The organism is Massilia sp. 9I (assembly GCF_902506415.1).
In the GTDB taxonomy this organism is placed as follows: Bacteria; Pseudomonadota; Gammaproteobacteria; order Burkholderiales; family Burkholderiaceae_D; genus Telluria.
The window spans coordinates 3,085,027-3,142,697 of record NZ_LR733275.1 but is presented as its reverse complement, the minus strand read 5'-3'; the positions used below and the strand labels follow the sequence as shown (position 1 = coordinate 3,142,697).

The 57,671-nt window shown below is 66.2% G+C and carries 46 protein-coding genes and 1 riboswitch (2 of these 47 only partly in view); of the genes, 24 read left to right on the top strand and 22 right to left on the bottom strand.

Annotation, left to right across the window (positions count from 1 at the left end):
* From GV068_RS14030 to GV068_RS14000, 7 genes are all read left to right on the top strand, one after another.
* Nucleotides 1–400: the 3' end of an amidohydrolase family protein gene (locus GV068_RS14030; RefSeq protein ID WP_308637229.1), read on the top strand. 890 nt of this gene lie to the left of the window's left edge; 400 of the gene's 1,290 nt are visible here — the last part of the coding sequence; the start codon falls outside the window, past its left edge; its stop codon occupies nt 398–400.
* Between the two features lie 262 nt (nt 401–662).
* Complete coding sequence (locus GV068_RS14025) at nt 663–908, top strand: XapX domain-containing protein (RefSeq protein ID WP_159698758.1); 246 nt, start codon at nt 663–665, stop codon at nt 906–908.
* Nucleotides 909–947: 39 nt separating this feature from the next.
* Complete coding sequence (locus GV068_RS14020) at nt 948–1,640, top strand: hydrolase (RefSeq protein WP_159698755.1); 693 nt, start codon at nt 948–950, stop codon at nt 1,638–1,640.
* A 61-nt stretch (nt 1,641–1,701) separates the two neighbouring features.
* Nucleotides 1,702–3,579 carry an amidohydrolase gene (locus GV068_RS14015; RefSeq protein ID WP_159698752.1) on the top strand — a complete coding sequence of 626 codons (1,878 nt, stop codon included), beginning with the start codon at nt 1,702–1,704 and terminating at the stop codon, nt 3,577–3,579.
* 2 nt (nt 3,580–3,581) lie between these two features.
* The gene (locus GV068_RS14010; protein ID WP_229464190.1) at nt 3,582–4,262 is read left to right on the top strand and encodes a YoaK family protein; all 681 of its coding nucleotides are present in this window, start codon (nt 3,582–3,584) and stop codon (nt 4,260–4,262) included.
* A gap of 8 nt (nt 4,263–4,270) precedes the next feature.
* Nucleotides 4,271–4,819 carry a TMEM175 family protein gene (locus GV068_RS14005; protein ID WP_159698749.1) on the top strand — a complete coding sequence of 183 codons (549 nt, stop codon included), beginning with the start codon at nt 4,271–4,273 and terminating at the stop codon, nt 4,817–4,819.
* Nucleotides 4,820–4,871: 52 nt separating this feature from the next.
* Nucleotides 4,872–5,312: an FKBP-type peptidyl-prolyl cis-trans isomerase gene (locus GV068_RS14000; RefSeq protein ID WP_159698746.1), complete on the top strand. Its 441-nt coding sequence runs from the start codon at nt 4,872–4,874 to the stop codon at nt 5,310–5,312.
* A 93-nt stretch (nt 5,313–5,405) separates the two neighbouring features.
* Here the strand turns inward: GV068_RS14000 and GV068_RS13995 are convergent, their stop codons facing one another.
* The 12 genes from GV068_RS13995 to GV068_RS13940 all read right to left on the bottom strand — a co-directional run bounded on the left by GV068_RS13995 (nt 5,406) and on the right by GV068_RS13940 (nt 18,166).
* Nucleotides 5,406–7,079, bottom strand: coding sequence for a phospholipase D-like domain-containing protein (locus GV068_RS13995; RefSeq protein WP_159698743.1), 1,674 nt, complete (start codon nt 7,077–7,079; stop codon nt 5,406–5,408).
* A 216-nt stretch (nt 7,080–7,295) separates the two neighbouring features.
* Nucleotides 7,296–8,030, bottom strand: a complete 735-nt coding sequence (locus GV068_RS13990) for a helix-turn-helix transcriptional regulator (RefSeq protein WP_159698740.1) — start codon at nt 8,028–8,030, stop codon at nt 7,296–7,298.
* Between the two features lie 144 nt (nt 8,031–8,174).
* Nucleotides 8,175–8,378 (bottom strand): hypothetical protein, encoded by a 204-nt coding sequence (locus GV068_RS13985; RefSeq protein WP_159698737.1) that lies wholly within the window; start codon nt 8,376–8,378, stop codon nt 8,175–8,177.
* Nucleotides 8,379–8,399: 21 nt separating this feature from the next.
* On the bottom strand, nt 8,400–9,737 hold the full coding sequence (gene hslU / locus GV068_RS13980; protein WP_201303382.1) for an ATP-dependent protease ATPase subunit HslU: 1,338 nt from the start codon (nt 9,735–9,737) through the stop codon (nt 8,400–8,402).
* A gap of 14 nt (nt 9,738–9,751) precedes the next feature.
* Nucleotides 9,752–10,288, bottom strand: coding sequence for an ATP-dependent protease subunit HslV (hslV, locus tag GV068_RS13975; RefSeq protein ID WP_159698734.1), 537 nt, complete (start codon nt 10,286–10,288; stop codon nt 9,752–9,754).
* A 101-nt stretch (nt 10,289–10,389) separates the two neighbouring features.
* Nucleotides 10,390–11,667 (bottom strand): hypothetical protein, encoded by a 1,278-nt coding sequence (locus tag GV068_RS13970; RefSeq protein WP_159698731.1) that lies wholly within the window; start codon nt 11,665–11,667, stop codon nt 10,390–10,392.
* 210 nt (nt 11,668–11,877) lie between these two features.
* Nucleotides 11,878–12,330, bottom strand: coding sequence for an RNA polymerase-binding protein DksA (gene dksA, locus GV068_RS13965; RefSeq protein ID WP_159698728.1), 453 nt, complete (start codon nt 12,328–12,330; stop codon nt 11,878–11,880).
* 262 nt (nt 12,331–12,592) lie between these two features.
* Nucleotides 12,593–13,660 carry a GTP-binding protein gene (locus tag GV068_RS13960; RefSeq protein ID WP_159698725.1) on the bottom strand — a complete coding sequence of 356 codons (1,068 nt, stop codon included), beginning with the start codon at nt 13,658–13,660 and terminating at the stop codon, nt 12,593–12,595.
* Between the two features lie 127 nt (nt 13,661–13,787).
* Nucleotides 13,788–14,723, bottom strand: coding sequence for a tyrosine recombinase XerC (gene xerC / locus GV068_RS13955; protein WP_159698722.1), 936 nt, complete (start codon nt 14,721–14,723; stop codon nt 13,788–13,790).
* 4 nt (nt 14,724–14,727) lie between these two features.
* Nucleotides 14,728–15,393 (bottom strand): DUF484 family protein, encoded by a 666-nt coding sequence (locus tag GV068_RS13950; RefSeq protein WP_159698719.1) that lies wholly within the window; start codon nt 15,391–15,393, stop codon nt 14,728–14,730.
* Nucleotides 15,394–15,606: 213 nt separating this feature from the next.
* Nucleotides 15,607–16,887 (bottom strand): porin, encoded by a 1,281-nt coding sequence (locus tag GV068_RS13945; RefSeq protein WP_159698716.1) that lies wholly within the window; start codon nt 16,885–16,887, stop codon nt 15,607–15,609.
* Nucleotides 16,888–17,113: 226 nt separating this feature from the next.
* Nucleotides 17,114–18,166: a porin gene (locus tag GV068_RS13940; protein WP_159698713.1), complete on the bottom strand. Its 1,053-nt coding sequence runs from the start codon at nt 18,164–18,166 to the stop codon at nt 17,114–17,116.
* 416 nt (nt 18,167–18,582) lie between these two features.
* On the opposite strand from GV068_RS13940, the gene GV068_RS13935 reads away from it, so the two are divergent.
* Nucleotides 18,583–20,160, top strand: a complete 1,578-nt coding sequence (locus tag GV068_RS13935; protein WP_159698710.1) for an SEL1-like repeat protein — start codon at nt 18,583–18,585, stop codon at nt 20,158–20,160.
* Nucleotides 20,161–20,191: 31 nt separating this feature from the next.
* On the opposite strand, the gene GV068_RS13930 is transcribed toward GV068_RS13935, so the two are convergent.
* Together GV068_RS13930 and GV068_RS13925 are read right to left on the bottom strand one after the other, a co-directional pair.
* A complete protein-coding gene (locus GV068_RS13930; protein WP_159698707.1) occupies nt 20,192–20,446 on the bottom strand; it encodes a hypothetical protein in 255 nt (84 codons plus the stop codon).
* An 84-nt stretch (nt 20,447–20,530) separates the two neighbouring features.
* Entirely contained in the window at nt 20,531–21,034 is a 504-nt protein-coding gene (locus GV068_RS13925; protein WP_159698704.1) for a hypothetical protein, read from the bottom strand.
* 100 nt (nt 21,035–21,134) lie between these two features.
* Here GV068_RS13925 and GV068_RS13920 point away from each other — a divergent pair, with 100 nt between their 5' ends.
* Entirely contained in the window at nt 21,135–21,953 is an 819-nt protein-coding gene (locus GV068_RS13920; RefSeq protein ID WP_229464180.1) for an oxygenase MpaB family protein, read from the top strand.
* On the opposite strand, the gene dapF is transcribed toward GV068_RS13920, so the two are convergent.
* From dapF to GV068_RS13905, 3 genes are read right to left on the bottom strand one after another with little or no spacing between them, the layout of a single operon-like run.
* Complete coding sequence (gene dapF, locus GV068_RS13915) at nt 21,950–22,801, bottom strand: diaminopimelate epimerase (RefSeq protein ID WP_159698698.1); 852 nt, start codon at nt 22,799–22,801, stop codon at nt 21,950–21,952. The two genes, GV068_RS13920 and dapF, sit on opposite strands and share 4 nt — an antisense overlap.
* A gap of 51 nt (nt 22,802–22,852) precedes the next feature.
* A complete protein-coding gene (locus GV068_RS13910; RefSeq protein ID WP_159698695.1) occupies nt 22,853–23,716 on the bottom strand; it encodes a lipid A biosynthesis acyltransferase in 864 nt (287 codons plus the stop codon).
* A complete protein-coding gene (locus tag GV068_RS13905) occupies nt 23,713–24,564 on the bottom strand; it encodes a lysophospholipid acyltransferase family protein (RefSeq protein WP_159698692.1) in 852 nt (283 codons plus the stop codon). Before GV068_RS13905 ends, GV068_RS13910 begins: the two co-directional genes overlap by 4 nt.
* Before the next feature lie 189 nt (nt 24,565–24,753).
* Between GV068_RS13905 and metK the strand changes: the two genes are divergently transcribed.
* Nucleotides 24,754–25,920, top strand: a complete 1,167-nt coding sequence (gene metK, locus GV068_RS13900; protein ID WP_159698689.1) for a methionine adenosyltransferase — start codon at nt 24,754–24,756, stop codon at nt 25,918–25,920.
* Nucleotides 25,921–26,061: 141 nt separating this feature from the next.
* Here the strand turns inward: metK and GV068_RS25490 are convergent, their stop codons facing one another.
* On the bottom strand, nt 26,062–26,244 hold the full coding sequence (locus tag GV068_RS25490; protein ID WP_159698686.1) for an IS3 family transposase: 183 nt from the start codon (nt 26,242–26,244) through the stop codon (nt 26,062–26,064).
* Between the two features lie 232 nt (nt 26,245–26,476).
* A riboswitch (S-adenosyl-L-homocysteine riboswitch) is annotated at nt 26,477–26,549 on the top strand.
* Nucleotides 26,550–26,577: 28 nt separating this feature from the next.
* On the opposite strand from GV068_RS25490, the gene ahcY reads away from it, so the two are divergent.
* The 3 genes from ahcY (at nt 26,578) to metF (ending at nt 29,264) form a co-directional block, all read left to right on the top strand.
* Nucleotides 26,578–27,990 (top strand): adenosylhomocysteinase, encoded by a 1,413-nt coding sequence (gene ahcY / locus GV068_RS13890; RefSeq protein ID WP_159698683.1) that lies wholly within the window; start codon nt 26,578–26,580, stop codon nt 27,988–27,990.
* 100 nt (nt 27,991–28,090) lie between these two features.
* Entirely contained in the window at nt 28,091–28,447 is a 357-nt protein-coding gene (locus tag GV068_RS13885) for a phage holin family protein (protein ID WP_159698680.1), read from the top strand.
* Nucleotides 28,434–29,264: a methylenetetrahydrofolate reductase [NAD(P)H] gene (gene metF, locus GV068_RS13880; protein WP_159698677.1), complete on the top strand. Its 831-nt coding sequence runs from the start codon at nt 28,434–28,436 to the stop codon at nt 29,262–29,264. Before GV068_RS13885 ends, metF begins: the two co-directional genes overlap by 14 nt.
* A 3-nt stretch (nt 29,265–29,267) precedes the next feature.
* On the opposite strand, the gene GV068_RS13875 is transcribed toward metF, so the two are convergent.
* The 3 genes from GV068_RS13875 to GV068_RS13865 are packed head-to-tail and all read right to left on the bottom strand — an operon-like array spanning nt 29,268 to nt 31,706.
* Nucleotides 29,268–30,680, bottom strand: a complete 1,413-nt coding sequence (locus tag GV068_RS13875) for a PepSY domain-containing protein (protein ID WP_159698674.1) — start codon at nt 30,678–30,680, stop codon at nt 29,268–29,270.
* Between the two features lie 60 nt (nt 30,681–30,740).
* The gene (locus GV068_RS13870; protein WP_159698671.1) at nt 30,741–31,124 is read right to left on the bottom strand and encodes a DUF2946 domain-containing protein; all 384 of its coding nucleotides are present in this window, start codon (nt 31,122–31,124) and stop codon (nt 30,741–30,743) included.
* A gap of 45 nt (nt 31,125–31,169) precedes the next feature.
* The gene (locus GV068_RS13865) at nt 31,170–31,706 is read right to left on the bottom strand and encodes a 5-formyltetrahydrofolate cyclo-ligase (RefSeq protein WP_229464169.1); all 537 of its coding nucleotides are present in this window, start codon (nt 31,704–31,706) and stop codon (nt 31,170–31,172) included.
* Between the two features lie 281 nt (nt 31,707–31,987).
* On the opposite strand from GV068_RS13865, the gene GV068_RS13860 reads away from it, so the two are divergent.
* From GV068_RS13860 to GV068_RS13835, 6 genes are all read left to right on the top strand, one after another.
* On the top strand, nt 31,988–33,847 hold the full coding sequence (locus GV068_RS13860) for a lytic transglycosylase domain-containing protein (RefSeq protein WP_229464167.1): 1,860 nt from the start codon (nt 31,988–31,990) through the stop codon (nt 33,845–33,847).
* A 30-nt stretch (nt 33,848–33,877) separates the two neighbouring features.
* Entirely contained in the window at nt 33,878–34,837 is a 960-nt protein-coding gene (locus GV068_RS13855) for a complex I NDUFA9 subunit family protein (RefSeq protein ID WP_159698662.1), read from the top strand.
* 30 nt (nt 34,838–34,867) lie between these two features.
* Nucleotides 34,868–35,587, top strand: a complete 720-nt coding sequence (locus GV068_RS13850) for a glutathione S-transferase family protein (protein ID WP_159698659.1) — start codon at nt 34,868–34,870, stop codon at nt 35,585–35,587.
* 2 nt (nt 35,588–35,589) lie between these two features.
* The gene (locus GV068_RS13845) at nt 35,590–36,822 is read left to right on the top strand and encodes a multifunctional CCA addition/repair protein (protein ID WP_159698656.1); all 1,233 of its coding nucleotides are present in this window, start codon (nt 35,590–35,592) and stop codon (nt 36,820–36,822) included.
* A 136-nt stretch (nt 36,823–36,958) separates the two neighbouring features.
* Nucleotides 36,959–38,506 carry a diguanylate cyclase gene (locus GV068_RS13840; protein ID WP_159698653.1) on the top strand — a complete coding sequence of 516 codons (1,548 nt, stop codon included), beginning with the start codon at nt 36,959–36,961 and terminating at the stop codon, nt 38,504–38,506.
* A gap of 52 nt (nt 38,507–38,558) precedes the next feature.
* Entirely contained in the window at nt 38,559–39,209 is a 651-nt protein-coding gene (locus tag GV068_RS13835) for a GNAT family N-acetyltransferase (protein ID WP_159698650.1), read from the top strand.
* 217 nt (nt 39,210–39,426) lie between these two features.
* Here the strand turns inward: GV068_RS13835 and GV068_RS13830 are convergent, their stop codons facing one another.
* The gene (locus tag GV068_RS13830) at nt 39,427–39,942 is read right to left on the bottom strand and encodes an Lrp/AsnC family transcriptional regulator (RefSeq protein WP_159698647.1); all 516 of its coding nucleotides are present in this window, start codon (nt 39,940–39,942) and stop codon (nt 39,427–39,429) included.
* 181 nt (nt 39,943–40,123) lie between these two features.
* Between GV068_RS13830 and GV068_RS13825 the strand changes: the two genes are divergently transcribed.
* From GV068_RS13825 to GV068_RS13805, 5 genes are all read left to right on the top strand, one after another.
* Complete coding sequence (locus tag GV068_RS13825; RefSeq protein WP_159698644.1) at nt 40,124–43,678, top strand: indolepyruvate ferredoxin oxidoreductase family protein; 3,555 nt, start codon at nt 40,124–40,126, stop codon at nt 43,676–43,678.
* A 121-nt stretch (nt 43,679–43,799) separates the two neighbouring features.
* A complete protein-coding gene (locus GV068_RS13820) occupies nt 43,800–45,389 on the top strand; it encodes a S41 family peptidase (protein WP_159698641.1) in 1,590 nt (529 codons plus the stop codon).
* 104 nt (nt 45,390–45,493) lie between these two features.
* A complete protein-coding gene (locus GV068_RS13815) occupies nt 45,494–47,254 on the top strand; it encodes a M14 family metallopeptidase (RefSeq protein WP_159698638.1) in 1,761 nt (586 codons plus the stop codon).
* A gap of 327 nt (nt 47,255–47,581) precedes the next feature.
* Complete coding sequence (locus GV068_RS13810; RefSeq protein ID WP_159698635.1) at nt 47,582–49,174, top strand: PT domain-containing protein; 1,593 nt, start codon at nt 47,582–47,584, stop codon at nt 49,172–49,174.
* Nucleotides 49,175–49,219: 45 nt separating this feature from the next.
* Nucleotides 49,220–57,671, top strand: partial view of a hypothetical protein gene (locus GV068_RS13805; protein ID WP_159698632.1) — the 5' portion only. It continues 7,061 nt past the right edge of the window; the window shows 8,452 of its 15,513 coding nt (coding positions 1–8,452); its start codon is at nt 49,220–49,222; its stop codon lies off the right edge, out of view.

The window sequence follows — 57,671 nt, the reverse complement described above, 5'->3', positions numbered from 1 at the left end:
CGACTACACCGCGGCCGAGGGCAAGAAAAACGGCGTACTGGAAGACAACCTGCGCAAGGACCGCGAGGTGACGGAGATCCAGCGCCAGAACTTCAAGAAGGCGCATGCGGCCGGCGTGAAGATGGTGTTCGGCACCGACGCCGGCGTGCACCCGCACGGTGGCAACGCCAAGCAGTTCGCGGTGATGGTGAAGTACGGCATGACGCCGCTGCAGGCGATCCAGGCTGCGACCATCAATGCCTCCGAAGCACTGGACCGCAAGGACGTCGGCATCGTCGAGGCCGGCCGCTTCGCCGACATGGTGGCGGTGCAGGGCGACCCGACCGTCAACGTGCAGCTGCTGGAAGCCCCGGCGGTGGTGATCCTGGGCGGTAACGTGGTCAAGCGCAACGTGCCCTGATCCACCCAATCGACTCTTCCTCCTGCGGGCGCCCTATGGCGCCCGTTGTCATTTCAGGCGCATGCTATGCGGGGCATCTCCTGTCAAAACATATATTCGAAAATTTCGATTATATAACTGCAAATTATCCGTTTTTCATTTCCGTTTTAGCCACGCATAATGACTCCATCGCAGCAAAGACACGGGCGCTAAGGAGAACGGAAGCACTGTTCCATAAGCATCGAAGCGTTCGATTATTTTCACGCAGAGCAAGGAGCAGATCATGTACCTGATTTCCCTCGGCGCCGGCATCCTCGCCGGCCTGGTCTACGGACTGATCAACGTCCGCTCGCCGGCCCCGCCGGCAATCGCCCTGGTCGGCCTGCTCGGCATGCTGATCGGCGAACAGGTGGTCCCGGTCGCCAAACGCGTGATCGAAGGCACGCCGATCACCAAAGCCTGGTTCGCCAGCGAATGCCAGCCCCGCATTACCGGCGTGCCGAACGCCAAAGACGATAGCAAGAACTGAAGTCCAAACGCAGTCCAACACTTACTGAAGGAGAACGTCATGAGCAACGCAAAACTGGAAGTCCTGACCCCGGAAAACTCGCAGCTGATCATCATCGACCACCAGCCGCAAATGGCCTTCGGTGTGCAGTCGATCGACCGCCAGACCCTGAAGAACAACGTGGTCGGCCTGGCCAAGGCAGCCAAGGCCTTCGACATCCCGACCATCATCACCACCGTCGAGACCGAATCCTTCTCCGGCCGCACCTACCCCGAAATCCTGGACGTGTTCCCGAACCACGCGATCCTGGAGCGCACCTCGATGAACTCCTGGGATGACCAGAAGGTCCGCGACGCGCTGAAAGCCAACGGCCGCAAGAAGGTCATCGTGGCGGGACTGTGGACCGAAGTCTGCAACACCACCTTCGCCCTGTGCGCCATGCTGGAAGGCGAGTACGAGATCTACATGGTGGCCGACGCTTCGGGCGGCACCTCGAAGGACGCCCACGATTTCGCGATGCAGCGCATGGTGCAGGCCGGCGTGGTGCCGGTCACCTGGCAGCAAGTCCTGCTGGAATGGCAGCGCGACTGGGCGCACCGCGACACCTATGACGCCGTGATCAAGATCGTCACCGAGCACTCGGGCGCCTACGGCATGGGCGTGGACTACGCCTACACCATGGTCCACAAGGCGCCGGCCCGCAACCAGGGCGCGAACGAAGTCCTGGCCCCGGTCCCCGCACCGGTCCGCTAAGCCCAGACGCACACGGTCCGCCCGGCGGCGGACCGCACACCACCCAGCCAGGAGCCGAATCATGCAAGCGCAAATCACCCAGGCCGCAGCGCCGCTCATCCTCGTCAACGGCAGGTTCGCCACCCTCGACCGCGCGCAGCCCGCCGCCAGCGCGGTCGCCATCCAGAACGGCCGTTTCCTCGCCGTGGGCGACCGCGAGCACGTGATGCGTCACCACCAGGCCGGCAGCCAGGTCATCGACCTGAACGGCCGCACCGTGATCCCGGGCCTGAACGACTCGCACCTGCACCTGATCCGTGGTGGCCTGAACTACAACCTCGAGCTGCGCTGGGAAGGCTTGCCCTCGCTCGCCGACGCCCTGCGCATGCTGAAGGAACAAGCCCTGCGCACCCCGAATCCGCAGTGGGTGCGCGTGGTCGGCGGCTGGAACGAATTCCAGTTCGCCGAGAAGCGCATGCCGACGCTGGAAGAAATCAATGCCGCCGCGCCCGACACCCCGGTATTCATCCTGCACCTGTACGACCGCGCGCTGCTCAACCGCGCCGCGCTGCGCGCCGTCGGCTATACGAAGGACACGCCGAACCCGCCGGGTGGCGAGATCCAGCGCGACGCCAGCGGTAACCCGACCGGCATGCTGATCGCACGGCCCAACGCGATGATCCTGTACGCGACCCTCGCCAAGGGCCCGAAGCTGCCCTACGACCTGCAGGTAAATTCGACGCGCCAGTTCATGCGCGAGCTGAATCGGCTCGGCATCACCAGCGCGATCGACGCCGGCGGCGGCTTCCAGAACTACCCTGAGGACTACAACGTCATCGAGGAACTCGACCGCGCCGAACAGCTCACCATCCGCATCGCCTACAACCTGTTCACCCAGAACAAGGGCCAGGAGCTGGAGGACTTCCAGCGCTGGACCGGCATGGTGACGCCGGGGCAGGGCAGCGACTACTACCGCCACAACGGCGCCGGCGAAATGCTGGTGTTCTCGGCCGCCGACTTCGAGGACTTCCTCGAGCCGCGTCCCGAGCTGGCCGAAGGCATGGAAGGCGAACTCGAAAAGGTGGTGCGCCACCTGGTGAGCGAGCGCTGGCCTTTCCGCCTGCACGCCACCTACGACGAATCGATCAGCCGCATGCTGGACGTGTTCGAGAAGATCAACCGCGAGATTCCCTTCAACGGCCTGCACTGGATGTTCGACCACTGCGAAACCATCAGCCCGGCCAACATCGAGCGCGTCAAGGCGCTGGGCGGCGGCATCGCGATCCAGCACCGCATGGCCTTCCAGGGCGAGTATTTTGTGGACCGCTACGGCGCCGAGGCGGCGAAAGCCACGCCGCCGGTGAAGACCATGCTGGAGATGGGCGTGCCGGTCGGCGCCGGCACCGACGCCACCCGCGTGGCCAGCTACAACCCCTGGACCGCGCTGTACTGGCTGGTCACCGGCCGCACCGTCGGCGGCCTGCCGCTGTACGGCGACAAGGGCCTGCTCGACCGCAGCGTCGCGCTCGAACTGTGGACCTCGGGCAGCGCCTGGTTCTCGAACGAGCAGGGACGCAAGGGCCGCATCCAGGAAGGCATGCTGGCCGACCTGGTCGCGCTGTCCGATGACTTCTTCACGGTCGATGCGGAAGACATCAAGGCCATCGAATCGGTGCTGACCGTGGTCGGCGGCAAGGTGGTGTACGGCGCCGCCGAATTCAGCGACCTGGGACCGGCCCCGATCCCGGTGCTGCCCGAATGGTCGCCGGTACACAAGGTGCCGGGCCACTGGCGCAAGGCCGCGCCGCAGCAGCAATCGCACATGGCGCTGCCGCACCAGTGCAGCGGGCCTTGCGGCGTGCACGCCCACAGCCATGACCGCGCGCGCAAGTCGAACGTTCCTGTCTCGGACTTCGGCGGCTTCTGGGGTGCTTTCGGCTGCAGCTGCTTCGCGTTCTGATCATGAAGACCGCATCTTTCCAGCGTCTGCAGGGTATTGGCATGGGCTTCCTGGCCGGCTACGTCGACACCCTCGGCTTCATGGCCCTGTTCGGCCTGTTCACGGCCCACGTTACCGGCAACTTCGTGCTGATCGCGGTCTCGCTGGCCGACCCGACGCAGACGCCTTCGCTGCTCAAGCTGCTGGCCTTCCCGGCCTTCATCCTGGGCGTCGCCGCGGCCCGGCTGCTGGTGGCCCGCTGCGAACGCCGCGCCACCTCGGCGGTCAAGCCTTCCTACCTGCTGCAACTGGTGCTGCTGCTGGGCTTCATGGCCTGCGGCATGCTGGCCGAACCGGTGGGTAAAAGCGTCGGCGCGCTGGCGATGGCGGCCGGTCTGCTGGGCGCCGCGGCGATGGGCGCGCACAGCGCCGCCAGCAAGCTGCTGCTGACCCACCTGGCGCCGACCTCGATGATGACCGGGAACGTGACCCAGCTCGTGATCGACACGGTCGACCGCCTGCGCGGCGCCGCCGACGCGGCTACCCGCGCGCGCTGCGCCAAGTTCTTCTGGCCGGTCTTGGCCTTCGCCCTCGGCTGCGCGGCCGCCGCCTTTGCCTACCGCACCTTCGGCTTCGTCGCCCTGATCGTGCCGGTGGCGATCCTGGTCCTGCACCTGGTGCTGGCGGAGCCGGAGGCCGCATGATGCGCGCCATGACGAAGAATCGGCTGGAGGCCTTCAGCGACGGTGTGATCGCGATCATCATCACGATCATGGTGCTGGAGCTGCAGCCGCCGCACGGCACCAACGCCGCCGACCTGGCCGGCGTGCTGCCCGGCTGGCTGCGCTATGCGCTCAGCTTCGTCTACGTCGGCATCTACTGGGTGAATCACCATGCGCTGCTCGACCGGGTGGCCAAGGTCGACGGCGCGGTCCTGTGGACCAACCTGCACCTGCTGTTCTGGATGTCGCTGATTCCCTGGGTGACCGCCTGGGCCGGCGAACACCCGATGGCCCCTGTGCCGGTGGCGCTGTACGGCGTGGTGCTGCTGCTGTGCTCCGTGTCCTTCATGCTGCTGTCCTGGCGCCTGGATGTGGAAACCGGACACGCGATGGCCTGGGGCAGCCGCAAGAACCGGATCTCGATCGCCCTGTACGGGCTGGCCATCGTGCTCTCGCTCTGGTATCCGCCGCTCGGCGCGCTGATCCATGTGCTCTTGGCGGGCTACTGGCTGATGCCGGAAGCGGGCGTATTGTCATGAAGGCAGCGTCCCTGTATGCTCCAGCGGCATCCACGCAACCAAGAAAGAACCCATGAACAAGCTGATTTCCTCCTGCCTCCTCGGGGCCGCACTGAGCCTGGCGCTCGCCGGCTGCAAGCGCAACGAAGCACCGCAAGCCACGCAAGCGGGCGCGGTGGCCCTGCAGAAGATCGACACCGTCATCGGCACCGGCCAGGAAGCGGTGGCCGGCAGCACCGCCGTCGTGAACTACACCGGCTGGCTGTACGAGCCGAAGGCCGAAGCGCAGCATGGCGCGCAGTTCGATTCCTCCGTCGGCCGTGAGCCCTTCAGCTTCCAGGTCGCCGGCGGCCAGGTGATCCCGGGCTGGGACGAAGGCGTGCAGGGCATGAAGGTGGGCGGCAAGCGCACCCTGATCGTCCCCGCCGACAAAGGCTACGGCGCGTCCGGCGCTGGCCCGATCCCGCCGAACGCCACCCTGATCTTCGATATCGAGCTGCTGGAAGTTCGCTGAGCGCCACCTCTCCATGCATCGGGCCTGTGGCCCGGCTGGCGGATGTAGCGGAGTCCGAGATCGTCCCGGTCTCCGCCTGAACCGCGGCCGGCCTCAGAGCCTGCCGTGGGCGAAATAGCGGCGTTGCCTGCTCCTGAAGCCATCTCCGTAGTAGTCTGCCGCCCAGGTACAGTCCTCATTCAAGGATTTCGGCTGAAAGGCCGCATGCGCGTTCCTTGCTGCGTTGACCGCTTCGCGAAACGCGTAATGCGAGTAAGAACGCATGAACTCGCCAAGATAAATGTCCGCGACTTCGTCGTCCCCGGCAATAACCAGCATGTTCTCGTCGTTTGCAATGCACGAGGCTTCGCTAAAATTGGCCGAGCCGGAAATGACCAGGGGGTTGCTGCCAAGCGGATCCACCAGCATGAACTTGGTGTGGATGAACTGGACATGCTTGGCCATGGTGTTCGATCGTTCGAGCAAGAACTGGTCCAATGCGTTGCCGCGCAGGTAGGCGCCGATGGCGACGCGCCCCGACTCCGTTTCCCGCACCTTCCGGACGACTTGCTGTATCTTCGCCCGCTGCAAATTATTGCCCTTGATGCCGTCCATGAGGATGTAGCGCAGCCCCTCGGTGTCCTTCGCCAGCGCCTGGCCCAGCTGCGCATCGATCGAGAAGGCTAGCGTCACCAGTACCGCCGGCGCGCCTTCGATTGCCGCTATATAGCGATCGAGCGCATCGCGTTCCTGGCGCGGACTGAAGATCGGCGTGCAGCCTGTGTCCCAGGCGGGCGGGATCTGGAATGAACTGCTGAGCTCAGTGCGAACCGCGGTGCTCTCGGGATCGGCTTCCAGTCGCCGCCAGTAGTCGAGGAATTGCGCGGCCACGTCGCTGTTCCAGACTTCGTGGCCCGCGTTGAGCTGTCCGAAAAATCCGTTCTCCGACCAGTTGGTGGATCCCGTCCATACTGCAGTCGGGTCTCCTTGCCTGCTCAGCACGACATATTTGTTGTGAGCGATCTTGCTCTTGCCTTGCGTGCGTGGAATTGCGACCTCGAGCAGACCGGCTTCTTCCAGCATGTCGTAATTATCGTCGCGGGGAAACGGCGCCTCGCCGGGTTTGGCATTTTCCTTGGCATCGAAGATGATGCGGACATCGACGCCGCGGCTGCGGGCCCGAGCCAGTGCTTCCAGCGCCGGCGCGTAACGCGCCTCGTAGATCGCCGCATGCAGGGTATCGCCGGCCTCGGCCTTGCCGACGAAGTCGGTGAAGGATTCGAGCAGGCCGCGACTGAGCCATTCAAATGCCGCGCCATTCTCTACTTCCTCTGGATCGCGGTTCTCGAAGCGCCGAGCATATTCTTGAGCGGCAACCGCGCCACGATTGAAATGCACCGCATGGCCTGACGCGGTCTGGATGATCGTACGGATTTCCACGCTGGCTTCGGCAAGTGGCGTCAACGCCGTGGGGACACCGCCCAGCGCGACGATCCGGTAGGTATAGCTCATGCCGGGATCGACCGTGTAGTCGGCCCAGAGAAAAGCCTGGACCGGGTGCTGGCGCGTGGATACCCGTTCGCCTTTCTTGATGCCTGGATCGGTGGTCCGGTAGCGCTTCTGTGCACTGAGCCACCTGGCGCGACCACTTGCATGATCGGTGCGGTGAATTGCGAAGCCCTGCAGTTCACCAGCGCGGTCTTCGGGCCAATCGAAACCGAAGCTCACCACATGACTTCCCGGAATCGCATGGACATGAAGTCCATCAACACTATTCGTTTGCCTCATCGCATCTCCGCCTTCAGGTTTGAGAGTGGAATGTGGTCACAACCAGGGTCAGCTGCGCACACCAGCGGCGACCATACGGGCCTGCGGCTATCGATCGATAGCGCCAGCAATAGTTTGGGTTACGTCAACAATCTATTCTGTTTTTGACGTAAATACGATCGCTCTTGCGGAAGAGGGAGATGAAAGAACAACGCGTGTCGCGCTGAGCTACCGGTGTCAGCTGCGGCGCAGGGCCGTGAAGGCCGCGAACTCCCAGGACCGGAAGCCCAGCAGCAGGGTATAGCCGTCGCGCTCCGTCGGCGCCAGCCGGCGGTCGTTGCGGTGCAGGCGCGCCAGTTCGCCGGCCAGCCCCTCGATCTTCTGCGCCAGCTCCTGCGCGCTGGCGCTGGACAGGCGCGCCGGCAGGCACATCAGGGTTTCGCCCGGACGGTCGAAGCCGCCCGCAAAATAGTCGGCCACTACATGCTCACGGAAATAGCGCTGCACCGGGCCGCCCGGCAGCCAGCGGAAGGCGTTCGAGACGCGCAGGCTGTAGCGGTTCAGCGGCTTCAGCTCAATCAGCCCAAGCCGATCGAGCTCGGCCAGCAGGGTGATGCATTCCGGCTCGGTCAGGCGATAAGTCTCGATCACCTGTTCCAGCGACCAGTGCCCGAGGCAGCAGATCGCCATCAAGAGCAGGCGCGGATTGGCCACCAGCGAGGTTTCCTGGGGCAGGGTGAGGGCGTCGGCTTGCGGCCGCGAATCGGCGGCGCGGCGCAGCACGTCTTCCAGCGCGATGCCGGTCACCTGGCAGATCTGGGCCAGGCGCGACAGGGCCATGTCTTTCTGCCCGAACATGCGTTTGACGCTCGATTCGCTGACGCCGATGCGGTCGGCCAGCCCCTTGTAGGTGATGCCTGCCGCGCGCAGTTCCGCGCGCAGCACGTCGAGTACCAGCTCCGGTGAACTCATGGTTTTCCTGAATCTGTAATGTCGAGTGAATGTACCTGTGAACGGCGCGCCAGGCAATATGCAGGCGAGCGCAGCACCGACGTAAAAAAGGCGGACACGCCTGCGCGGTCCGCCAAGGGGAAAGACTTGTAAGGGAGAAAGGGTTTACTCGTCGTCGTCTGCGACCAGCTTGGCCTTCTTCAGCATGCGCTTGGCTTCCTGCCGCTCGCTCGAGAGCGGCTTGGCGTGCGCCCCGGCCGACCGAGCTTTGGCCAGGGCCGCGATCGGGTTGCGCGGCTTGCCGAAGTTCTGGGATGGTTCCACCCGCAGCCGCATCTTCTGCCGCGACGCCAGTGCCTTGTTTGCCATCGCCTTTCCTCCCCGTAAAAATTAAAGGACGTAGCGCGACAGGTCTTCGTTGACCGACAGCGCGTCCAGCCGTGCGTTGACGTAGGCCGCGTCGAGGGTCACCGTCTGCTCCTTTTCCAGGCCGGCCGTGAACGAGATTTCCTCGAGCAGCTTTTCCATCACCGTGTACAGGCGGCGCGCGCCGATGTTCTCGGTGCGCTCGTTGACCGAGAACGCGATCTCGGCCAGGCGGTGGATGCCGTCGTCGGTGAACACCACCTGCACGCCTTCGGTCGCCAGCAGCGCCTCGTATTGCTTGGTCAGGCTGGCATCGGTCGAGGTCAGGATGCTCTTGAAATCCTCGATCGACAGCGATTCCAGCTCGACGCGGATCGGGAAGCGCCCCTGCAGCTCCGGGATCAGGTCCGAAGGCTTCGACAGGTGGAACGCGCCCGAGGCGATGAACAGGATGTGGTCGGTCTTGATCATGCCGTATTTGGTGTTCACCGTGGTGCCCTCGACCAGCGGCAGCAGGTCGCGCTGCACGCCGGCGCGCGAGACGTCGGCGCCGCCATGCTCGGAACGGGTGGCGATCTTGTCGATCTCGTCCAGGAACACGATGCCGTTCTGTTCGACGTTGGCGATCGCCTTCTGCTTCAGCTCGTCCTCGTTGACGAGCTTGGCGGCTTCCTCTTCGACCAGCAGCTTCATCGCGTCCTTGATCTTCATCTTGCGCGGCTTCTTGCGCGCATTGCCGACGCCGGCGAACATCGTCTTGATCTGCTCGGTCATTTCTTCCATGCCCGGCGGCGCCATGATCTCCATCTGCGGGGCCGGGTCGGCCACGTCGATCTCGATCTCGCGGTCGTCGAGCGAGCCTTCGCGCAGGCGCTTGCGGAAAGTCTGGCGGGTGGCGTCGCCTTCCTTGCTGTCGGCGCCGTTACTGACGTTGAAACCGAAGTCGCGCGCCGGCGGCACCAGGATGTCGATGACGCGGTCTTCGGCCGCATCCTCGGCGCGCTGGCGCACTTTCTTCTGTTCGCTGGCGCGGGTCTGCTTGACGCCGATGTCGATCAGGTCGCGGATGATGGTGTCGACGTCGCGGCCGACATAGCCGACCTCGGTGAATTTGGTGGCTTCGATCTTGATGAAAGGCGCATCGGCCAGCTTGGCCAGGCGGCGCGCGATCTCGGTCTTGCCGACGCCGGTCGGGCCGATCATCAGGATATTTTTCGGAGTGATCTCGTGGCGCAGCGGCTCGGCGACCTGCTGGCGGCGCCAGCGGTTGCGCAGCGCGATCGCGACCGCGCGCTTGGCCTTGCCCTGGCCGACCACGTGCTTGTCCAGCTCCGAGACGATCTCGGGCGGCGTCATGTTCATGATGGGGGACGAGTTCATTCCAGGGTCTCGATGATGTGGTTCAGGTTGGTGTAGATGCACAGCTCGCCCGCGATGGTGAGCGACTTCTTGACGACATCAAGAGGCGACATCTCGGTGTTCTCAAACAGGGCCTTGGCGGCCGAATGGGCGTACACGCCGCCCGAGCCGATCGCGCCGAGGCCGTCTTCGGGCTCGAGCACGTCGCCGTTGCCGGTGATGATCAGGGTCGACTCGCGGTCTGCGACCAACAGCATGGCCTCCAGCTTGCTCAGCATGCGGTCGGTGCGCCAGTCCTTGGCCAGTTCGACCGAGGCGCGCAGCAGGTTGCCCTGGTGTTTTTCCAGCTTGGCTTCGAAGCGGTCGAGCAGGGTGAAGGCGTCGGCGGTGGCGCCGGCGAATCCGCACAGGACCTTGCCCTGGTAGAGTTTACGCACCTTGCGCGCCGAGCCCTTCATGACGACGTTGCCCAGCGTGACCTGGCCATCGCCGCCGAGCGCGACTTGCGCGCCGCGCCTTACGCTGACGATGGTGGTGCCGTGAAATTGTTCCATTTTTAGCCTCGTGGTTGTCTAGCCCCCCGCAGATGGGGTGGGTGCATTAAATTGCAAGACAAGCGCGGCCAAAAACTGTCGCGCAGGAAAAACGGTGAAGCTCAGTAGCGATGCGGGTAAAGACGCAGCGCGCTGTCGTCATGAGCGTAGCCGAGCAGGCGCAGCAGGGCGGCGGCCAGATGGTTCAGTTCGCGCAGTTCGACGCCGCGCCCTTGCTCGGTATGCACACGCAGCCTGGCCTGCAGCGCGGTGGCGCAGGCATAGTCCATGCGCGCCAGGCGCGAGCAATCCAGCACCAGGAGTTCGCGCCCTTCGGCATAGGCGTCGATGGCGTCCAGCAGGGCGGCGCAGTCGCCGACGGCCAGCGCCGGCAGCAGGAAACGGTCGCCCGCTTCTGGCGCAGGCGCCGCGGTCGAGACGTGCCGCGGGGTTTCGAACGAGGGCGGCGACACTTCGAAGGTGACGCAGTAATCCATCGCCGATTCCTCGAAATCCTTTTCGCGGTTCGAGAGCAGCAGCAGTTCGAGCAGCAGCAGCCAGGGTGCTTCGCCCGAGGCGCGCTCGCCGACCGCCAGCATGGGACGCAGGGTCGCCATCAGGCTGTCGGCGCCGGCCAGCACCAGTTCGCGCCCCTCCTTGCGCAGCGCCTGCAGGACCTGCAGCAGGCGGGCGCAGCCCTCGGCATCGGCGCTGCGCACCGCGCCGAGATCGATGCGCACCAGCGGCGCGCTGGACGCCAGCAGGCGCTCCAGGCGCGGCGCGATGGCCGTGTCGAGCATGGGGCCGAGGCTTTCGCTGGCCGCGACCCCGGCCGCGCGCGGCGCCTCCAGATCGGGCAGCAGCGGCTTGTAGGCCGGCGGCGAGGTTTCGAAGTGGCTGGCGTAATCGATCGCGATGCTCTCGAAGGCCGCTTCCTGGCCGGTGGCCTGGTACAGGTCGAACAGCATCCACCACGGCAGGCGTTCGTGCTGGCCGAAGTCGTGCAGGCTGTCGCGCAGCAGGCTTTCCGCGGCCGCGGCCTGGCCGTTGGCGTACAGGATGGCGCTTTCTTCGACCGCCGGCGCGGTGGCGGGGACGGCGGCGGCGTCGGGCAGTTCGTCGGCGGCTGCTTCAGCGGCGGGAACGAGCGCGCTTGCGGTGGCGGCGGGACGGCGCGCGGCGCTGCCCCAGGCCGGCTCGTCGTCGAAGATGTCGGAAGCCATGGCCAGCTCGATCTCGTCGATCTTGGCGGCGGTGGCGCGCGCGATGGCGCGCTGGCGCTCGCGTTCAGCCTCGCTGTCGAGGCGCGAGGGTTCGCCGGCGCGCAGGCGCGTGTCCAGCGCGAGGAGATCCGCGTCTGGCGCTTCGCTCTTTTTCTTCAGAAAGGAGAACAGCCCCATGGTCCCAGTGGATAAATGAATACCTGCTCGGCAACGAGCATGACGGTAGCACGGCTGCGCGCGCTACGTGCTGCGCGCACGCGCCCGTGCGCCTGCCGTTCGCTAGTGTATCCCATGGGAAACGAAAACATATGCACGACGCTTACGCTGTGCAAAAGAAAAAAGCATGCGCCTTGCGGTGCATGCTTTTTTCGTGGGGGGAGGGTGGAATCAGTCGCCGTACAGCTTTTGCTTGAGTTCGCGGCGCTGCTGGGCTTCCAGTGACAGGGTCGCGGTCGGGCGGGCGATCAGGCGTGCGACGCCGATCGGTTCGCCGGTTTCATCGCACCAGCCGTATTCGCCGTTGTCGATGGCCTGCAGCGATTGCTGGACCTTCTTGAGCAGCTTGCGTTCACGGTCGCGGGTGCGCAGTTCCAGCGCGTGTTCTTCTTCGATGGTCGCGCGGTCGGCCGGGTCCGGCACCAGCACGGTTTCGCGCAGGTGTTCCGTGGTCTCGCCGGCGTTTTTCAGCAGTTCCTTCTCGAGCTCCTGCAGGCGGTTGCGGAAGAACGCCAGCTGCGCCGGATTCATGTAGTCGTCGTCGCTCATCGCCCGAATTTCTTCTTCCGTCAGAAGGCGTTCTTCAGGCTGCGCGGCGGTATTCGGTTTCGTTGTTTTAGTCATGATGCCTTCGATACGACAGAGGTTTTCATTTTAGCAGCAAACTCAGCATTAACACCTTAACAACGGATGTGTGCGCGAGAGCCGCTGCCCGGACGGCGACCGCCGTCCTTCACTGCCTGTCCCGACGCCGCCATGTAGCGGCGGGACGATGCCCGGATTGTGCGCATGGCGCCGGTGGCGCGGGTAGCGCGATTGCCAGGCCTGCCAGCTGTTGCGGCAGGCTGTCAGGCGGGTCCGGTTGCGCCCGCAAAACTGATGTAGTTTATACCAAACATTGTTCCAGTCCGCGGATAAATACGTCTTTTGGTAAATTTTTACCAATAAACACCATTTTACTGCCACGGGTTTCGGCCTCGCCCCACTTTGCGCCCAGGTCGCTGCCCATGATTTGATGCACCCCTTGGAACACGACCTTGCGGTCGGCCCCCAGCATCGACAGCACGCCCTTGTAGCGCAGCATCTGCGGGCCGAAGACCTGCACCATGCTGCCCAGGAACTGGTCGAGACGTTCCGGATCAAAAGCGCGCTCGCTCTTGAACACGAAGGCGGCGATGTCGTCGGTATGGTGGCTGTGGTGGTGGTCGTTGTGATTGCAGGCTTCGCCGTGGGCATGCTCGTGGCCGCAGTGATCGCCGTGCACATGCTCATGATCGTGCTCGTGTGCGTGCTCTTCGGCGCGCAAGAAGTCCGGGTCCAGTTCCAGCTTGTCGTTCAGGTTGAAGCCGCGCAGGTCCAGCACCTCGGCGATCGGCGCACGGCCGAAGTCGCTGAGCGAGATCGGGGCGCGCGGGTTGATGCGGTGCAGGCGTGCCTTGAGCGCGTCGACCGCGGCGGCATCCACCAGGTCGGTCTTCGACAGCAGGATCTTGTCGGCGAACCCGACCTGGCGCTGGGCTTCCTCGTGGCGGTCCAGCTGGTCCATCGCATGGCGCGCATCGACCACGGTGACCACCGCGTCGAGCATGTAGTTAGCGCCCACTTCTTCGTCGACGAAGAAGGTCTGCGCCACCGGGCCCGGGTTGGCCAGGCCGGTGGTCTCGATGACCACGCGGTCAAACGCGATCTCGCCGGCGGCGCGTTTCTGCGCCAGATTGGTCAGGGCCACGATCAGGTCGCCGCGCACGGTGCAGCAGATGCAGCCGTTGTTCATTTCGACGATCTGCTCGCCGGTGTCGCGCACCAGGATTTCGTTGTCGATGTTTTCCTGGCCGAATTCGTTTTCGATGACCGCGATGCGCAGGCCGTGCTCCTCGTGCAGGATGCGGTTGAGGAGGGTGGTCTTGCCTGCGCCGAGGAAGCCGGTCAGGATGGTGCTTGGGATTGGTTCCATGTTCGCCTTGCTGAAGCTTGGGCCCGCTGTCCGTGCGGGAGAATCGGGCGATTATGCCGGATTTCGTGTTTCATCACCATCAACTGTGCAGCGTCTTGACGTTGCTCAAGCCTTACGTTGCGTCCGCCTATTTCGCTTTCGCGCGCGGATGGGCCTTGTCGTAGACGGCGGCCAGGTGCTGGAAATCGAGCGCCGTATAGACCTGGGTCGACGTGATGCTCGCATGCCCCAGCAGCTCCTGCACCGCGCGCAGGTCGCCCGACGATTGCAGCACGTGCGAAGCGAAGGAGTGCCGCAAGACGTGCGGGTGGACGTGCACTGGCGTGCCCGCGCGCAGCGCATGCGCCTTCAGCCGGGTTTGCACCACGCGCGGCGTGATGCGGGCGCCGCGTGCCGACAGAAAGAGCGCGGCGCTGCCGTCGCGCGCCACCGGGCGCACCGCCAGCCAGGCCGTGAGCGCACTGCGCGCCGGCGCGCCGACGGGCACGCGGCGCATTTTGCCACCCTTGCCGGTGACGACCACTTCGCCGGCCTGCAGGTCGAGCCAGCCGAGCGAAGCAGGCGTGCCATTGCCGCCCTCGGTATAGACCATGTCGAGCCAAACGAGTTCCGAGACCCGCAGGCCGCTCGAATACAGCAGCTCGAACATGGCGCGGTCGCACAGTTCGGCCGGCTCCGGATGGCCGTGCTGGTTGGCTTCCATCAGCTGCACCGCGTCGTCGACCGACAGGGCTTTCGGCAGGGTCTTGGGCCGGCGCGGCGCCCGCACGCCTTCGACCGGATTCGCGCTCAGCGTCGCATGGCGCGACAGCCAGTCGTAGAAGCCGCGCCAGCCGGACAGCTTGCGCGCGATCGAGCGCGCCGACTGGCCGCCGGCGTGCAGCCTGGCGGCGAAGCGGCGGATGTCGTGGTGGGACAGTTTCTGCCAGTCTTCGTGGCCGGCAAGCTGGGCGAGTTCCTGGAGGTCGCGCCGGTAGGCCGCGACCGTGTGCGGCGAGAGCTGGCGCTGGGTGGCCAGCTCGCCCAGGTAGCGTGCGGCAAGGTCGTTCTCTGCCGCAGTCATGGGCTCAGGCGCGCAGCGGCGCCAGCGCGGTGCTGGCGGTGGCCGCGATGTGGACCAGGAAGTCGGTCGCCATGGTCGCGGTGAAGCGGTCGTCGTTCGGCGCGCCCAGCACCAGCAGGCCGAAGGTCTTGCCCTGCATGCTCAGCGGCATAAGGACGGTCGAGCGCACCGCGGCCGGATCGTCGAGCCAGCGCACCGCTTCGAAGTCGTTGTTCAGGCCGCAGTAGGGCGCGCGCAGGCTGGCGGCGAACAGGCGGGCATCGTCCGAGACGCCGCTGGTGAACCAGCTGTCGGCGTATTCCGGGGCCAGGTTCCACAGGCGCAGCGAGACTTGTGGCACCATGAATTCGGTGCGCAGGGCGTCGACCAGGTCGCGCGCGATCGCGGCGCTGCCCTTCGAGGCCAGCAGGGCCTGGTTCCAGGCGTGGAAGCGGTTGGCGATCGCGTGGTTTTCCTCGGCGCGGCGGGTCAGTTCGGCCAGGCGCAGTTCGAGGATGCGGTATTTGTCGCGCATCACCTCCATCTGGCGTTCCTGCAGCGACACGGCGCGGCCGGTCAGCGGGCTCGACAGCTTCACTTCGCCCAGCAGGCCGGCGTGTTCCTCGAAGAATTGCGGGTGGTCGATGAGGTATTGGGCAACGGCGTTGGCGTCGAGGGTCTCGATGGTCATGAAAGTATGCAAGGTGAAAAGTCCGTCCGCCATTTTACCTGACAGCCAGATATCGACGGACATAAAAAAGACGCTCCCGTGGGAGCGTCTTTCGTGGCAGCTCGCTCTTGAGCGGCTAACAAAACCCCCAGGGCAAGGCGGATCGTCGAAGACAGTACGCTAGTACGGCGAGACGATCCAACGCAGCCATGGGGGGAATTGTTAGGCGCGAGATCAGAAGCGGTGGCGGATGCCGACTTGCAGCGCGCGGCCGTCGTCGCCCGGACGCTTGGTGAAGCCGCCCGGATTGCCGGCGGTACCCGGTGCGTACTGGCCATCGTTCTGGTTCTTGATGATGGCGGCCACGGTGTACAGGTCGGTGCGCTTCGACAGGAAGTGGTCGTAGCCCAGTGCCCACAGGTCGGCGTCGCTGTTCGACGGCAGACGGTCGTCCTGGTGTGCGTAGGAAGCCATGATGCGGCCGCTGCCCAGCTTGAAGTGCGCGCCCACTTGCCAGCTCTTCGCATCCTGCTTGGTGTTGGCGGTGATGTTGGTCACGAAGATGTTGCGCAGCGCAGCCTGGTTCGCCGCCGGCACGCCCTGCTGGGTCAGGACCGGGGTCACGCCCGCATCCCAGCCGCCGATGTAGTCGGCCAGCAGGGCCGAGTTCTGGTTGCGCTGGCTGTGGAAGCCGGCGAAGAATTTCCAGGTGTCGCCCAGGGCGTAGGAGCCGCCCACGGTGACGGTGCGCAGGCTCGGACGGTTCTGCTGGTCATAGCCGTGGTTGTAGCCGACGCCGACGTCGAGGCCGTTCGCGGTATAGGTGAGGGCAGCGGCGCGGAACTTGTTGTAGCGGCCGAGGTAGCCCGAACCTTTTGGACCGTACATGAGCGAACCGCCGATGCCGTTCGGCAGGGCGATGCGGTACTGGATGGCTTCCTGCGAGCGGATGTCGGCGCCCAGCGCGGTGAAGCCGGCGGTGCCGCCGGTCACGTGGCCCCAGGTGCCGGCCGTGCCCGATTCGAAGGCGTCGGCCTTGTTGAAGACTTCATAGCCCGGGGTGTACATGCGGCCGAGCAGGACGGCGCCGACCGGGGTGATCACGCCGACCATCGCGGTGCGGTCGAACAGGGCGCGTTCCTGGTTGACTGCCGGGCCGCCCGGCGGCTGGATCAGCGACTGGAGACGCGAGCGGATCGCGACCGGGATCGCATCCATGCCCTTGAGCAGGTAGAGGCCCGGATTGTCATTCATCAGGGTCGGCTGCTGGGTGCCGGTGTCGAGTTCGACGCGCGCTTCGAGGTTGAAGATGGCCTTGTAGCCGTTGCCCAGGTCTTCGGTGCCCTTGAAACCGATACGCGAGCCGTCGGCGCCGCCGCTATAGATCTTGGTCGGGCCACCCTTCTGCCACATCACGCCGGCGTCGGCGATGCCATAGATCTGCACGCTGGTCTGCGCGAAGGCCGAGGTTGCGAAACAGGTGCCGAGCAGCGCGGCCAGGATACTTTTCTTCATTGCGTCTCCATGTTATTTGCGAACGAGCGTTTTTTTACTCGCCTTGCCAATATGCCATTGCTTACGTGCACTGTACAGACCCCTCATGCAGGAGGCCTAGACAGCTTGGCAGGCGTTGCTTAAAAACTACAAAAACTGCGTAAAACGACAGGGGCGGGCATGGTTGCCCATGTCCGCCCCTGTAGGTAGCGCGGACCCTGGAAGCCCGCACTCCGGCTGATTCAGCTTAGAACGAGTGGTTCACGCCCACGTCGTAGTGGTTCACGGTCGACGGGATGGTGGTCAGGCCCTTCTTGCGCGATGCGTCGACGTACAGGTAGGTACGCTTCGACAGGCTGTACTCGTAGCCCAGCGAGAACTGCTTGACCTTCTGCAGACCATCGGTGTCCTTCTGGCCATAACCGGCCAGGAACTTGCCCGGGCCCATGGTGTAGTTCGCGCCCAGCACCCATGCGTTGGTGTTGGCGTTGGCGAAGCGGTTCTCTTCCTGGTCCTGCTTCGAGTACAGGCCCATCAGCTTCAGTTCCGGGGTGGCGGCGAACGATGCGCCGATCGACCAGACCTTCGATTCGATGGCATTGCGCTCGTAGCCGGCCATGAAGGCTGCCGGACCGTTGTTGTAGGTGCCGGTGATCGAGAACGGGTTCGACGATGCCTGCGCGCCGACCGGGAACTGCGGGTTGGCTGCGGTGCCGCGGCCGATCACGGCCGGGCCGCCGCCGTTTTCCTTGGTGGCGATGGCGGCGTTCAGCTGGAAGCCGCTGGTGACCGGCGAGTTGTACCAGACAGCGTTCGAGAAGCGGTTGCTCGAGTAGCCGGCCACGTCCAGCGGCTGCGAGTTGTAGCCTGCGACGGCGAGGTCGGTCCAGAAGCCTGCCGGGCTCGGCGAAGCGTGGAAGGGCTCGAAGGCGCCGACGGTTTCGTGGTACGGGGTCAGGCCGCGACCGATGCGGACCATGCCGAAGTCGCCCTGCAGGCCGACGCGGCTCTGGCCCTGGAACAGCGGACGCTGGGTGCCGTTGCCGCCGATTTCATTGGTGCCAGTGTCCGGCTCGTAACGCATTTCCAGCTGGAACAGTGCCTTGAGGCCGTTGCCCAGCTCTTCAGTGCCCTTGAAACCCAGGGTGTTCGAGGCGCGCTTGCCGATGTTCAGGGTCTGACCGCTGCGCTTGATGACGCCGGCGTCGATGGTGCCGTAGATCTGGACCGAGGTTTGTGCCTGTGCGGTGCCGGCAGCGAATGCGCCAAGCAGTGCGGCGGCGATGAGGGATTGTTTCATTATTCGTGTTCCTTTTTCTTAAGTGAATCTCAGCTATCCCTGGCATTGAGGCGCGAAGCTGAATGCCCGGATAGCTGAACCTTAAATGCTTGACTCGTCAAGATTGTCGGTTTTGTCAATTATGAAGGGCCGAGTTGGTCGAAAGCCAATAAATCCAATCGTGCTGTTGTATTTTTGAAACGCGTGTCAGAAACGTGTAACAAATTCACCATGGATAACAGCCGAGTTTGCCAAAGGCATCGATTTGCGCAGGCTCAAGGAAGACCGGGATTGAATCGGTGCGCCGCCAGTGACGCCGTAGACTCAAGATCAACATCGAGGTGCACGGCGACGGCAATCCAGGAATTCTTGTATATTGGCAACATTTTTCCGCCTCCCCGAGCGCCACCAGCCGATCCACACCATGACTAGCAATAATGGCTAACCGCGAAGAACTGGCGATCATCCGCAACGCCCGGGCCGGACAGGCAGCCGCCCAGCTCGATCTGGGCAAGCTCTACCTGTTCGGCAGCGCCGGCTTGCCGCAAAGCCTGCCGACCGCGCTGCACTGGCTCGAGCGCGCTGCGCGCCAGGACTGCCGCCAGGCCTGGCAGCTGATCGGCAACCACATCCCGCTGGCGCTGGCCCAGGCCAGCGCGGGCAGCCTCGCGCCCTGGTACGAACGTGCCTATGAAGACGGCAGCGTGCACGCCGGCCTGGTGTTCGCCCAGCTGGTGCTGGGCGAGGGCGCCGCGACGCCGGAGCTGCCCCTGCTGGCCAAGGCCCTGCACGCGCTGGAGGACGCCGCGCGCGCCGGTTTCCCCGAGGCGCAATGGCTGCTGGCACGGCGCCGCGACGCCGCGCCGGCACGGCCAGCCGCGACCGGCCCGGTCCCGGTCTCGGCCCAGGGCTGGCTGCGCCGGGCCGCCGACAGCGGCGTGGCCGAGGCCCAGTCGGCCGTGCTCGAACAAGCCTGGGAAGCCGGCCACCGCGACGACTACCTGGCGCGTGCGCTTCCGCTGGCGCGCGCCGTGGTGGACACCGCGGCCAGCCAGGACGGCGTGCACCGGCTGGCGCCGGGCGACATCATGCTGCTGTCGCGCGTGGCGCGCCTGCTCGACGAGGGCGGACACGCGGAGGCGGTGGCCCGCCACGGGCTCGCGCCCGCAGCCGGCGAACCGCTGTGCTTCTGGGAGCTCGCCGCGGCCGAACACGACCGCCACGCCCAGCTGGCGATGGGCCTGCGCTGCGCGCGCATGGACATCGACGGTCATCGAATCGCCGGTGCGGGTGGCGCCGCCAATTTCAAGAAGGCGATCCGCTGGCTGACGCTGGCGGGCGAGCAGGGCCTGGCCCAGGCCTGGTACGCGCTGTCGCGCATCTATATCAAGCCCGAATTCTCGCAACGGAACGTTGCCGACGCCCAGCGCTATCTGGAGCGTGCCGCCGAGATGGGCTACCGCGACGCCCAGCTCGAATGCGGCCACAACGCCTGGCGCGCGCGCCGCGAGAACGAGAGCAACGACGTGCGCGCCGTCTACTGGCTGCAGAAGGCCGCCGCCCAGGGCAGCGCCGAGGCGGTGGCCTTGCTGCGCAAGATCGCCCCGCGCCTGTCCACGCCGGCCTATGTCGAGACCGGTGCGCTGCTGGCCGGCCATGAGGATGCGCTCGCTTCCCATCCTTTATTGCAGGCGCGGCTGGAACTGGCGGCGGTGTTCGGCCTGTCGCGCGCGGAAGCCCTGTTGCTCGACGTGCCCGCCGCCGACCACGGCCACTGCCTGGTGATCGACATCCGCGCCAGCTACGGACGCAGCAAGCGCCGCCTGGTGCTGGTCGACACCGCCCAGGAACGCCATGCGCTCGACCGCATCGCGCGCCTGTTCGAAGGGATCGACTGCGGGCCGTCGGGGCCGGAGGGGAATTACCGGCAGCGCCTGTACCGGCTGCGTACTGTGGTGGGCGCGGCAGTCAAAGAAGAAGGCGAGGGGGCCGCAGACATTGGCCTGGCGGCTTGATGGACGGCCCGCGCCCTGACAGAAATGTCGATTAACGGTATTTGTTTCCGGCGCCAGACTTGATGCGCCCGATGAGTACAGGCGCCATGCCGAGGGGGACGAAGGCCAGGAGAAAGCCGCCGAGAAAGCTCAGCATCGGGCCGCTTATTCCCCACAAGTCAGTCTCAGGAAGTGCTTTGTACTCACTATCAAAGGCGACCGTGCAGACTGCGAAGAGGATACCTACGAAAACGCCTACCGCCGCCGGTCCAATCAGGGTCTCGCGTTCGCTCTGGGAAAGTTTCATCTAGGTAGCTGGAAATCTCTAAGTTACACACACTGACAGTCGAATCCTTGGTCGGCCGGCTTGTCCGAACAGCGAAGGTCGCGCTTAGGGTCGGCGCGCATCACTGATGCGAAACCTGCGTGCCGCGCCGCTCTCGAGTCCTTTGTTCACGGCGAACACCTCGACCTCGAGCGTCAAAGGGAGCTGGGCCGGAGGATGGCCATCGAGCCAGATAAAGAAGAACTTCGCGCGCTGGCCCGTGATCTTTCCGGTGATCGGTACCAGTGGAAAAATGCGGTCCGGCTGCTGTCCATCCACCACACGGAAGTAGAATCCCACTTCGTTCAAGCGATAGACACTGGACTTCGGCCAGTCGAGCTCCAGCGTCAGCTGTCGCAGGTCGCCACACATCCCTGCCTCGGCACCGGTTCCCCGCACGAGCTGAACGACGCGGATCTGCGGCGCCGGCAGCACAGCGGTCCGGTCGCCATCCATCCTGGCGTCGAACGCGGCGACAGATGGGGTGAATCGCTCGTACCCTGGCGCGAACGAGCAGGCCTGCGCGAACCAGGGGCAGGCGGCAAGTACCATGAAAAGAAGCAGCTTCATGTGCTGTGCCGATGAAGTTCTGGTAAGCGAAGCCTTGCCGCTAACGCGCCGGCAGTCAAGCGCACAGGGAGTCCCGATGCTGGAGTCGATACGAGAACTGATGCAGCCGCCTCCCGGCATGGCTTTCGATTTCAGCCAGCCGGCGGGCGAGCCGGCGCTGGCGCCGCTTGACGGCGTGGCCTGGCAGGTGTTCGCCAACCCGGTCGCGCTGTTCATCGGCGGCGTGGCGGCGGTGCTGCTCGAGCTGGCCGAACCCGCGGTGCGCGCCGGCGTGTGGGAGCACAGCAGCTTCCGGCGCGACCCCGTCATGCGCCTGCGCCGTACCGGCTTCGCCGCCATGATGACCGTCTATGGTCCCCGTTCCGCGGCCGAAAAGCTGATCGCGCGCGTGGTGCGGATGCATGGCCGGGTGGAAGGCAGCACGGCCGACGGCCTGGCCTACCGTGCGAACGATCCGGACCTGCTCGACTGGGTGCATGCCACCGCCGGCTTCGGCTTTACCGAGGCCTATCACGTCTATATCCGGCGTTTGTCGGCGGCCGAAAAGGATGCCGCCTTTGCCGAAGGCCGGCCCGCCGCGCTGCTGTATGGCGCGACCGGGTCGCCCGGCAGCTGGCTGGAGTGGGAGAGGATGCTGGCGGCGACCGCGCCCCGCCTGCAAGGGTCGGATACGCTCGACGAATTCCTGCAGACCATGGCCGCGGCGCCCATTGCGCCGGCACCGCTGCGGCGCTTGCAGTGGCTGCTGGTGCGCGCCGCCGTGCAGATTCTTCCGGAGCCGGTCAGGTCGCTGCCGCAGCTGCGCCGACATGGATTGCGGCCTGGAGAAGCGACGCTGGTGCGTGCGCTGGCGCGTTCGGCCGCGCTGCTGCCGCTGGGAGAGATGCCGCCGGCCCAGGCCGCGCGGCGCCTTGCTTAGATCTCGACTTCGCCTTCGAACACCGTCACCGCCGGACCGCTGAGGTAAACCGGCTGGCCGTCGCCCGCCCAGGCAATGCTGAGTTCACCGCCGCGTGCCGACACGCGCACCGGCGAATCGAGCAGGCCGCGCCGGATGCCGGCCACGACGGCGGCGCAGGAGCCGGTGCCGCAAGCCAGGGTCTCGCCGGCGCCGCGCTCGAATACGCGCAGCCTGATGTGGTGGCGGTCCACCACCTGCATGAAGCCGGCATTCACTTTCTTCGGGAAACGCGCGTGGGTTTCGATTGCCGGACCCATGCTCTCGACCGGGGCGGTATCGACGTTCTCGACCACCTGCACCGCGTGCGGGTTGCCCATCGAGACCACCGATACGAACACCGTGTCGCCGTCCACCGACAGCGGCCAGGTCGTGTCCTCGCCCTCGGCACGGCCATCCAGTCCGGCGGCGTCGAACGGCACCTCTGCCGGATCCAGGCGCGGGGCGCCCATGTCCACCGTGACGCTGCCGTCGTCTTCGAGGCGCGGGGCGATAATGCCCTTCATGGTCTCGACACGGATGCTGCGCTCGCCGGACAAACCCTTGTCGCTGACGAAGCGGGCGAAGGCACGCGCGCCATTGCCGCACTGTTCGACTTCGCCGCCGTCGCTGTTGAAGATGCGGTAGCGGAAATCGATGCCTTCGCTCGCCGGGCGCTCGACCACCAGGATCTGGTCGGCCCCGATGCCGAAGCGGCGGTTGGCCAACTGGCGCCATTGTTCCGGGCTCAGATTCACGTCCTGGTTGATCGCATCGACGACGATGAAATCGTTGCCGGCGCCATGCATCTTGGTGAATTTCAGTTTCATGCCTGTTTCAGTTCTGCTTAACTAAATCCGTAAAAGATTAGCCCAGCTTAATTAGTCGTAGAACGAGGGCTCGCCCGGCGGCCGGGTCTTGAAGCGTTTATGCGTCCAGAAATACTCGGCCGGCGCTTCGCGCACGCGCTCTTCGATGAAGGCATTCATGCGGCGCGTCGCTTCCACCATGTCGTCGCCCGGGTAATTCTCCCACGCCGGATAAAAACGCACACGCCAGCCCTGGTAGTTCGGCAGGTAGGTGGCGATCACCGGAATCACCTTGGCGCCGGTGGTCGCGGCGATGCGGCCCAGTGCGGTCAGGGTAGCGGCCGGGATGCCGAAGAAGGGCACGAACTCCGCATCCTTTTCGCCGAAGTCCATGTCCGGCAGCATGAAGTAGGGCAGGCCGTCGCGCAGCGCGCGCAGGATCGGCTTGATGCCTTCCTTGCGCGTCACCAGGCGTACCGGGCCGTAGCGTTCACGGCCATGGCGCAGCAGCTTGTCGAAGGCTTCGTTTTTTTGCGGCACGTACATGCTGCACACCGGGATCACGCGCGACGCCACGCCGGCCACATCCAGGCAGACGAAGTGCGGGCACAGCAGGATGGTCGGGCCCGCTTCCATCTCGGCCTGCGGCACGGCGGGTTCCACATGGATATAGCTGCGCACGCGTTCTTCCGGCGCCCACCACAGGATCGAACGCTCGAAGATGCTGCGCGCGTAGGCGCGGAAGTGCTGTTTGGCGATCGCGTAACGTTCGCTTTCCGACTTTTCGGGCAGGCACAGGCGCAGGTTGATCAGGGTGATGCGGCGGCGCTTGCCCATGATCAGGAACATCAGGCTGCCGACCGCTTCGCCAAGGCGCCCCAGGATGGGCAGCGGCAGGAAGTGCAGCAGCCACAGGAAGCCGAGCAGGAGTCTCATGCCGCGGCCTCGCTTTCCGGGCCGGCCACACCTTCCGGTTGCTTGTAGCGGTTGTAGCTCCAGAAGTACTGGGCCGGGCAGCGCGCGATCAATTGCTCCATCGCGCGGTTGATCGAGGCCGCCTGGTCCGCGGCGCTGCCTTCCAGGCTGCCCTCGAAGGGCACGAAGCGCACCACATAGCCACGGCCATGGGGCAAGCGCTCGGCGTAGACCAGCAGGATGTCGGCTTTGCCCAGCTGGGCCAGTTTGGCGGGCAGGGTCATGGTGTAGGCGGTGCGGCCGAACCAGGGCGCCCACACGCCTTCGCCTTCCTGCGGCACCTGGTCCGGCAGCAGGCCGATCGGCTCGCCGCTTTTCAGGGTCTTGGCCAGGATGCGCACGCCGGACAGGGTGGCCGGGGCGAGTTTCAGGTTGTGGCGGGCGCGCGCGCCTTCCACCAGCGGTTTCAGGGCGCTCTTCTTCGGCGGGCGGTACATGACGGTCAGGGCGGTCTGCAGCGCGATCTGCTGGGCCGTCATTTCGAAGCAGCCCAGGTGGGGCGTCAGGAACACGATGCCGCGGCCGCTGTCTAACCGCTCCTGCACCAGCTCCCAGTTCTCGACGCTGGCATGGCGCGCCACGCGCTTGGGATCGGCGCACCAGACGAAGGCGAGCTCGATAATGGCCTTGCCGGCTTCGGACACGGCGGCGTTCAAATGCCGTTCATAGCCGGCCTGGGCCAGGTTGGCGCGCAGGCGGCGCCGATAGGAGCCGGACAGTAAATACACCAGCCAGCCGAGGGCCGCGCCGAGGGCATGCAGAAACGGTAGCGGAAGTACCGATAGTGCACGGAATAAAGAAACTAACATGCGATTGACTAAGGTTGAAAGAAGAGGGCGTGGTAGAGCAAAATTCTCGAAGGAAGCGTAAAATACCACTTTATGCAGGATCCGCCGAGTTAATAGACAACTTGCGAAGCGGAATATAAATGTCGCTAAAGCGTCGCAGGCAAAAGTTGCTGCGGCACGTATATAAACACAGCAGTAACTGGAGCCTACATGTCCAACGACTACCTCTTCACTTCCGAATCGGTTTCGGAAGGCCATCCCGACAAGGTCGCCGACCAGATTTCCGACGCCATCCTCGACGCCATCCTGGAACAGGATCCGCGCGCGCGCGTTGCCGCCGAAACCCTGTGCAACACCGGTCTGGTGGTGCTGGCGGGTGAAATCACTACCCACGCCAACGTCGATTACATCCAGGTCGCGCGTAATACCATCAAGCGCATCGGCTACGACAACACCGAGTACGGCATCGACTACAAGGGTTGCGCCGTGCTGGTCGCCTACGACAAGCAGTCGCCGGACATCGCCCAGGGCGTGGACGAAGGCGCCGGACTCGATCTGGACCAGGGCGCGGGCGACCAGGGCCTGATGTTCGGCTATGCCTGCGACGAGACCCCGGAACTGATGCCGGCCGCCATTTATTACTCGCACCGCCTGGTCGAGCGCCAGTCGCAGCTGCGCAAGGACGGCCGCCTGCCATGGCTGCGCCCGGACGCCAAGTCGCAGGTCACCCTGCGCTACGTCGATGGCCGCCCGGTGTCGGTCGACACCGTCGTGCTGTCCACCCAGCACCACCCGGACGTGACGCACTCGCAGATCGAAGAAGCGGTCATCGAAGAGATCATCAAGCCGACCCTGCCGCGCGAGTGGCTGCAGGACACCAAATTCCTGGTCAACCCGACCGGCCGCTTCGTCATCGGCGGCCCGCAGGGCGACTGCGGCCTGACCGGCCGCAAGATCATCGTCGACACCTACGGCGGCGCAGCCCCGCACGGCGGCGGCGCGTTCTCGGGCAAGGATCCGTCCAAGGTCGACCGCTCGGCAGCCTACGCCGCCCGCTACGTCGCCAAGAACGTCGTGGCCGCCGGCCTGGCGCGCCAGTGCCAGGTGCAGGTCAGCTACGCGATCGGCGTGGCGCGTCCGATCAACATCACCGTGTACACCGAAGGCACCGGCGTCATCTCGGACGAGAAGATCGCCCAGCTGGTGATGCAGCATTTCGACCTGCGCCCGAAAGGCATCGTCCAGATGCTGGATCTGCTGCGCCCGATCTACTGCAAGACCGCGGCCTACGGCCACTTCGGCCGCGAAGAGCCGGAGTTCAGCTGGGAGCGCACCGACAAGGCGGCGCTGCTGCGTGCTGAGGCGGGTCTGGCGTAATTAGTGGTCAGTGCGTGCCTTGTGGTGCGCACCTGAACTTGGGTCCCGGCCTGCGCCGGGACGACGTGCTGACAGTACCACTTAACGATGAGCCGTCGTTCCGGCGAAGGTGAACTGCCACACAAAAGTTGGACATCTGTTTTATGTAGCCTGAGCGTGCTTGCCCCTGCATTGAAGCGGGGTCAGGCCGCCCAAGGCGGTACTGATGCGTTTGGTATTGTAATACCCGATGTATTCATCGATCGTGGCTCGTAGTGCCTTCGCGTCAGTAAAGCTCTGCCCGTGGAAGCATTCGGTCTTGAGCACGGCGAAGAAGCTCTCCATCGATAGCCTAGCTGCCCCTCCAGATATTGCTTGATGACCCTGAGCTTGATCTCTTTTGTGTACTTAACCATCTACCCCTCGAAAGTGGACAATAGCTGTCCAACTTTCTTGTGGCAGTTCAAGGCCGGAACCCAATTTCGCAGCACACTACGACGCATCCTTGCACCACAACCCAAAGCATTCCCAAACAACGCTGCCGGCCACACCCGCCGCCACCCGTGTTAAACTTATGAATTCCGAGGAGCGTTGCGACGAAGATTCCCATCTTCGCCAGGCTCGGATATCAGCAACTGCGCTCACGTTACTTTTTTCAACCATTGAAAGGAGGGCGTGATGAGCGCCGTACTCAAAGACCTCAACGATTTCCACGTAGCAGACATCTCCCTGGCCAGCTGGGGCGAGAAGGAAATCCGCATTGCAGAAACCGAAATGCCGGGCCTGATGGCGATCCGCGAGGAATACGCCGCTGCCCAGCCACTGAAAGGCGCACGCATCGCCGGTTCGCTGCACATGACCATCCAGACCGCGGTCCTGATCCGCACCCTGGAAGCCCTCGGCGCGCAAGTGCGCTGGGCATCGTGCAACATCTACTCGACCCAGGACCACGCCGCCGCTGCCATCGCCTCGGTCGGCACCCCGGTGTTCGCCGTCAAGGGCGAAACCCTGGACGAGTACTGGGAATACACCCACCGCATCTTCGAATGGCCGGGTGACAACCACGCCAACATGATCCTGGACGACGGCGGCGACGCCACCCTGCTGCTGCACTTGGGCGTGCGCGCGGAAAAGGACATCTCGGTGCTGGACAAGCCGGGCTCGGAAGAAGAGATCTGCCTGTTCAACTCGATCAAGGGCCGCCTGGCGCGTGATCCGGCCTGGTATTCGAAGCGTCTGCCGTGCATCCTGGGCGTGACCGAAGAAACCACCACCGGCGTGCACCGCCTGTACCAGATGCACCAGGAAGGCAAGCTGGCCTTCCCGGCAATCAACGTCAACGACTCGGTCACCAAGTCGAAGTTCGACAACCTGTACGGCTGCCGCGAATCGCTGGTGGACGGCATCAAGCGCGCGACCGACGTCATGATCGCAGGCAAGATCGCCGTGATCGCCGGCTACGGCGACGTGGGCAAGGGCTCGGCCCAGGCCATGCGCGCGCTGTCGGCGCAAGTGTGGGTCACCGAGATCGACCCGATCTGCGCCCTGCAGGCCGCGATGGAAGGCTACCGCGTCGTGACCATGGACTACGCTGCCGAACACGGCGACATTTTTGTTACCTGCACCGGCAACTACCATGTCATCACCGAAGAGCACATGCTCAAGATGAAGGACCAGGCCATCGTCTGCAACATCGGTCACTTCGACAACGAGATCGAAGTCGCCGCGCTCAAGAAGTACGAGTGGGAAAACATCAAGCCGCAGGTCGACCACGTGATCTTCCCGGATGGCAAGCGCATCATCCTGCTGGCCGAAGGCCGCCTGGTGAACCTCGGCTGCGGTACCGGCCACCCGTCGTACGTGATGAGCTCGTCGTTCGCGAACCAGACCATCGCCCAGATCGAACTGTTCGCCAACACCGCCAAGTACCCGGTCGGCGTCTACACCCTGCCGAAGCACCTGGACGAAAAGGTCGCCCGCCTGCAGCTCAAGAAGCTCAACGCCCAGCTGACCACGCTGACCGAAGAGCAGGCCGCCTACATCTCGGTGAGCAAAGAAGGTCCGTACAAACCGGACCACTACCGTTACTAATCCTTGGTAGTCGATGCGGGCGCTTCTACAGCGCCCGTTTTTTCAACAGCCGGGTGTTTCTCGTGCTGAGAAGCACCCGCGTTCCACGAAAGTCGATGCGATGCGCTTGCTTGTTACCTGGCTGACCAATGCCGTGGCCCTGATGGCCTTGCCGTTCCTGATGTCTTCCGTCGTCGTCACCAATTTCACGACCGCGCTGATCGCCGCGCTCGTGCTGGGACTGGTCAACACCCTGATCCGTCCCGTGCTGGTGATCCTGACCCTGCCGGTGACGGTGGTCTCGCTGGGCCTGTTCATCCTGGTGATCAACGCCTTCCTGTTCTGGCTGGTGTCGCACTGGATCGAAGGCTTCGACGTCCGGGGATTCGGCTCGGCCTTCATTGCAGCGATTTTGTACAGCATCATTTCGTGGGCGCTTTCTACCTTGCTCCTCAAAGACAAAGATGGAAACTCCTAATTTCAGTATCGAGTTCTTCCCGCCGAAGACCGATGAAGGCGCGGAGAAACTGCGCGCCGTCCGCCAGAAGCTGGCCGAGCTCCAGCCGAAGTATTTCTCGGTGACTTTTGGTGCCGGCGGCACCACCCAGCAGGGCACCCTGCAGACCGTGCTCGAGATCAAGGCCGAAGGCCACCAGGCCGCGCCGCACCTGTCCTGCGTGGGCGGCAGCCGCGAATCGCTGCGCGCGATCCTGCAGCAGTTCCAGGACAACGGCATCCGCCGCGTCGTGGCCCTGCGCGGCGACCTGCCGAGCGGCTATGGCGCCGGCGGTGAATTCCGCTACGCCAACGAGCTGGTCGAGTTCATACGCAAGGAAACCGGCGACTGGTTCCACATCGAAGTGGCGGCCTATCCGGAAATGCACCCGCAGGCACGCTCGCCGCAGGACGACCTGCAGGCGTTTGCCCGCAAGGTGCAGGCCGGCGCGAACGCCGCCATTACCCAGTACTTCTACAACGCGGACGCCTACTTCGACTTCGTCGACAATGCGCGCAAGCTGGGCGTAGACGTGCCGGTGGTGGCGGGCATCATGCCGATCACCAACTACACGCAGCTGATGCGCTTCTCGGACATGTGCGGCGCCGAGATCCCGCGCTGGGTGCGCAACAAGCTGGCCAGCTTCGGCGACGATTCGGCTTCGATCAAGGCCTTCGGCCTGGATGTGGTCACTAGCCTGTGCGAACGCCTGCTGGCCGGCGGCGCGCCGGGCCTGCATTTCTACAGCATGAACCAAGCGGCGGCGACCACCGCCATCTGGCAACGGCTGGTGAAATAAGCCTCAGGAGGCCTGCAGGGCCGCGCCGGGTTTCCGGATGCGGCCCCACAGGAAGTCGGCCAGGGCCGCCACGACCATCGAGGCCCCCAGCAGGGGGAACACGAGCCCGAGGCCGATGGCGATCGCCAGCACACCGAAGGCGAGGCGCTCGCCTTCCTTGCGCCGCGGCGCGGCCAGCTGGCCCGCCGGCCGGCGCTTCCACCACATCACCACTCCGCTGACGCAGGACAGCATCAGCGCCAGGCAGCCGAACAGCATCAGCAACTGGTTCGCCCAGCCGTATTCGATTCCCTGGTGCACGCTGATGCCCCAGTCGGTCACGCGCGCCACCGCCCCCGCGTCGCCAGGCCCGAGATCCTGCAATACCTTGCCGCTGTACTGGTCGAGATGGACCACGCGCTGGCTGTCCTCGGCCGAGCGCAGCCGTACCGCGCTGTACACGCCCTGCGGACCCTGGGGCAGCATGAGGCGGTAGCCGCCGTCGAGGCCGCTTGCTGCGAACAGCGCCACCGCGCGGTCGACACCGATACCTGTCGAAGCCGGCACCTGCGCAGTCGCCGTCTGTCCATGCTGCGCATGCTCTCCGTGTCCGGCGTGCTCGTCGCTGGAAGCGGGCAGGGGCCGCTGTTCGGCGCTCCACGGCACTTCGCCCAGCGCCGCCATCGGCAACTGCGAACGCGCGCCGCCGCCGCGCATCGCGGCCGGCGTGCCGAGCCCGTGCGCGTTGACCCAGCCATTGACCTGCTTGCCCCAGACGATCGACCAGGGCATGCCCGTCAGCGCCAGGAACAGGATGACGACGGCCCCGAAGGCGCCGGTCACGGCATGCAGGTCGCGCCACCAGACCCGGCCGCTGGCGCCGGGCCGGATCGCCAGCACGCCCTGGCTCCGGCCGCGCGGCCACCACAGGTAGGCGCCGGTGATCACCAGCACGATCACCCAGCCGGCCACGATCTCGATCAGGACATTGCCCGCGTCCCCGGCAACGCTCAGCGAATGAATGCGCTTGACCAGGCCCATGATGCGGTCGGACTCGTCCATGCTGCCGAGCACGCGCCCGTTCGCCGGATCGAGGAAGACCTGGCGCAGGGCGCCGTCGGGTTGGCGTACGTCGACCTGGACCGCATGCTGCGCATCCACCGGCAAGTAGAGGGCGCGCGCGACACCGTTAGCGGCGCCAACGGCATTGGCGACCAGCGTACTAGCCGGCACAGTGGCCTGCACCGAAGCCGGCGGCCGCATCAGCAGATCGGCATAGACGAGGTCGTCGATCTGCTTGTTGAAGAGGTAAGCCGCGCCCGTCAGGGCCAGCAGGAAGATAAAAGGAAGACAAAACAGGCCGGCAAAGAAATGCCAGCGCCAGATGCGGCGGTACAGGCTGGAAGCGGATACGCCGGCGCCTGGAACTTGACTCATGGTGAAACTCCTCGTTGGAACCGATATCGGCGCACGTCAAGCGCCGTCCATGGTGGTGGATCAGTCTTGCGAGGGCGGCGCGCGTGGGTTCGCCGTGCTCCAGGTGAACAGCGGGCGGGCGACCTGGTAGAACAGGGGCGGGCGCACCTCGCCCAGGGGAAGCAGGGTCAGCGTGAGGCCGGCGGAGGGCGGCGGCAGGCTTGCGCCGCCGTGGAGTGCGCAATAGGGACAGTGCTCGAACGGATGGGAGGAGCCGGCGCCGAAAGGCTGCTCTTTGTCGACCACAATGGTCTGCATGCCCTCCATGGTGCAGACCTGGACGGTGTCGAGCAGCGGCGCGGAGGAGGGCATCGCATGCGACAAGGCCGGCGCCAGGGCGCTGAACAGGACGCCCAGCATGGCAACCCAGACCCACAGCATGTGCCGTCTGACGAGCTTGTGCATATGCCGATTATAGCGTGGGGTCCCCGGCAGCCGCGCGCGTTGGACTTAGACCTCGGTCACCATGGCGTCCAGTGGAATGTCGTACTCCCCGATCTCGAACGTGGCCAGCTGGAAGGCATACGCGATGCCGAGCGTGCGCGGCCTCGGCTCCGCCGCCAGGGTCCGGTCATAGAACCCACCCCCATACCCCAGCCGGTAGCCGCGCGCATCGAAACCCAGGCACGGCACCAGCAGCGCATCCGGCCGTTCCACCATCCGCAGCTCGGCCGGCACCGCCACGCCCAGGCTGTCCGCCACGGTTGCTTCCCCCGGCACCCACTCGGCAAAACCGAGGGCCGCGTCGCGCGCCAGCACGACAGGCAGAGCCAGCCGTACGCCCGCCTCGGCCAATTCCGCGTAGGCTGGACGTAAGTCGGGTTCGCCTGCCAGCGGCCAATAGACACCGAGCACGCTGCCCGGGCTGGCCTGCCACCACGCGAGCACCCGCGCGCCGATGCGGTCGTCCCAAGCGAGCTTGGTCGCGTGGTCGATGGCGCGGCGCCGTTCCTTGAGCATGCGGCGCAACTGTGGTTTATCGAGCATGGCGCTTGCGCCAGCGTCTGGCAGTAGCCCGGGGGCACATGGTATTCTTGATTCGCCGGTCATGGTTTGAATGCAGCGTACTTTGAGAGTTGTGGATGTTTCAATCGAGATTGACAACCGGCTCCCTGCCGGTCGCCCTTGCCTTTGTATTTTCTTCGTGGACGCTGAGCCCGGGCATAGCCCGCGCCGAGTCCGCGCCTGATGCTCCGCCGGCCGCCCAGCCGGTCCAGGCCGTTCCCCCGGTGCCGGCCGGCGCCCCCTCCGTTCCAGGAGCGCCCGCGGTGGACAACCGCGCCGACGATGACACCTTCATGCTGCTGCGCGAAGCTGCGCGCCAGAACGACGCCGCGCGCGTGAATGCCCTCGCATCGCGCCTGCCGCCGAGCTATCCGCTGGCGTCCTACGTCGACTATTATCGTCTGAAAACCCGGATGCGCGACGCCACGGCCGAGGAGATCCGCGAGCTGCTGCGCCGCCACGAGGGCACGGCCATCGCCGAGCAGCTGCGCACCGAATGGCTGCTCGATCTTGGCCGGCGCCGCGACTTCGCCACTTTTGAGCGCGAAGCGGGCCAGCTGGCGCGCGGCGACAACCTGCAGATCCGCTGTTACTCCCTCTTGGCGCGCGCCATGCGCGGCGAGCAGGTGGGGCAGGAGGCGCGCTCGCTGCTGGTCAATCCAGCCGGCTACGGCGAAGCCTGCGCCGCGCTGGCCGGGCAGCTGGTGCAGACCGGCCAGTTTACCGAGGCGGATTTGTACTGGCAGCTGCGCCTGGCGGGCGAAGCAGACGCCACCGGTCCGGCGCGCCGCATCGCGCTGCTGCTGGGCGCCTCCGACACCCGCGCCGCCCAGGCGGTGGACGTGCCGGCTGTCGCGATGGCGCGCGGCCTCGGCAAGACCCGCGCCGAGCGCGCCATCTACCTGGTCGCGGTCGGCCGCATGGCGCGCACCAGCCTCAAGCTGGCCACGGTGGCGCTGGAAAAGAACAGCCCGAAACTGAGCCTTGAAGAACGCGCCGTCGGCTGGGCCAGCATCGCGCATGCGGCCTCGATCGCCCTGTCGCCCGACGCCTACAACTACTGGCAGCGTACCAACGGCGTGCAACTGACCAACGAGCAGCTGCAGTGGAAAACCCGCATCGCCCTGCGCCGCGGCGACTGGAAGCAGGTGCGCGCCACCATCGAAGCCATGCCGCCCAACTTGCGCGCCGAGAATACCTGGGTCTACTGGCTGGCGCGCGCCGACAAGCAGGATGGCCGCATGGTGGAAGCCACCGCCGCCCTGGAGCGCATCGCCAGCCAGCACAATTTCTACGGCCAGCTGGCGCTGGACGACCTCGGCAGGCAAGTGGTGGCGCCGCCGCCAGCCCTTCCGATCAGCAACGAAGAACTGGCCTCGGTGAATGCCAACGCGAGCCTGCAGCGCGCGCTCAAGTTCTACGCCCTGCGCCTGCGCGCGGAAGGCAACCGCGAATGGAACTGGGGGCTGCGCGGCATGTCTGACCGTCAGTTGCTGGCCGCCGGCGAACTCGCTCGCCGCAACGACTTGCTCGACCGCACGGTCGAGACTTCGTTGCGCACCCGTACCGAACTCGACTACACCCAGCGTTTTCCGGCGCCGCACCTGGACGTCCTGCGTCCGACCGCGCAGGGCCTGGGCCTGGACAAGGCCTGGGTCTACGGCCTGATCCGCCAGGAGTCGCGCTTCATCAGCGATGCGCGCTCCGGCGTCGGCGCCTCCGGCCTGATGCAGGTGATGCCAGCCACCGGTAAATGGGTGGCGGCCAAGATCGGGATGGATAACTTCGTGCACGGCATGCTGAACGACCTGCGGACCAATATCACGCTCGGTGCGAACTACATGAACATGGTCTTGTTGAACTTTGATGGCGACGAAATCCTGGCCACGGCCGCCTACAACGCCGGCCCCGGCCGTGCGCGTACCTGGCGTGGCCTGCTCGACCAGCCGATGGAAGGCGCGATCTTCGTCGAGTCGATTCCGTTCTCCGAGACCCGCAACTACGTGCGCAACGTGCTGGCCAATGCCACCAACTACGCTGCCGTGTTCGAGAACAAGCCGCAGTCGATCCGCACCCGCGTGCGTCCTGTACAGCCGCGCGAGCGCTCTGCCATCCTGCCCTGAGGAGTGTCGTAACAGCACGAGGAGGTGACCATGCGCGAACAGAACGTGGCGGTCATCGGAGGGACGGGTTTTATCGGCGGCCACCTGCTGGCGCGCCTGGCGGGCGACGGCGTCGGCACGCGGGTGGCGGCGCGCCACTACGAAAGCGCCAAGCACCTCACCACCTTACCCTACCTCGACCTGGAACTCGGCAACATCCACGACGATGCCGCACTACGGCGCCTGGTGGACGGGTGCAGCGTGGTGATCAACCTGGTCGGCGTGCTGCACGGCGGCCACGGCGAGCCCTACGGACAGGTCTTCCGGCAGCTGCACGTGGAGCTGCCGCGCCGCATCGTGCAAGCCTGCCTCGATGCGGGCGTGCCCCGCTACCTGCACATGAGCGCGCTCGGCGCCGGCCACCGAGCCTCGATGTACCAGCGCTCCAAGGCCGATGGCGAACTGGCTGCGCGCAGCGAGCCGCGCGTGACGGCCACCGTCTTCCGCCCCTCGATCGTGTTCGGGCCGGGCGACCACTTCCTGACCGTGTTCGCCAACTTGCAGCGGCGCCTGCCGGTGCTGCCGCTGGCCTGCGCGCAGGCGCGCCTGCAGCCGGTGTACGTGGAAGACGTCGCCGCAGCTTTTTCCCTGGCCCTGCGCGAACCGCGCACGCGCGGCGCCGACATCGAACTGGGCGGTCCGCAGGTCTATACCCTGGCCGAACTGGTGCACCTGGCCGGGCGCTATGCCGGCCACGAGCGCCACGTGCTGGAGCTGCCCGACTGGGCGGCGCGCCTGGAGGCCAGGCTGTTCGAGCTGCTGCCGGGCGAGCCGATGATCAGCCGCGACAAGCTCGCCACGATGAAGACGGATAATGTGGTCGATCCGCAAACACAAGCCTTGACAGCGGAGGCGCTGGGAATCAAGCTGACGTCGCTCGAAGCCGCCGCGCCGCACTACCTGGCCGCGCCCAGGGGACTGGACGACTACCGCGAGCACGCCGGCCGCTGATTTCTCATACCGTATTCTCTACAGGACACCATGCAGACCATCGAACTCGACCCGACCCTGTCTTCCACGCTCGAAGCAGCCCGCCAGCCGGGCCTGACCCTCGTCATCGGCAACAAGAACGTGTCGTCGTGGTCGATGCGGCCCTGGGTGGCGGCGGTCGCCTTCGGGATTCCGTTCACCGAGATCCGCGTCCTGCTGGACAAGCCCGATACCGCCGCCAACATCGCGCGCTATTCGCACGCGGGCCGGGTGCCGGTGCTGCTGGCGGGCGAGATGACGATCTGGGACAGCCTGGCCATCATCGAATACCTGGCCGAGCAGTTCCCGGACAAGCACATGTGGCCGCAGGACGTGGCCGCGCGCGCGCTGGCGCGTTCGATCGTGGCCGAGATGCACTCGGGCTTTTCCGAGCTGCGCAGCGCGATGTCGATGAACATCCAGGCGCGCCTGCCGGGCCGCGGGCGCACGCCGGGCGCCCAGGCCGACATCGGCCGCATCTGCGAGATCTGGGAAGACTGCCTGTCGCGCTTCGGCCACCACAGCTTCCTGTTCGGCGACTTCTCGATCGCCGACGCCTTCTACGCGCCGGTGGTGACCCGCTTCAAGACCTATGGCGTGGCGCTGGCGCCGGCGCTGCAGGCCTATTGCGACCGCGTGCTGGCCCACCCGGCGGTGGCGCGCTGGGTCGACGAAGCGATGCGCGAGAGTGACCCAACGCCGGCGCACGACCTCGACCTGCCGCAGGAGTAAGCATGCGCAGTTACGTGGTCGGCGGCGCCGTGCGCGACGAGCTGTTGGGACGCCCGGTAACGGACCGCGACCACGTGGTGGTCGGCGCCACCCCCGAACAGATGCTGGACCTGGGCTTCCGCCCGGTCGGCAAGGACTTCCCGGTCTTCCTGCACCCCGAGACGCACGAGGAATACGCGCTGGCCCGCACCGAACGCAAGACCGCCCCCGGCTACCACGGCTTCGTGTTCCACACCTCGCCCGAGGTCACCCTCGAGGACGACCTGGTGCGGCGCGACCTGACCATCAACGCCATGGCGCGCGCCGATGACGGCAGCATCGTCGACCCCTATCGCGGCCAGGACGACCTGCGCGCGCGCATCTTCCGCCACGTCTCCGACGCTTATGCCGAAGACCCGGTGCGGATCCTGCGCCTGGCGCGCTTCGCCGCGCGCTTCCCGGATTTTCGCGTCCACGAATCTACCCTCGCCCTGATGCGCAGCATGGTGGAAGCAGGGGAGGTCGACGCCCTGGTGCCGGAGCGCGTCTGGCAGGAGCTGTCGCGCGGCCTGATGGAAGAACGGCCTTCGCGCATGTTCGCTGTCCTGCGCGAGTGCGGCGCCCTGGCGCGCATCCTGCCCGAACTCGATGCCCTGTGGGGCGTGCCGCAGCCGCCGGCGCACCATCCGGAAGTGGACACCGGCGTGCACATCATGCTGGTGATCGACTATGCGGCTTCCCAGCATCTGCCGCTGGAAGTGCGCTTCGCCGCCCTGGTGCACGACCTGGGCAAGGGCGCGACCCCGAGTGAGACCTGGCCGGCCCACCACGGCCACGAATTCATCGGCATGAAGCTGGTAACGCAGGTGTGCAAGCGCCTGAGGGTGCCCAACGAATGCCGCGACCTGGCGCAGATGACGGCGCGCGAGCACGGCAACGTCAGCCGCGCGCTGGAGCTGCGTGCCAACACCATCGTCACCCTGTTCGAACGCTGCGACGCCTTCCGCAAGCCGGAGCGCTTCGCCCAGATGCTGCTCGCCTCCGAATGCGATGCGCGCGGACGCGGGCACGAGGAGCACCCGATGCGCCACCAGGACTATCCGCAGCGTCCCTACCTGCTGCGCGCCCTGGACGCGGCGCGCGCCGTGAACGCCGGCGAAGTGGCGGCGCGCTATGCCGACGCCAAAGAGAAAATCCCCGAAGCCGTGCATGCGGCGCGGGTCTCGGCGGTCAAGGCGGCACTGAGAGAACCGTAGGGAGGTCGACTCCGTTGACCGCGCGTTCAATCAGCCATAGGTTAGACGCGCAGGCAGCATCGCCGTACCGTGCACGACCCAAGCGCCGCGTTTTGCTATGCTCTCCGGATAACGTAAAGATGTAACGGAGGACAAGATGGTTGCCGTGCTGGCGCAGCGCGTAGCGAGCTTGAAACCGCGTCGCCGCCTGCAACTCGCCGGCCTGGCGGTGCTGGTGCTGGCCTTGCTGCTCGCCTTTTTCTACATACGTTCGGAAGGGACCGATCCCGAGGTCCGCAACGACGTGATGCTCAACCTGCGCGAGCTGGAAAAGCTCGACGCCGAATGGGACGCCAACATCCTGCGCGCCCACATCGGCCGCGCCCCGGCCACGGCCCAGCTGACCACCCAGCTGCCGCGCATGCAGGACCTCCTGGTGCGCATCGGCGAAGCGGTGCCGGAAGCGGCCAGCCCGGCCGTCGACACCGCCTACAGCCAGCTGCGTGACGCCATGCAGCGCAAGGAGCTCATCACCGCCCAGTTCGCGCGCCACAACCCGCCGCTGCGCGAAGCGCTGACCTTCCTGCCGCCGGCCGTGGCCGACCTCAAGACCGAACTGGGCGGCATCGAAGGCGCGCTGGCGCCGGCGCGCCTGGTGGTCCGGCTGGACGCGTCGCTGAACGCGCTGCTGACCGAAATCCTGCGCTACAACGTCGCCCCGAGCCCGCCGCTGGCGGCGCGCATCGACGAGGTCCTGGGCGACATCGCGGCCCAGCAGATCGCCTTTTCGCCGGCCGTGGTCGAGAAGATGGACGCCATCATCAAGTCCTCGCGCATCATCCTGGAGAAGCGCCCGCTGGAAAACCGGCTGGAAGCGCAGATCGCCGCCACCGCGACCGGCGCGGCGCTCGACCGCCTGGGGCGCGAGTTCGACCGCACTTTTGACGCCGCACTGGCGCTGCGCGAGCGCTACCGCGGCTACCTGTTCGCCTACTCGGCCTTCCTGCTGCTCCTGCTGGCCTATGCCGGCATGCGGCTGCGCCGCAGCTACCGCATCATCGGCGAGGTCAACCACCGCCTGCAGGCGGTCAATGAAAACCTCGAACACCGGGTCGCCGAGCGCACCGCCGAGCTGGAAGCGCAATCCAAGCAGCTCGAGCGCCTGGCCCAGCACGACAGCCTGACGGGCCTGATCAACTACCGCCAGCTGACCCGCCTGCTCGAACGCGCCCTGGCCCGCGCCACCCGGCGCGACTCGGTGGTGGTGATCATGTTCATCGACCTGGACGGCTTCAAGGCGGTCAACGACACCTATGGCCACGCCACCGGCGACCTGGTGCTGCAGATGGTGGCGCGCCGAGTCCAGGAAAAGCTGCGCGCCGAGGATGCGCTGGCGCGCCTGGGCGGCGACGAATTCGTCATCATGCTGGAAGACGTCGCGTCGCGCGAAGGCGCATTGCGCGTGGCCCAGCTGGCGCTCGACCAGATCAAATCGGTCACCGAAGCGGACGGCAATCCGGTCAGCATCTCGGCGAGTATCGGCATCTCCAGCGCGCGCGGCCACCTGGGCGCAGCGCGCGGCTCGGCGGCGCTGCTGGCCGAAGCCGACAAGGCGATGTACGAGGCCAAGCAGGCGGGCAAGGGCGTGTTCGTGGTCAGCCCTGCGGCGCAGTGGACGGTGCCGGTCAAGGACGGCGCGCAATAGCAGAATCCGCTACAATGCGGTTTATGCTGCACTGCACCAAAGGACCGCACCCATGCTCGACAATTCGCTGACGCGCTGGCTGAAAGGCATCAGGGGGAAACCCGGGCGCCCGACCGTGCTCGTCAAGGAACTGGGCGAGCGCGACCGCCGCCGCATCCTGCGCCACTTCCTGGCGCTGGACGACAGCGACCGCCTGCTGCGCTTTGGCAACGTCATTTCGGACGATGCGATCGTCCAGTACGTCCAGAAGATCGACTTCAGCCACGATATCGTTTTCGGCGTGGTAAACCGCGTGTTCCAGCTGGTGGGCGTGGGGCACCTGGCCTTCGCCAAGGCGGACAAGGGCAAGCCGACCCAGAAGGAGCGGGTGGCGGAGTTCGGCGTGTCGGTATCGGCGTCGGCGCGCGGCCAGGGCGTCGGCTCGCGCCTGTTCCAGCGAGCGGCCATTCACTGCCGCAATGCCGACGTGGATACGCTCTACATGCAGTGCCTGACCTCGAACCAGACCATGATGCATATCGCGAAAAAGGCGGGGATGGAGATCAAGCGCGAGTACGGCGAGGCGGATGCCTACCTGCAGCTGCCGCCGCCCAGCCCGGCCAGCGTGATGGCGGAGGCGATCGAGGAGCAGTGGGCGGTGATTGATTACACGGTCAAGGCGAATGCCAGGGCGGCGGTGAAGTGGTTGACGCCGAAGAAGTGACGTCGGTTCGAATCGACGCACACCGCTAACGTACTTTTTCCACTGACCTTAAAACCGTCATTCCCGCGGAGGTGGGAATCCAAGTTCGTTGCGCTCCACGGTCTTATGCCTACACCTAGGTGTGCACACACAATTGGATTCCGGCCTTCGCCGGAATGACGGTTTTACTGCTGAAGGTGAAGGAGGGCGCAGGTAGTGTCGATGCAGAGACCCGGCCTCACCCCACCACCGGCAACGCCGTCGTCTCCTTAATCCTCTGCAACGCAAAACTCGACTTCACATCCAGCACCGCCGGATGCTTCAGCAGCGTCCCCATCATGAAGCGCGAGAAGTGGTCCATGTCTTCCACGTGCACGCGCAGCAGGAAATCCATTTCCCCGGTCATGGCATAGCAGGCCACCACTTCCGGCCAGGTGCCGACCGAGATCGCGAAGTCATTGCGCGGAGAAGTTGCCGGCAAGCCCGGCGTGCCGCGTGCGCCGCCCGCTACTTCGCTGTGTTTTTCCAGGCGCACGTTCACATAGGCCAGCAACCCCAGCCCGATCTTGTCCGGGTCCACCAGCGCCACATACTGGCGGATCACGCCCGCTTCTTCCAGGCGCTTGATACGGCGCAGGCAGGGGGAAGGGGACAGGTTGACGCGCTCGGCCACGTCCTGGTTCGACAGCCGGCCGTCGGTCTGGAGGACCGACAGGATCTTGCGGTCAGTCTTGTCGAGCTCGATTTTTGACATGGTTTCCTCGGTAGATTCGCGAACACGGCAATTTTATTGCGCAAATTGAGCGGCGGGGGGAATTGTTTGGAATTTAATGCTTGATGGGCAGGACTATACTGTGCAGCTTGCCGGAGCGACCAGATGGCCACCAAGAGCCCAGCGCGCCCTGCATTCCAGGCGAAAGTTGACGGAGACACCCATGAACGCACCCATCGAGCGCGCCGACCTGGCGCAGCCGCAGCACGACATCACCCTCGACGACAAGTGGACGCTCGAACGCGGCCGCGCGTTCATGACCGGCACCCAGGCCCTGATCCGGCTGCCGATGCTCCAGCGCGAGCGTGACCTGCAGGCGGGCCTGAACACCGCCGGCTACATCACCGGCTACCGCGGCTCGCCGGTCACCTCGGTCGACCAGACCGCGATGAAGGCGAAGAAGCACCTCGACGCCCACCACGTCAAGTTCCACCCGGGTATGAACGAAGACCTGGCGGCGACCGCCGTCTGGGGCACCCAGCAGACCAACCTGTACAAGGACGCCAAGTACGATGGCGTCTTCGCCATGTGGTACGGCAAGGGCCCGGGTGTGGACCGCTGCGGCGATGTCTTCAAGCACGGCAACAATGCCGGCTCCTCGAAGCACGGCGGCGTGCTGGTGCTGGCCGGCGACGACCATGCGGCCAAGTCCTCGTCCACCGCGCACCAGTCCGACCACATCCTGACCCACTGCGGCATCCCGGTGCTGTACCCGTCCTCGGTGCAGGAATACATCGACTACGGCTTGCACGCCTGGGCCATGAGCCGCTACACCGGCCTGTGGGTGTCGATGAAGTGCGTCACCGACATCATCGAATCGGGCGCGGTGGTCGACCTCGACCCGGACCGTGTCCAGATCGCGCTGCCGACCGACTTCGAAGTCCCGGCCGGTGGCCTGAACATCCGCTGGCCGGACGCCGTGCTGGATCAGGAAGTCCGCATGAGCAACTTCAAGTGGTATGCCGCGCTGGCCTATGCGCGCGCGAACAAACTGAATCGCATCATCTGGGACAGCCCGAAGCCGAAGATCGGCATCATCACCGCCGGCAAGAGCTATGTCGATACCCGCCAGGCCCTGGCCGACCTCGGCATCGACGAAGAAGCGGCGCGCGACATCGGCCTGCGCCTGTACAAGGTCGGCATGACCTGGCCGCTCGAATCGGAAGGCGTGCACGAGTTCGCGCGCGGCCTGGACGAGATCCTGGTGGTCGAAGAAAAGCGCCAGGTGATGGAGTACGCGCTGAAGGAAGCCCTGTACAACCTGCCGGACAGCGAGCGTCCGCGCGTGGTGGGCAAGTTCGACGACACCGGCGAGTGGAGCAACAAGGACCGCATGGGCCACGGCGACTGGCTGCTGCCGGCGACCTATGAGCTGAACCCGGCCCAGATCGCGCGCGCCATCGCTTCGCGCATCTCGCATTACTGCGCCGGCCACCCGGTCGAGCAGCGCGTCAAGGAACGTATCGCCTACCTCGAGGCGAAAGAGCTGGTGCTGAAGAACATCCCGGCCAAGGCGAATCCGGAAACCGACCGCATCCCGTACTTCTGCTCGGGCTGTCCGCACAACAGCTCGACCAAGGTGCCGGAAGGTTCGCGCGCCATGGCCGGCATCGGCTGCCACTACATGGTGCTGTGGATGGACCGCGAGACCTCCACCTTCACCCACATGGGCGCGGAAGGCACGACCTGGATCGGCCAGTCGCCGTTCACCGATGAGAAGCACGTGTTCGTGAACCTGGGCGACGGCACCTACTTCCACTCGGGCATCCTGGCGATCCGCGCAGCAGTGGCGGCGAAGGTCAACATCACCTACAAGATCCTGTACAACGACGCGGTCGCGATGACCGGCGGCCAGAACGTCGACGGTCCGCTCGATCCGGGCATGATCACGCGCCAGATCGCCGCCGAAGGCGTGCGCCCGATCATCGTCGTCACCGACGAGCCGGAAAAATATCCGGACGATTACGCCTGGGCCGAAGGCGTCACCGTGCGTCATCGCTCGGAGCTGATGGACGTGCAGAAGGAACTGCGCGAGATGCCGGGCGTGTCGGCCGTGATCTACGACCAGACCTGCGCCTCCGAGAAGCGCCGCCGCCGGAAAAAAGGCGAGTTCCCCGACCCGGCCAAGCGCGCCGTCATCAACGAAGCCGTGTGCGAAGGCTGCGGCGACTGCTCGGTGCAGTCGAACTGCCTGTCGGTCGAGCCGCTGGAAACGGAACTGGGCCGCAAGCGCCAGATCAACCAGTCCTCGTGCAACAAGGATTTTTCGTGCGTCTCCGGCTTCTGCCCGAGCTTCGTGACCGTCGAAGGCGGCGGTTTGAAGAAGCCCAAGAAAGCGGCGACGGCAGAAAGCACCCCGCCTGAACTGCCGATGCCGAGCATCCCGTCGGTCGCCGATCCCTTCGGCATCCTGATCGCCGGCGTGGGCGGCACCGGCGTGGTGACCGTTGGCCAGATCCTGGCCGTGGCGGCCCACGTGGAAGGCAAGGGCGCACTGGTGCTCGACCAGTCGGGCCTGGCCCAGAAGGGCGGCCCGGTGATGTCGCATGTGCGCCTGGCCGAACGCCAGGCCGACCTGCACTCGACCCGCGTCGGCACCGGTAGCGCCGACCTGGTGATCGGCTGCGACCAGATCGTGACCGCCAGCCGCGACGCGCTGTCGCGCATGGGTGAAGGCCGCACCTGGGCCGCCGTCAATTCGACCGGCGCCACCACCGCGGCTTTTGTCAAGAACCCGGACTGGCAGTTCCCGGCCGAAGGTTCGCGCGGCGCCATCCTGCAGGCTTGCGGCGCACCGAACGTCGACTTCGTCGACGCCGGCCAGATCGCCACCGCGCTGATGGGCGACGCGATCGCGACCAATATGTTCATGCTGGGTTACGCCTTCCAGAAGGGCCGCGTGCCGCTGCAGGAAAGCTCGCTGCTCAAGGCGATCGAGCTGAATGGCGTGTCGGTGGCCTTCAACAAGGCCGCCTTCCACTGGGGCCGCAGCGCCGCGCACGACCTGGCTTCCGTGAAGAAGCTGGTGACGCCCGCGCAGGTGATCGAGTTCAAGCGCAGCGAGAGCCTGGACGACGTCATCACGCGTCGTATCGCGCTGCTCACCGCCTACCAGAACGCCGCCTACGCAGCGAAGTACAAGTCCTTCGTGGACCAGGTGCGCGCCGAGGAAGCGAAGCTCGGCAAGGGTTCGCGCCTGACGGAAGCCGTGGCGCGCTACTTCTACAAACTGATGGCCTACAAGGACGAGTACGAGGTGGCCCGCCTGCATACCGATCCTGCCTTCAAGGCCAAGATCGCGAACATGTTCGAAGGCGACATCAAGCTCAAGTTCCACCTGGCGCCGCCGCTGCTGGCCAAGCACGACAAGGAAGGCCGCGCGCTGAAGCAGGAATACGGTTCGTGGATGATGGGTGCGTTCGGCGTGTTGGCAAAGCTGAAAGGCTTGCGCGGCACCCCGTTCGACGTGTTCGGTTACACCGCCGAGCGCCGCACCGAGCGTGCCTTGATCGGCGAGTACCGCCAGACCGTGGAAGCGCTGCTGCCGAAGCTGACGGCGGACAACCTGGCGCAAGCCGTGGCCATCGCCAGCATCCCGGAAGACATCCGCGGCTACGGCCACGTGAGGGAACGCCACCTGAAGGCGGCCAAGCAGAAGGAAGCGGCCCTGGTCGCGGCTTTCCACCAGCCTGCCGGCACGGCCTCGCGCGCGGCTTGATGACAAGCTGATATGACCGGCTGAGGCCGGTCATTCTTCCTAGCATTTCTTGTTGTTCGTCAGACCCAGCTGTTACAGTTGGTTGCACTCCAGCCCGAGTGCCGCGTCTATAATCAGGCGCATGAGATCGCCATATGCACATGGTCGTTCGTCGACCGCCCCCCGCCTGATCGCTTCGCTGCTGGCCGCGGCCGCCGTCCTCGCCGGATGCGGCGGTGGCGGTGGGTCGCCGGGTGTCGGCGCTCTTCCCGACCCGACTTCGCAACAGCCGCCTCCGACCACGAACCCGAATCCTCCCATCGGCGCGGCGAGTCCGGAAGACCTCAACCCGAACCTGCTGGCCGCATCGACCACCTACGCCAACATGTGCGCCAAGCCGCGCACGGGTGTCGACCTGTTCGGCCGCCCGTTCCCGGACAAGCAGGGCACCCTGCTCGACGAGCTGAAGTTCCTGCGCGCATGGGCCAACGAAAACTATCTCTGGTACAACGAGATCCCGAACACCTACCGCATGGCGGAGTTCACCAGCGCCCTCGACTACTTTGCCGTGCTCAAGTCGCCGGCGCTGACCGAGTCGGGCCAGGCGAAGGACAAGTACCACTTCACCTACACCACCGAGGAGTGGGACAAGCTGCAGAACTCCGGCATCGACCTGGGCTACGGCGTCACCTGGAAGCGCAACAGCGCCACCGCGCCGCGCACCTGGCTGGTCACGCTGGTGGAGCCGGGCTCGCCCGCGGCGGCGGCCGGCCTGCAGCGCGGCGACATGCTGCTCAAGGTGGACGGCGTCGATTTCGTCAACGGCACTGATGCCGCCACGGTGGCCAAGATCAATGCCGGCCTGTTCCCGGAAACGGCCGGCACGCCGCACACCTTCACGCTGCAGCGCGGCGGCACCAACTATGACGTGACGATGACCGGCGCCGACGTCGTGGTCGACCCGGTCAAGCACGTGCAGGTGCTCGACACCCCGACCGGCAAGGTCGGCTACCTGAGCTTCGAGACCCACAACGCGGTGTCGGAAAAGGAACTGGTGGACGCCTTCGCCACCTTCCGCGCGGCGGCCGTGAGCGACCTGGTGCTCGACATGCGCTACAACGGCGGCGGCCTGCTGTACGTCGCCAGCGAGCTGTCCTACATGATCGCGGGACCGGCGCAGACCACCGGCAAGACCTTCGAGCGCCTCCAGTACAACGACAAGACGCCGCAGCAGGCCCCGATTCCCTTCCTGAGCACCGCCTACGGCTTCAGCTCGCCGAATCCGGTGCGTTCGGGTACGGTGCTGCCCTATCTGGGCCTGAAGCGCGTCACCGTCCTGACTACCCCGGGCACCTGTTCGGCCAGCGAGGCGGTGATCAATGGCCTGCGCGGCGCCGACATCCAGGTCGATATCATCGGTAGCCAGACCTGCGGCAAGCCCTACGGCTTCACGCCGACGGCGAACTGCGGCACCACCTACTTCTCGATCGAGTTCAAGGGCGTGAACCACAAGGGCTTCGGCGACTTCCCGGACGGCCTGGCGGCCACCTGCCAGGTGGCCGACGATCTGTCGAAGCCGCTGGGCGACCGTAGCGAAGGCCTGCTGGCCGCAGCCCTGGCCTACCGCGAAACCGGCACCTGCCCGCCGGCTTCGCGCGCGCGTCAGGTGCCGATGGAGATCGTGCGTCATCCGGCGAAGGAAATCTCGATCTATACCAGGCCGCGAAACTGACCCGCTGCGTGATAAAAACGGCCCGCCAGTGCGGGCCGTTTTCATTCTGGAAACAGGTCTATAATCGTTCGCTTTGCCACCCGATCGATTGCTGGAGCTTTCCGATGATCCGTTCCGCCCTGTTGCTGGCCATGCTGGCCGCCGTTCCCCTGGCCCACGCCGCCCCGAACCTGACCACCATCTCCGAGCGTTCGGGCTTCCAGTCCACCGGCCGCTACGATGAAGTGATCAAGCTGTGCGCCGACTTCCAGAAGGCCTATCCGAAGCAGGTCAAGTGCGTCGAGTTCGGCCGCACGCCGGAGAACCGCCCGATGCTGGTGCTGGTCGTGTCGAATACCGGCGCCTTCACGCCGCAGGCGGCGCAAAAGCAGGGCCTGCCGGTGACCCTGATCCAGGGCGGCATCCACGCCGGCGAAATCGACGGCAAGGACGCCGGCTTCCTGGCCCTGCGCGAAACCCTGGACGGCAAGCTGGCCAAGGGTGCCTTGGACAAGCAGGTGCTGCTGTTCGTCCCGGTGTTCAACGTCGACGGCCATGAGCGCTTCGGCAAGTGGAACCGTCCGAACCAGCGCGGCCCGGTCGAAATGGGCTGGCGCACCACCGCCCAGAACTTCAACCTGAACCGCGACTACGTGAAGGCCGATTCGCCCGAGATGGCGGCGATGCTCAAACTCGTGAACGCGTGGGACCCGCTGACCTACGTCGACCTGCACGTCACCGACGGCGCCAAGTTCCAGCACGACGTCTCGATCCAGGTCGAGCCGGTGTATTCGGGCGACCCGGAATTCCGCCAGGCCGGCCTGGCCCTGCGCACGAATGTCATCAACGACATCGCCAAGCAGGGCTCGACCCCGCAGTCCTACTACATGTCCTTCGCCAAGACCGACGATCCGCAGTCGGGCTTCGTGGACGGCGTGTCGGACCCGCGCTTCTCGACCGGCTACTTCCCGCTGCGTAACCGCATGGCGCTGCTGGTCGAGACCCACTCGTGGAAGGACTACCCAACCCGCGTGCGCATCACCCACAACAGCGTGGTCTCGATCCTCGAGCAGGTCGCCAAGAATGGCCAGGCCTGGCGCCAGGCGGCCCTCAGCGCCGATGCCCGCGCCAGCAAGCTGGCCGGCCAGGAGGTGGCGCTGACTTACCGCACCACGGACAAGACCACGATGGTCGACTTCCAGGGTTACGCCTACACCCGCACGCCGTCCGACGTGTCGGGCATCCTGATGACCCGCTACGACGAAGCTAAGCCGCAGGTCTGGCGCGTGCCGCTGCGCGACGAAGTGGTGCCGGAGCGCGTGATCGCGGCGCCGCGCGCCGGCTACATCGTGCCGGCCGCCTGGGCCGACATCGTAGCGAAGAAGCTGGCGCTGCACGGCATCGCCTTCCGCAAGCTGGACAAGGCGATGGCCCAGGCGCAGGTGGAGACCTTCCGCGCCGACAAGGCGAGCTTCAGCGCCACCTCCTTCGAGTCGCACCAGCGCCTGACGCTGGACGGCGCCTGGAAGGCGGAAGCGCGCCAGCTCACCGCGGGTGCGCTGTTCGTGCCGGTCAACCAGCCGAAGGCGCGCCTGGTAGTGGCGATGCTGGAGCCGCAGGCGCCGGACTCGCTGCTGGCCTGGGGCTTCTTCAACAATGCCTACGAGCGCAAGGAATACATGGAAGAATACGTGGCCGAGGACGTGGCGCGGGAACAGATGGCGGCCGACCCGGCGCTGGCCGCGGAATTCAAGCGCCGCGTCGAGACCGACCCGGCCTTCGCCAAGAATCCGCACGCGCGCCTGGAATTCTTCGCGCGCCGCCACGCTTCCTGGGACGAGCGCTTCAATCTCTACCCGGTCTACCGGTCCAACGTGGCGCCCTGACGACAGCCCACCAAACAAGCTACGGCGCACCCCTTGGTGCGCCGTATTTTTCTTTCTTCCTCTGCAAGTGTCTTGCCTTTCCCCAAATGGGGAATTGCTGTTGCATATTAATTCACTTAGTCTCCGATCAACTGCGCCCCGGTTACAAAAAAAGACATACCGCGCAGGTGAGAGGGAAAACCATTGACCTGAAAGAGACCATGCCGCCAAGGAAGCGGCATGGCGCAGCCCGTCATGCGTCCTGCATGGTGGGCGCTTGGTCGCGCGTGTCCTCGCACCTGCCGATGTCGCCGGAGTGCCGACGAATTCGCGCCGAGAGACCAGACCATGTCCAAACCAAGCTTGCCCCAACGTTCCACCCTTGCCCTAACCGTCGCCCTTGCCCTGAGTGCCTGCGGCGGGGGTGGCGGCGATTCCCCGCCACCCTCCAACCCGGGCCCGATCGTCCAGCCGCCCCCTCCCAGCACCGCGCTGTCGGGCATTGTCGTCGACGGCTACCTGAGCGGGGCCACGGTCTGGCTCGACCAGAACAACAACGGGCTGCGCGATTCCGCCGAGCCTTCCGCCACCACCGACGCCGGCGGCAAGTTCAACCTGACGGTGGCCGCGACCGTGGCCCAGATCAACGGCCAGCGCCTGCGCGTGACGGGCGGCACTGATACCTCGACCGGGCTGGGCTTCGGCTACACCATGAGCGGCATGGTCGAAGACGCCGCCAGCAAGCCCGCAGTCGTGGTCACCCCGCTGACCACCATCGCCGAAGCGATGGTTGCCTCCGGCGCCGCCACCTCGCTCACGCAGGCGCGCCAGACCGTGGTGCGCATCATCGGCCTGTCCTCGGCCTTTGTGCTCGATAACGATCCCCTGACCCTGGCCGCCACCGAGCCGACCCTGGTCCAGAAGATGGTCGCGCTGCAAAAAGCCATGGAAGTGATGGCGCGCACCGAGAAGACCGCCCAGGAAGCCGACGCGAACGCCGCCTACGGCCGCGTGGCCCAGGCCGTGGCCGCCGAATTCATGCGCATCAGCGCCACCGGCGGCGTGACCACGGTGAGCGCCCTGGTGCAGGGTGCGGTCACCAACCAGGACCGCCTGCTGACCAACCGCGCCGCCGCGCGCGGCACGGTGGCGCTGGCGGCCGACGTGGCCAACCTGGTCGAAGCGAGCCTGTCGATCGCGGTCGGCCGCGTGATGCAGGGCGCCCCCGGCGCCACCGGCGCCGCGCTGCAGCCGCTGCTGGCGCTGTACGTCGACCCGGTCGTCAAGATCGTCGACGACGTCCAGAACCGCGCCGAGCAGGTAGCCGCCACCATCACCCAGGCGCCAACCGGCCAGCCGCTGCGCCTGGCCGCCGTGGCCCAGAACGCCGGTCTGTCGCCCGCGGTGCTGGCGCTGGTGAACGCGACCAGCTCCCTGGCCAACGTGCCGGCCGCCACGCCGGTGCCCTCGCCCTTGATGTCGGGCGTGCTGCAAGCCGTCCAGGGCCTGCCGGTGGCCCAGCCGACCCCGGCGCCGACTGCTGCGCCGACCCAGGCGCCGACCCAGGCACCAACGCAGGCGCCGACGCAAGCACCGACACAGGCGCCGACGCAAGCACCGACACAGGCACCGACGCAAGCACCGACCGCCGCGCCGACGCAAGCACCGACTGCGGCGCCGACGCAGGCTCCAACCCCAGCGCCGACATCCGCTCCAACACCGGCGCCGACCCAACCGCCATCGCCGGCCCCGACGCAGGCGCCGACTGCGCCGCCTACCGCGCCGCCGACCCTTGCGCCGACCCCTGCGCCGACCCAGGCGCCGACGGCAGCCCCGACCCAGGCCCCGACCCAGGCTCCGACGCCCGCGCCGACCCAGGCGCCGACCGCTGCGCCCACTTCCGCGCCGACGCTGCCGCCGCCTACCTTCCCCGGCGGCTAAGGCCAGCACCCGACAAACCGACACGGACGTACCAAGGACAACGCAATGACCACTTCCAATACCGTCAGCATCAACGAAATTCCGGTCGATCCGATCGACCCGACCAAAACCGCATGGGGCCCGCTGCTTTCGACCCAGTACTTCTTCGCGCTCGTGAACGGCACCGCCGCCGGCGAGACCTTCGACGCCGCCGACATCAGCAACGCCACCCGGACGCTCATGGCGACCTACGGGCGCGGCATCTCGGTCGTGATGGGAGCCGGTGACGACACCGTCATCGGTTCCGGCTTTGGCGACACCATCAACGCCGGCACCGGCACCAACTACATCGACGGCGGCGCCAACGCCGGCACCGCGCCCGACGGCAGCAAGGCGCGCGACGTGCTCAACGTGTTTGCCGCATCGAGCGCCGCAGCCGAGGCGCTGCAGGTGGTGGCGATCGCCGCCGACGCCACCGGCGCCGACGGCGATGCCTATGCCGCCGGCTACCGCATCAAGGTCAGCAACGGCGCGGAGACGGACTACCTCAAGAACGTCGAGCAGATCAACGTGTTCCGCACCGACCAGGGCAACACCTACGTGCGCACCATCCAGCTGGTGGTCGACGTGCGCGAGATCGCCGCCGGCCCGGACGTGGCCGACGCGATGCACTTCGCCTGGGCCCAGGGCACCGACCGCGCCGACAGTTTCGACGCGCAGGCCGACGTCTCGAGCGCCACCCGGGACCTGATGACCCAGCACGGCCGCGGCGTCTACGTCGACATGGGCGCGGGCAACGACACCGTCGTCGGTTCGGGCTTCGGCGACGACATCACCCTGGGCAGCGGCACCAACTACGCCGACGGCGGCCTGAACGCCGGCAGCACCCCATGGGGCGGCAAGCCGCAGGACGTGCTGCACGTGATCGTGGCCGATGCGGCCGCGGCGGCCGCGGTGCAGGTGGTCCAGCTGGCGGCCGGACTCACCGGCGTGGATGGGCAGGCCTTCGCCAGCGGCTACACGCACAAGGTGGTGGCCGGCGGCGAGATCGACTACATCAAGGGCATCGAACGCGTCACCGTGCAGGTCGCGACCGGCAACGGCGGCAGCAACTGGGCGCGCGACATCCCCCTCGAAACCATGGTGCACGAGGCCGACCTGGGCGACCCCAACCTCGCCGACTACGGGCACCTGGCCTGGGCCAGCGGCACCGCCGGCAACGACAGCATCAACGCCGCCGACCTGCTCTCGAACGGCGTCAAAACCAAGATGGCCGAGCTGCAGAAGGGCGTCTGGATCGACGGCGGCAGCGGCAACGACACCATCACCGGCACCGCCTATGGGGACAGCTTCCGCAACGGCAGCGGCAATGCGAAGATCGACGGCGGCGCCAACGCCGGCGGCATGGACGTGTTCGAGATTTCGGTCGACTCGATCGCGGCGATGAACGCGGTGCAGGTCGCGGCCTCGGACGACCCGGCTTACACCTGGATGGTCACCTATGGCGCCGGCAGCCAGAAGGACTATTTGAAGAATGTCGAAGCGATCGTCGTCAACGTCGCCGGCACCAGCAGCGGCAAGTGGATCCCGCTCGCGGTGCAGCTGCACGAGATTTCCGCCGATGGCGACCCGGCCGCATCGATGCACCATGCCTGGGCCCAGGGCACCGACCGTGACGACAGCTTCGACGCCGCGTCGGTCTCGAACGCCACCAAGGCCCTGATGACCCAGCACGGCCGCGGCGTCTACGTCGACATGGGCGCCGGCAATGACACCGTGGTCGGTTCCGGCTTCGGCGACGACATCACCTTGGGCAGTGGCACCAACTACGCCGATGGCGGCGCCAACGCAGGCAGCACGCCATGGGGCGGCAAGCCGCAGGACGTGCTGCACGTGATCGTTGCCAACGCGGGCGCGGCGGCCGCGGTGCAGGTGGTCCAGCTGGCGGCCGGACTGACCGGCGTCGATGCGCAGGCCTTCGCCAGCGGCTACACGCACAAGGTGGTGGCCGGCGGCGAGATCGACTACGTCAAGGGCATCGAGCGCGTCAGCGTGCAGGTCGCCACCGGCAACGGCGGCAGCACCTGGGTGCGCGACATCCCGCTCGAAACCGTGGTGCACGAAGCCGACCTGTCCGGCAACCTGGCCGGCAATATGCACCTGGCCTGGATCAACGGCACCGCAAACGGCGACACCATCAATGCCCCCGACCTGCTCTCGAGCGGCGTCAAGACCAAAATGGGCGAGCTGCAGAAGGGCGTCTGGATCGATGGCGGCAGCGGCAACGACACCATCACCGGCACGCAATACGGCGACAACATCCGCAACGGCAGCGGCAACGCGAAGATCGACGGCGGCGCCAATGCCGGCGGCAAGGACGTGTTCGAGATCGCGGTCGACTCGATCGCGGCGATGAACGCGGTGCAGGTCGCGGTCTCGGACGATCCGGCCTACAGCTTCATGGTCACCTATGGCAACGGCCAGAAGGACTATTTGAAGAATATCGAAGCGATCGCCATCAACGTCACCGGCAGCAGCAGCGGCAGGTGGATTCCGCTGGTCGTGGAGCTGAACGAGATCGGCGCCGGCGCCGACCTGGCGAACGCCTCGCACTTTGCGTGGGCCCAGGGCACCGATGGCGCCGACAGCTTCGATGCCGCCGCGGTCTCCAGCGCCACCAAGGCGCTGATGACCCAGCACGGCCGCGGCGTCTACGCCAACATGGGCGCCGGCGACGACACCGTGGTCGGTTCCAGCTACGGCGACCACATCGTCCTCGGCAGCGGCACCAATTACCTGGATGGCGGCGCGAATGCCGGCAGCACGACCTGGGGCGGCAAGCCCGCCGACGTGCTGCAGGTGAACGTGGCCAGCCAGGCCGCGGCGAATGCCGTGCAAGTCGTGGCGCTGGCCAGCGGCATGGCCGGCGCGGATGCGCAGGCCTTCGCCGACGGCTACACCCACAAGGTGGTCGCCGGCAGCGAGATCGACTACCTCAAGAACGTCGAGCGCGTCACCATCATGGTGAACGGCACGACCTGGGTGCGCGACATCGCGCTGGCGGTGCAGGTGCAGGAAGCGGCAGCGAGCGACCCGAACATCGGCGGCTATCCGCACCTGGCCTGGGTCACCGGCACGGCCGGCGCCGACAGCATCGACGCCAGCGCCGAAGGCGGCCTGCTGTCGACCGCGGTCACGCAGCAGATGGCGACGCGCGCCAAAGGCGTCTGGATCGACGCCGGCGCCGGTAACGACACCATCGTCGCCACTGGCTACGGCGACAACATCGTCGGCGGCAGCGGGGTGAATTACATCGACGGCGGCGCTAACCTGGGCGCCAATCCGTCCGGCGGCGCCGCGCAGGACGTGCTCGAGATGTTCGTGGCCTCGCAGGCGGAAGCCGACGCAGTATCGGTCGCGGTTCTCAGCGCCGGCTCCACCGGCGCCGACCTCGCGGCCTTCAATGCCGGCTACAAGTTCAAGGTGGCCAACGGCAGCGCCGAGGTCAACTATCTGAAAAACGTCGAGCGCGTCAACGTGATGGTCTGGAACGACAAGGACGGCGACGGCCAGCGCGATGGCCTGCCGACGACCGACCCGGCCAATGAACTGATCCAGGCGCGCGCCATCGCGCTGGTGGCCAACAGTGCGCCGAGCTTCGCCGGCGCGCCTGCCGGCGTGGCGATCGAAGGCGTTGGCGCCTATTACGTGCAGACCGGTGGCACCGTGCTGGCCAACGGCAAGCTGCTATCGGTCCGCATGCTCCAGCAGGGCGACGGCAGCCCGGCACAGACGATCCTGGCGCGCCACAATGCCGACGGCAGCGTCGACACCAGCTTCGGCGGCGGCACCGGCCGCGTGGTCCTGCCGACCAGCGGCGTCGTATCGAACGCGGCGCCGGTCGAACTCGCCGACGGCAAGATCATGCTGGCGATTTCGACCCCGGGCAGCAATTTCGATTTCCGTGTCATGCGCGTGAACGCCGACGGCAGTCCGGACAGCAGCTTCGGCGATGGCGGCTCGACCATCGTCAACATCCACTCCGGCTCCGACCTGCCGACCGAGATCCTGGTCCAGCCGGACGGCAAGGTCATCGTGGCCGGCTGGGGCAATGCCAGCGTCGCTCCCTTCTTCATGGTGGCGACCCGCCTGAACACCGACGGTTCGCTCGACACCAGTTTCGGCACCGGCGGCAAGCTGCAATACGGTTTCGCGAACGTCGGTTCGACCATGTCGCACATGGTCCTGCAGGGCGACAAACTGCTCGTGTCGGGCTATGTGGGCGGGCCGGACGGCACGCTGGACGCCGCCGTGCTGCGCTTTAACAGCAACGGCAGCATCGATACCAGCTTCGGCGACCAGGGCGTGTTCCTGCGCGCGATCGGCATCGGCACGGACAATGCGCGTTCGATGGTGGTTCTCCCGGACGGCAAGATCCTGCTGGCCGGGACCATGCGCTCACCTGCCAACGACGTCGACGGCTTCCTGATGCGCCTGAACGCCAACGGCACGGTCGACACCAGCTTCGGCAGCAGCGGCGTGGTCAAGGCCCATCTGACCGACGGGCACGACGTGTTCGGCCATGTCGCCGTCCAGGCCGACGGCAAGATCATCGCGTACGGCACCGTCGGCGCAACCCAGGCCAGCGGTGGCGTGGGAGGGGAACTGATGGTCGTGCGCTACCTGGCAAACGGCCAGCTCGACACCAGCTTCGGCAACAGCGGCATCGCCCGCGTGCCGGGTCACGGTATCGGCGTCGGCGTCGACCCGGGCAGCCTGGTGCTGGTGGACGGCAAGATCGTCATCTTCGGCACCACCATCACTGATCTTGCAAGCAACAGCTACCAGCCGCTGATCGCGCGCCTCAACAGCGACGGCAGCCTCGACACCGGCTTCTACCCGGCGCCGCTGTCCTCCGTGGCAGGCAGCGTGCAGGCGAACGGCGTGCTGCCGGTCGCGCTCGACACGAACGCGGCGATCCACGACCCCGAACTGCATGCACGCGGCAACTATGGCGGCGCCTCGCTCAAGCTGGCGCGCCAGGGCGGCGCCTCCGGCGACGACCTGTTCACGGCCATGGGCGAGGTCAGCTTCGCCAATGGCCAGCTGAGCGTCGGCGGCACGGTGATCGGCGCCGTCGCCCAGAGCGGCGGTACGCTGACCCTGTCCTTCAACGCCGCCGCGACCCAGGGCCTGGTGAACCGCGCCATGCACGGCATCGGCTACAGCAACGGCAGCGCCAATCCGCCGTCCTCGGTGTCGATCGACTGGACCTTCAGCGACGGCAACAGCGGCAACCAGGGCTTCGGCGGCGCCCTGTCGGCCGGCGCCACCACCCAGGTGTTGATCGGCACCACTGTGCGCGAAATCGCGCGCAGCCTGTCGACGCCGGCCAATTCGACCGACGGCCAGCCTCTGACGAATTATCCCTTCCTGGCCACGGTCTATGGCAGCGCACGCGGTGACAGCTTCGACAGCGCCACGCAGCTGTCGGCCCCGGTGCGTTCCCTGATGGCCGAACTCGGACGCGGCGCCCGCTTTGACCTCGGCGCCGGCGACGACACCCTGGTCGGGACCGGCGGCAGCGACGAGATCTACGCCGGCAGCGGCACCAACCGCATCGACGGCGGGGGCCAGGCCGGCACCTATCCGTTCGGTGGCGGTCCTGGCCGCGACACCCTGCACGTGCTGGTGGCCGACCAGGCCGGGGCCAATGCGGTCAGCGTCACCCGGCTCGCGGCCGGCATGGCCGGCGCCGACGGCGAGGCCTTCGCCGCCGGCTACGAAGTGAAGGTGGTGAACGGCAGCGAGATCGACTACGTCAAGAACGTGGAAATGATCAAGATCTTCCGCTGGGCCGACGCCAACGGCAACAAGACCGCCGAGGGCAACGAACTGACCTGGATGCGCGAGATCCCGGTCGCCCTGCGCGTGTACGAGACCACGGTCAGCAGCACCGACCCGACCAAGGCAAGCGACGGCCGCAGCCTGAAGGACATCTGGCACCTGGCCAGCGCCGAGGGCTGGGAGCGCAACGACAGCTTCGACGCGAACACCGACGTGTCGAGCGCCACGCAGCAGCTGATGGCCCAGCAGGGCCGCGGCGTGTGGGTCGACGGCGGCGCCGGCGACGACACCCTGGCCGGCTCGGCCTACGGCGACAACTTCATCGGCGGCGCTGGCACCAACTACATCGACGGCCGCGCCAACGGCGGCAGCACGCCGAACGGCCAGCGTCCGGAAGACGTGCTCGAGATCTACGTCGACAGCCAGGCCCGCGCCAACGCGGTGCAGGCGATCGTGCTCGATGCCGCCGCCACCGGCAGGGACGCGCAAGCCTTCGCCGACGGCTACACCTGGAAGGTGGTGGACGGCGAGGCCGTCAACTACGTCAGGAACGTCGAGGCGGTGAACGTCTTCATCTGGACCGACGCCAACGGCAACCATCTGCGCGACCCCAACGAAGCCCCGCATGCGCGCCACATCCGCCTGGCCGCCGGCATCACCGAGATTGCGCGCCATCCGCTTGACCCGACCAAGGACGCCGGCGGCAATCCGCTGTCCGGCGCGATGCACATGGCCTGGGTCAACGGCAGCGCCGGCGCCGACAGCTTCAATGCGGCCACCGACATCTCCAGCGCCACCCGCGGCCTGATGGACCAGTACCAGCGCGGCGTATTCGTCGAGACCTATGCGGGCAACGACAGCATCACCGGTTCGGCCTACGGCGACAACTTCGTCACCGGCGCGGGTGTCAACCGCATCGATGGCGGCGACAACCGCGGCACCCACCCGGCCGGCGGCGCCGCCTTCGACCTGCTGGAGATCTATGTCGCCACCCGCGCCGAGGCCGACGCGGTCGCGGTGACCCCGCTGACGGCGGCCATGAGCGGCGACGACGCTGCGGCCTGGAACGATGGCTACCGCTACAAGGTGGTCAACGGCGCGGTGTCGACCGACTACATCAAGAACATCGAGCAGCTCAACGTGATGGTCTGGACCGACAAGGACGGCGACGGCCAGCGCGATTGGGGCACCAGCGACACCGATCCGGCGCGCGAGATTTCCTACACGCGCAGCGTCGGCCTGGTGAGCAATACCGCGCCGAGCTTCGCCGGCGCTCCGCGCGGCGCGCTGGTGCGCGACGGCGCCGGCGATTATGGCAACGTGGGTGGCGTGGTCCTGCCTGACGGCAAGCTGGTGTCGCTCGTCTATGTGGCCGACGCCAACAACGTACAACAGCTCGCGCTCGAGCGCAGCCTGGCCGACGGCAGCATCGACAGCTCCTTCGGCACAGCCGGCCGGGTGATCCTCGAAAACGCGTTCCTGTCGGCCGTCCCGCCTGTACTGCTGGGCAGCGGCAAGCTGCTGGTGGCGCAACGGGTTACCGCCGGCACCAAGCTGATGCTGGTGAACCAGGACGGCAGCCTCGACCAGAGCTTCGGCAACGCCGGCGCGGCCGTGATCGCGGGCCAGCCCTTCCAGGTGCTCGAAGGCGGCGGCAAACTGTGGGTAGTCGGCTATGCCGGCTCCCCGCTGGCCATCTCGGTCGCGCGCCTGAACCTCGACGGCAGCCTGGACACCGGCTTCAGCGGCGACGGCTACGCGATCGTGCCATCCGGCGGCGGCGACCTGGCCCGCGCGGCCCAGGTGCAGGCCGACGGCAAGCTGGTGGTCGTCGGCTACGCCCAGGGCGCAGCCAGCCGCGACGTGGTGGCGCTGCGCTTCAATACCGACGGTTCGCTCGACAGCGGCTTCGGCAGCGGCGGCAAGGTCCTGCTGCAGGGGAGCCCCGGCGTCGAGGCCCTGGATACCGCCACCAGCATGGCGATCCTGCCGAGCGGTAAAATCCTCATCGGCGGCTATTTCAACAGCAGCATCAACAACAGCACCACCAACGACGGCCTGCTGCTGCGCCTCAACGTGGACGGTAGCCTCGACACCAGCTTCGGCAGCGGCGGCCGCGTGCGCGTGCCGGGAACGGCCGACAACGACTATGTGTTCAAGGTCGTGCCGCTGGCCGACGGCAGCTTCCTCACCCTCGGCATCGTGGGCGGCACGCCGACCAGCAGCAGCAACGGCGACGTGACGATCTCGCGCTTCCGCGCCGACGGCAGCCTCGACACGAGCTTCGCAAACGGCGGCAGTTTCCGCTACCAGGGCCGCGGCATGGGCTCCGACGTCGGCTCGCTGGTCGTCCATGACGGCAAGATCCTGATGTTCGGCGCGGTCAACAACGACAGCAGCGGCACTGCCAGCGCCTTGCTGCTGCGCCTGAACATGGACGGCAGCCTGGACGCCGGCCTGGCGCCCGCAAGCGGCTCGCTGGGCGGCATCACGCGCGCCGACGGCTACCACTGGACCGCGCTCGATACCAATGCGGCGATCCACGACGCCGAGTTGGCAGTGCGCGGCAACTACGGCGGCGCGACGCTGTCCATCGAACGCGCCGGCGGCGCCAACGCCGACGACCTGTACCGGGGCGTGGGCGAGGTCGGCTTCGCCAACGGCCAGCTGA

Bases quoted from the DNA above. Each gene is read 5' to 3' on its own strand.
- GV068_RS13855 (WP_159698662.1), top strand. From the start codon at position 33,878: ATGCGCGAACAGAACGTGGCGGTCATCGGAGGGACGGGTTTTATCGGC.
- GV068_RS25490 (WP_159698686.1), bottom strand. From the start codon at position 26,244: ATGGAGAGCTTCTTCGCCGTGCTCAAGACCGAATGCTTCCACGGGCAG.
- GV068_RS13830 (WP_159698647.1), bottom strand. From the start codon at position 39,942: ATGTCAAAAATCGAGCTCGACAAGACTGACCGCAAGATCCTGTCGGTC.
- dapF (WP_159698698.1), bottom strand. From the start codon at position 22,801: ATGAAACTGAAATTCACCAAGATGCATGGCGCCGGCAACGATTTCATC.
- GV068_RS13910 (WP_159698695.1), bottom strand. From the start codon at position 23,716: ATGAGACTCCTGCTCGGCTTCCTGTGGCTGCTGCACTTCCTGCCGCTG.
- GV068_RS13875 (WP_159698674.1), bottom strand. From the start codon at position 30,680: ATGAGTCAAGTTCCAGGCGCCGGCGTATCCGCTTCCAGCCTGTACCGC.
- GV068_RS13950 (WP_159698719.1), bottom strand. From the start codon at position 15,393: ATGACCATCGAGACCCTCGACGCCAACGCCGTTGCCCAATACCTCATC.
- hslV (WP_159698734.1), bottom strand. From the start codon at position 10,288: ATGGAACAATTTCACGGCACCACCATCGTCAGCGTAAGGCGCGGCGCG.
- GV068_RS13990 (WP_159698740.1), bottom strand. From the start codon at position 8,030: ATGAGTTCACCGGAGCTGGTACTCGACGTGCTGCGCGCGGAACTGCGC.
- GV068_RS14025 (WP_159698758.1), top strand. From the start codon at position 663: ATGTACCTGATTTCCCTCGGCGCCGGCATCCTCGCCGGCCTGGTCTAC.
- GV068_RS13985 (WP_159698737.1), bottom strand. From the start codon at position 8,378: ATGGCAAACAAGGCACTGGCGTCGCGGCAGAAGATGCGGCTGCGGGTG.
- GV068_RS14020 (WP_159698755.1), top strand. From the start codon at position 948: ATGAGCAACGCAAAACTGGAAGTCCTGACCCCGGAAAACTCGCAGCTG.
- GV068_RS13935 (WP_159698710.1), top strand. From the start codon at position 18,583: ATGGCTAACCGCGAAGAACTGGCGATCATCCGCAACGCCCGGGCCGGA.
- GV068_RS13945 (WP_159698716.1), bottom strand. From the start codon at position 16,887: ATGAAGAAAAGTATCCTGGCCGCGCTGCTCGGCACCTGTTTCGCAACC.
- ahcY (WP_159698683.1), top strand. From the start codon at position 26,578: ATGAGCGCCGTACTCAAAGACCTCAACGATTTCCACGTAGCAGACATC.
- hslU (WP_201303382.1), bottom strand. From the start codon at position 9,737: ATGAACATGACGCCGCCCGAGATCGTCTCGGAGCTGGACAAGCACGTG.
- GV068_RS13840 (WP_159698653.1), top strand. From the start codon at position 36,959: ATGGTTGCCGTGCTGGCGCAGCGCGTAGCGAGCTTGAAACCGCGTCGC.
- xerC (WP_159698722.1), bottom strand. From the start codon at position 14,723: ATGACTGCGGCAGAGAACGACCTTGCCGCACGCTACCTGGGCGAGCTG.
- GV068_RS14000 (WP_159698746.1), top strand. From the start codon at position 4,872: ATGAACAAGCTGATTTCCTCCTGCCTCCTCGGGGCCGCACTGAGCCTG.
- metK (WP_159698689.1), top strand. From the start codon at position 24,754: ATGTCCAACGACTACCTCTTCACTTCCGAATCGGTTTCGGAAGGCCAT.
- GV068_RS13815 (WP_159698638.1), top strand. From the start codon at position 45,494: ATGATCCGTTCCGCCCTGTTGCTGGCCATGCTGGCCGCCGTTCCCCTG.
- GV068_RS13925 (WP_159698704.1), bottom strand. From the start codon at position 21,034: ATGAAGCTGCTTCTTTTCATGGTACTTGCCGCCTGCCCCTGGTTCGCG.
- metF (WP_159698677.1), top strand. From the start codon at position 28,434: ATGGAAACTCCTAATTTCAGTATCGAGTTCTTCCCGCCGAAGACCGAT.
- GV068_RS13845 (WP_159698656.1), top strand. From the start codon at position 35,590: ATGCGCAGTTACGTGGTCGGCGGCGCCGTGCGCGACGAGCTGTTGGGA.
- GV068_RS14015 (WP_159698752.1), top strand. From the start codon at position 1,702: ATGCAAGCGCAAATCACCCAGGCCGCAGCGCCGCTCATCCTCGTCAAC.
- GV068_RS13865 (WP_229464169.1), bottom strand. From the start codon at position 31,706: ATGCTCGATAAACCACAGTTGCGCCGCATGCTCAAGGAACGGCGCCGC.
- GV068_RS13820 (WP_159698641.1), top strand. From the start codon at position 43,800: ATGAGATCGCCATATGCACATGGTCGTTCGTCGACCGCCCCCCGCCTG.
- GV068_RS14010 (WP_229464190.1), top strand. From the start codon at position 3,582: ATGAAGACCGCATCTTTCCAGCGTCTGCAGGGTATTGGCATGGGCTTC.
- GV068_RS13870 (WP_159698671.1), bottom strand. From the start codon at position 31,124: ATGCACAAGCTCGTCAGACGGCACATGCTGTGGGTCTGGGTTGCCATG.
- GV068_RS13905 (WP_159698692.1), bottom strand. From the start codon at position 24,564: ATGTTAGTTTCTTTATTCCGTGCACTATCGGTACTTCCGCTACCGTTT.
- GV068_RS13850 (WP_159698659.1), top strand. From the start codon at position 34,868: ATGCAGACCATCGAACTCGACCCGACCCTGTCTTCCACGCTCGAAGCA.
- GV068_RS13940 (WP_159698713.1), bottom strand. From the start codon at position 18,166: ATGAAACAATCCCTCATCGCCGCCGCACTGCTTGGCGCATTCGCTGCC.
- GV068_RS13960 (WP_159698725.1), bottom strand. From the start codon at position 13,660: ATGGAACCAATCCCAAGCACCATCCTGACCGGCTTCCTCGGCGCAGGC.
- GV068_RS13885 (WP_159698680.1), top strand. From the start codon at position 28,091: ATGCGCTTGCTTGTTACCTGGCTGACCAATGCCGTGGCCCTGATGGCC.
- GV068_RS13920 (WP_229464180.1), top strand. From the start codon at position 21,135: ATGCAGCCGCCTCCCGGCATGGCTTTCGATTTCAGCCAGCCGGCGGGC.
- GV068_RS13825 (WP_159698644.1), top strand. From the start codon at position 40,124: ATGAACGCACCCATCGAGCGCGCCGACCTGGCGCAGCCGCAGCACGAC.
- dksA (WP_159698728.1), bottom strand. From the start codon at position 12,330: ATGACTAAAACAACGAAACCGAATACCGCCGCGCAGCCTGAAGAACGC.
- GV068_RS13930 (WP_159698707.1), bottom strand. From the start codon at position 20,446: ATGAAACTTTCCCAGAGCGAACGCGAGACCCTGATTGGACCGGCGGCG.
- GV068_RS13835 (WP_159698650.1), top strand. From the start codon at position 38,559: ATGCTCGACAATTCGCTGACGCGCTGGCTGAAAGGCATCAGGGGGAAA.
- GV068_RS13970 (WP_159698731.1), bottom strand. From the start codon at position 11,667: ATGGGGCTGTTCTCCTTTCTGAAGAAAAAGAGCGAAGCGCCAGACGCG.
- GV068_RS13810 (WP_159698635.1), top strand. From the start codon at position 47,582: ATGTCCAAACCAAGCTTGCCCCAACGTTCCACCCTTGCCCTAACCGTC.
- GV068_RS14005 (WP_159698749.1), top strand. From the start codon at position 4,271: ATGACGAAGAATCGGCTGGAGGCCTTCAGCGACGGTGTGATCGCGATC.
- GV068_RS13995 (WP_159698743.1), bottom strand. From the start codon at position 7,079: ATGAGGCAAACGAATAGTGTTGATGGACTTCATGTCCATGCGATTCCG.